The organism is Acetobacter sp. AAB5, assembly GCF_050106715.1.
Classification (GTDB): domain Bacteria; phylum Pseudomonadota; class Alphaproteobacteria; order Acetobacterales; family Acetobacteraceae; genus Acetobacter; species Acetobacter oryzifermentans.
In genome coordinates, this window is the sequence record NZ_JBNIEW010000014.1 from 1 (window position 1) to 55276 (window position 55276).

A 55276-nucleotide genomic window follows, 5' to 3' on the forward strand; every position below is an offset into this window, starting at 1 on the left:
AGGGGTCAATGCCCAGCAGCGCCTGAAAGCCCTGCATCATCTCGACGTGCCCTGGCTTGTTGCCGATATCATGCAACGTGAAGGTCGGATTGTGCGTCAGGGCAATCAGCATGACGAAGTGGAGGTTTACGCATACGCCCAGCAGGGATCCGTGGACGCCACCAACTGGCAGCTCCTTGAACGGAAGATGCGATTTATCGGCCTTGCAATGTCGGGAGACCGGACAATCCGTCGTATTGAGGATGTGGGCGGTGAAGGCAACCAGTTTGCAATGGCCAAGGCGCTGGCATCAGGCGACATGCGTCTGATTCAAAAAGCCGGCCTGGAAGCCGATATCGCGCGTCTTGAGCGTTTGCAGGCCGCACATTTCGATGATCAGTTCAATGTGCGGCGCCAGATCCAGAGAGCTGAACGCGACATCAAGACAGCCCAGGCACGCATTCCGAAAATTGAGGCGGCACTTACACAGCGTATCACCACGAAAGGCGAGGCGTTTACGCTTCACCGTGACACCAAGGTGGTTGAAAGCCGTGAAAAAGCTGGGGCATGGATACTGTCGCAGGCGCGGCTCGCTGAACGGGAAGGCCGGACCGGGCAGTGGAGCATGGGTCGTATCGCCGGATTTGAAGTGATGTGCGAAGCTCATGAACAGCAGTTCAGAACGTCGGACAAGAGAAAACCAGAAGTAGTCTCCTCCATCTATCTGGATACACCTGCAGGAGAAATCGAGGTCGAGACCGATCGTGAGACCAAGCCTCTGGGACTGATTTCACGGATTGAGCACGCAGCCTTACGTCTGGACAGCGATCTGGCTGAAGCACGTCGCAGTCTGGATGAGGCACAGCGCCGACTGCCAGCTTATCGCGCACGGGAAGGACTTCCTTTTGCGGAAGCCGACGATCTCACGGCGAAATGTGCCGAGCTATCCGCATTGGATGCTGAGCTGGAAGCGGAAGGCAAGGAAAAGGAAGCTACGTTGAAATCGGCGACAGCAAATGATGATACTGCTTCTGCTGTTGCAGAGAAAATTGAGCAGGTGGCCTAAGAAAATAAGAAGAGCACAAAGCCGAAAAGGGAAGGGCGGGCCACAGGCCGCCCACACGCCGCAAGGGTTCGCCCCGTTCCGGGGCCTCGCTGACGCTCGCCCTTGCCCCGTGTAGGCGTCTGTGACCGTGCCGAAGGTATGAGGTCAGAAAATGACACCTCATGACCCTGAAAGTGAGGAGAGTATCATGACGGAACTTCGCCGCGTCGATCCCAGAACACTCGTACCAAACCCGAATAATCCCCGTAAGACCCAGCCAGATCCTCGTGCGGAACATCAGCTTGCGCTGAATATCAAGACAGTGGGCCTGATTCATGCGCCCTGTGTGCGAGAACTTGAGGACGGTCGGTTGATGATTGTCGCTGGTCACAGGCGTGTGCGGGCCTGTATTGCGGCGAAATTGACTGAAATTGACGTGCATGTCCGTTCTGGTGATGAAAAAAGCGATACGATGGCCGCTGTCGCCGAGAACGTCGTGCGTGCCGATATGACGGAATCCGAACAATGGCGTGGTGTGCTGGATATGCGCGCGAAGGGCGCTACGGATACAGAAATCTGTCGGGCTTTTATGGTAACACCAGCCTATCTTCGTGGCCTGATGCTGTTGTCCCAAATTCATCCGCCCATTATTGCGGCCATCGATAGTGGGATTGGGCCTTCCTATACTGACCGGAACGCAATTGCGCGCACTCCGCTGGAGCGCCAACGCGATGTATGGGCCGAGATCTGGGCGGAAAGTGCTGACGAAGGAGCAGATCCGGCCGACTATGAGATGAGTAGGGAAGACGCCACACATTTCGACTGGTCGGAATTTGTAAGATATCTTGATCAGGTCGAGTTATATGCTCGCAACTACGAGTTTGACGACGAGACTGCAAAAGAAGCTGGTGTCGTCTGGGAAGAAGATCTCTTCGGGCAGGGTGGAGAAGATAATCGATACTGCACCCAATATGCCGCTATGTTTAAGGCGCAGCAGATCTGGGCCGAGAAAACTAAGCCTGAAGGAACCATTTACCTCCAGAGCAACGAATATGGGGAAGGACTTGCACCAGACGGATACCGGAAGGTGGGTTCCTGGGAAATGGAATGGGACGAAGATATCCCGGCGATCTGGGTTAACCCACGCACACTGCAGATTCAAAAAGGACGGGTACGCGAACTGGGAGAACAGTCCACCCGCAGGACAGAAAATGGCTCCCTTTCTTTACCGTCAGCCCAAAAATCCGAAAAACCTAAAGAGCGCCCCGATATTTCAGGCACAGGGCTTAAAATTATCGGGGATGTTCGGACACAGGCTTTGCGTCAGGCGTTGGATGCAGCACGAGAAAATGCAGATCCATGGGATCTGGTTGGTGCTTTCATACTGGCTTTGAGTGCCAATAACGTAAAAATCCACGGTGATGATACATATGAGCCTTATGGGAGTGTTACGGAGCGTGACCTGGCTGTCGCCCGCATTTTCCCAGAAGGTGTGTTGGTTCGTGACCCGGATCTTCTCAGAAACGCAGCATTGGGTGTGCTTAGCACGTTCATGAATTGCGGCCTCAGTCAGCATAGCGGTAGCGGTTTGCCCGCCCAGATCCTTGGGGTGTTGTTTGGTGCGGACGAGTATATGCCCACAATGGCCTTTGAAGAATTTCTTAAAAGTTACAGTAAACCGGGAATTACCAAAGCTGTTCAGGCTGAAGGTCTGGAAGAAAAACCCACTGGTAAAGCGATGCGTGAAGCACTTATGGCTCACGTTGGCGAAAAACGATGGGTGCCGGAACCTGCAACATTTACAGCGGGGCTCTCAGAATGGAAATCCAAGTTAGAGAACCAGGCTGCGCGGGTGGCAGCTCGGGCACGTTTGGCGGCGCAGATGGAGGAAGAAGAAGGTGATTCTGATTTTGATACTGACGTCACAACTGACAGTGAAGAGGATGAGAACTGTGAGGAGCGAGTGGATCTAGACGAAGGCCAGACTGATCAGGAGAGCCTGTCTGATGGTGATGAAAGTGCGCATAACGCTACTATTCCCGACGATCCACGCATCCCCAGCGAACTGACAGAGCTGGCCCGTGCGATGCCTGAACGTCTTGAAGTAATTATGGTCTGAGTCATAAGGCGATCCGTCCTTACGGGTCGCCTTATTTGTAATGTCCTTTGATCATTCGAAAGGACATTCACAAAGTTAAGAAAATAAAAGGAAATATTTGAAAGAGAAGGGCCATAGTCTGGAGGCTGAAGCAAACGGTGGGTTCTCTCCATGCTCGACCGCGGAGCGGTCTGCGCGTGGCTCCGATCCCGGTGCTTCGCACCGCGTTTGCCTCAGCCTCCAGACTATGACGGCCTCTCTGGTATCAGAAAGTGTAATCTTAAAAAGGATGCATTTTCTGGAAATAAACCCAGATAACGGAGAGTTTAATGTCCGATATATTAGAACCGACACACGCTCTTACATCCCAGGCCCTCGCCGGATTTACAGGAACAGTGAAGTATTACCGCTGGCATAGCGGGCTCATTCTGACTGATGGCGCACGTTATATCGCAGCAAATGGTGCCGCGTGGCTGATTGATATACTGGCAAGCGTTCAGCATTTGCCGACTATGCGCGAGGAAGATCGACAATTCTGGACCTTGAAGGTTGATCTCGAAAAACACACAGCCGTTATTATTTGCACCGATGGAGATAAGACAGGGGAGGGGGAGGTCGAACTCTATCGTCAGGACATTCCTTATACGGATTTCCCTCTACAGGAAGCCAAATTATTCGCTTTCAGTGAACCCGGCATAGGGCGAATTGTCCTGCTTCCCAGCGAATACTGAAAACGCTGACGCTCTCTACTGTAAGGCCGCCCTGAAGGGTGGCTTTTTTTATATCTGCCATCCAACTGCACCACAAAATACCGTGGTGATAGGGACGTTTTGAAATGTGCAAGACACTCGATGTGACACGACAGACATGTGGTCGATATATTGTGGAAACGTGCCTTCGGCCTGATGGAGCCGTTTTTTTACGCACCCCGGAAATATTCCCGGTCAATGCCCGCAACTGGCATGGTCCATATGAAAATATGAATGCTGCAATCACTGATTTTTTGGACCGGACGGCAATACCAAAGATCACACATAAGAAACTCTCCTCTCTGCGCGATCACGGCTATGCCGGGGATGTTGGTGGGAAGGAGATGATCCTTCATCTCGATCGCTGGACCGGTGCCACAACGCTCAGTGATTTCGAATTGATCGAGGAGAGCATCCAGACCTGATTTCCTTTCATCCGCATCTCTCAAAATTTGTCAGGAGAATGATCTCATGCTGAAACACACGATCGTTTCTGGAAACCACTGGCTGCGTCCTGCAAAGCCGACCCGATGGATCTGTACAGATGAACCGGTCACGTGCCGGCGGTGCCACATCGAGTGGCTGGATGGTGACCCGGCATTATCCATTGAGTGTCCTGGCTGTGGTGCGGAAGCTGGCTATCCTTGTCAGCGGCCCCAGGGAGGGAATGAACGTGTCTGTTTCCAGCGTGACCGTCAGGCTATTCGCAATGGTCTGCTGATACCGTGCGAGGGATTATCGTGGGATGGACGGCACGATAAGCGTCTGATGATCACGTCACATCCTCACCCTCATGCCATTCCAATTCTGAGTGGCGCACCAGTAAGCCGATTTACTGCGTAAGGGATCATCTCACGTGATTAAGGTGTGTCCAATATGGCCACACTTTCAGATTTTCCGTGATGAGGAAGAAGTCTTTCCTAACATGAAGGATGAAGCACGTCACGTCCTGTTTGAGATGTGAAGACGAAAATCAAATCAAAAACAAAGAAAGAGAAAAACAAGAACAACAAAGAATGTGCACCAGAGCGCCGCGGCGGGGGCAAGAGGTGGGTTCTCGCCATGCTCGACCGCAAGCGGTCTGTGCGTGGCTCCGATCCCGGTGCTGACGCACCGCTCTTGCCCCCGCCACGGCGCTCCGGTCGCGCGAAGGTATCCAAAAGGAAAAGGACACCGACGATGCGCGATATGAAACTCCCTCTCCCCACAACAGCACGCGATTATCTGGAACTCGCAGGTTTCCTGCTGGGGACAATTCTTCTGGGGCTGACACTTATGATCCTGATCTGCGGACCCGCATTCGTACTGCCCCACAGCCTGACCTTTGCCGGTTTGGGTTAACGCCTGAGAAGAGGAATGAGTCATGACCAAACATGAACGTGTTGATCTCTATCAGGATGTGACCAACCGCATCGTGGAGCAGTTAGAAAACGGAGTGGCCCCATGGGTGCAGCCCTGGTCTAATACTGCTTCAGGCCCGTCACTTCCACTCAACGTCACCACAGGTCGCCGATATAGCGGTATCAACGTGCTCCTGTTGTGGGGAACCGTGCAGATGTGCGGTTTTACCTCTCAGAGATGGCTGACGTTTAATCAGGCACGAAAAGTTGGTGGCAGTGTGAGGAAAGGTGAAAAGGGCACGACCGTTTTCTATGCGGACAGATTTGTGCCCGGTGGTCAGGAGGCTGACGAAGAGGCGAGGGCCATTCCCTTTCTGAAGCGCTTTACGGTTTTCAACATTGATCAGTGCGAACACCTGCCCCAAGACATGACAGGATCTGTCGCACCGTTACCGGAGCGCGAAATCGTCCCTCATGCAGAAGCTTTGCTGCAGGCCACAGGTGCGGATATTCGAATTGGTGGTGACAAGGCATTTTATGCGCCAGATCCAGACTACATTGGGCTTCCCCCACAGACTGCTTATTTTGAGCAGATCAACTGGTATCGCACGGCTTTCCACGAAACCGCGCACTGGAGTGGCCATAAAAGCCGTCTGGACCGTGACCTGTCTGGTCGGTTCGGTTCTCATAAGTACATGGCAGAAGAGATCGTGGCTGAGCTGACGGCGGCCTTCGTTCTTGCCGAGTTGAACATCACGCCGACAGTGCGACACGCTGATTACATTGGGAGTTGGATTGCCCTGTTGAAAGAAGACAAGCGGGCAGTTTTTGCAGCAGCGCGTCTCGCGTCACAGGCAGCGGAATACATTCTTGCTTTCCAGAGTAAGGCTCCCCGACTTCCCACAGAACTTTCACGGATGGCGGCCTGAATGGGGCGAGGGATGCGGGCACTCGTGTCCGTATTCTGGGCTAACCCGAATACGATGCCCCCTCCAACAAGTGAAACATTGCCGGACGGCAAGAGTTTATGGCTCTGCACCATACTGGACCGGAGTGTAGAGCGTGAGATCATCTCTCACTATGCACCGCGTATCCGCCCTGGTTCAGGGTGGTCACATGGTTGGTCTCCATTGCTCGACCCACCCAAACGCTGGAGTGGCACACGCAAAGCGGCAGCACGTCGTCGCAACCTGCGCCGACGGCTGGAAAAGGCAGTTCCACTCTTTGCCGATCAGTTCGAGGAGCAGGAACTCCAACGCAGGCCTGACTACTTCGATCCAGACAGCATTGAGCGCGAACAGTGCAATAAAAACTAAAGACCGATCGCTCAAAATACCTACGCGCGGGAAAACACGTATCATGATTAGACAGTATTACACGTCACCTTTTCAGGGTGGTGACAATCCGTTGCGCGTGGGAACCATAGCGCTTGGTGCAATCTATCACATGCCACTTGGCGATTATATCGGTCCTCGCGAGCCATGGATCGTCGAAGCATTTTTGAACGGCCAGTATCATGCTGCCCGTCGAGATCCTCTGACTGGGAAATGTCAGAGTGTGTTTGTTAGCGGCCGGTCTGACAGGGCTCAACTTCGTAACCTTGCTACAGGAAAACGCATGATATTGGCCACTCACTGGTTGGTCAGTAGCGCGCGGCAATTTGGTGATGAGAACTCTTATCCCAAGCTTCCCGATATCGGAAAATTCTACAGAATATCCGAGAGAAAAGGGAAAGAGATACGAAGTTAAAATAAAGAAAAAGAAGGAAGAAAGAAAAGACAACACACTGCCGCACATCTTTCCGGGTCTGTGCGGTGTGAAGCGGCCGTCGTCGTGGTCAAGCCCCAAGCCTTCGGTCGTGACGGCACCGTGAAGCCGCATGCGGCTTCCGCACCACTGCCGTCCCGAGGGCCTGACCCCGCCGCCTATGGCCGCTTCTTAAGGACCGCACCCGGAAAGATGATGCGGCAGCGGGCCGTCTCAAGATCCGGGCAGAACAGAAAGAAAATCTGTCATGCGCGGAACAGTCAATCGCGTCATCCTGGTGGGAAACCTCGGCAAGGATCCCTTGCGAGAAGATCTGGAAAACGGGGCAAGTCGGGTTTCATTCCCCTTGGCGACCTCAGAGAGCTGGTCAGATCAGTTTCAGGGCAAGCGGAAACAAATGCGAGAATGGCATCAGATTGTCTGTCTCGATCAACGTCTTGCTGATCTGACAATGCGCAAATGCCGAAAGGGCACTCAGGTTCTGGTTGAAGGACGCCTGCGCGCCACACTCGTGAGTGAAGGGCCGGCGCAGTGGGTGCGCACCGAGATCGTCATTGATGGATCTGGTTGCGACATCACAATTCTCGAACTGAGCAAACCGATCAGGCGGAAAGCCAGAAAACCACGGGCTCGCAAAAGCTGAAATCCTAAAATTCAAACGCAAAGGACAAACGTCATGACGACGCAGATGACACCCTTATCTTCCGTACGCCCGAATGCTCGTTCGTGCTGGCGCCAACTGTCGTCAGAAGCTTCCTTCTTGGATTATAGCATCGGCTGCCACGCCCTTCCGTCTCGTCTTGAAGCGGCTCTACGGCGTAAAGCGATGCGGGCACGGCGTAAAGCCTGGGAACATATGCTCGATAGCAGCCACCCGGGGCGTCGGTCATGAACACATCACAAATCGTCATTGGCCATAATTTTTCAAACTCGTCGCATCATGCTCTCGCAGGATGGATCTCCGAGAGAGGAGATCCGACATGCACCCAACTGCTTGCAGGCCGACTGCCAACAGTCAAACGCGCCTACAAAACACAGGGCTTGCGGAAAGAAAACATAGCTCTCTCGCCATCTGTTACGTCAATTCGGGGAGTGCGGGTCATGTCGGATAACCGAACCATCGACGCACAACGGGATGAGCTTGCAACACTACGTGAGCGCGTTCGGTGCGAACTTGTCCTAGAACGCGAAGGCTATCGTCTTGACAGAGAAGCCACAGCGCAACGGTCGGCCAAAAACCTGAAGTTCCGCCGTGGTGAGGGCGAAATCATCATTGTAAACCACGGTGGCAAAGGCTGGTGGGATCCGACAAATCCTGATCGTAGCGCGCGTGGTGATGTTATCAAACTGGTCCAACACCTCAAACCTGGCCTTAATCTTGGCCATGTGCGGCGCGAGTTACGCAACCTGATCGGTCTGGAGCCGAGCTACGAAGTCAGAGAACGGACCAAACCGACTTCGACTGACACGAACCAGAAACGTGATCCAGCATGGATGTGGGAACATCGTAATCCACCCCAGCAGGGATCAGCTGCATGGCGCTATCTTTCAGAAGAGAGAGGACTGCCTGATCGCATACTGGACGCTGCGGCTAAACAAAACCTGTTACGAGAAGGTCCCAACGGCACAGCCTGGTTTGCGCATCGTGACAATCAGGGAGCGTTGAGCGGCATGGAAATGCGTGGGCCTGAGTACCGTGGCTTTTCAACCGGGGGCATTGGCAAGCGGTTATTCCGGTTTGAGTCTGATCCCGGCGTGCCACCCTCACGTGTCGTCGTGGCCGAAGCAGCGATAGATGCTCTGTCTTTCGCCTCCATGGACCGTTTTTCACGCAACACGCTTTACTTGTCCACGGGTGGAGGCATGAGCCCGGAAAGTGTCGCTGAGCTGAAGCAGGTGCTGACGGATGTGGCCCAACGGCCAGAAGGCCGTCTGGTTATCGCGGTCGATAATGACCAGCAGGGTGATCACTATGCTGCAATGTTTTCAAAAATGGCACAGGAGGTCGGGTTGTGGAATGGCCGGGCCTCACCAAAAACACCCGGATCTGACTGGAATCAGGTTTTAAGGGCACGCGGCAACAAGGAAAGTTCAGCCCCGCGCCCTTTTGGCGAACTGGCGGGATCAGCGACAACCACCACACCACACCCTCAGGTCGCAGCAGGATGGGTCGATGATCTCAAATTACGTAAACGCCAGCAATCCCAGCCCGTCCCGCTGGCAGAGCAGGCTGCGCCATCTGTAAGGCGTTCTGGCTCACCCTCATTGGGAGGTCGATAACGTCATGTTCGACCAGAATTATCATGAACAGAAAAGCGAAATCCACGATCCGAAGTGGAGACGCGCAATACTGACAGTTTTTCACAACACTGAACGCGCAAGGAATGTGTGGGAAAAACGATGTTCCAATCCTGCTCAGACACCTTGCCAGTTTGTCAGCTGCACCGATGGAACACGTGATCTGATTGGCGTGGTGATCGGTGGAACGATGCCAGAGGCTGCAGACTCAAGGCTGTGGGACTTGGAGTGTGCATTCACCATGCTCACTGAAGATGCCGAAATCCTGATTGTTAAAGGCTGGTACGCCACAGCAGTCGAGCAGGTCGTTGAGGATATCACAGAAGGAATTGAAGCCATGAAATCAAACGAACAAACATATCGCGATGACGTTCTTGACCTTCTGGTTATCAAGGCGGGTCTTGCGCAGCAGCTTGATCAGTCACCAGCGGCAAAAGCGTTCTGGGATATCCATCTTGATCGCCTTGGGGCAGCAAAATGGCCTGAGGGGCCTTTGCCACAATGTCTTGTGCGTTTTGATGAGCGAACCGGTGCCAAACTCGCTCTCGTTATCAGTGGCGTCTGGGTCGAGCGTTTGGGAGACTGGGATCTGAATGAGCCATTTCTTGTGCTCTCAACGGATGGAGAAATCCAGCGCTGTGAGGGGCGCGTTGTGGAACAGGTCAGTGTGTTATGAGCGCCTCGCTGAGCATCCCGCCGCGTCTTGCTCCTGTGCTGGACGACCTCACTCCAGCGCAGCGTGCTGCAGCTTTGGCGCTAGGCCGCGTTCTGGTGCTTGCTGGTGCTGGCACAGGGAAGACCAAGACCCTGACGGCTGGTGTCGCCACGCGGATCGAACTGTATGGTATGGAGCCATCACGTATTCTCTGCGTGACGTTTACCAACAAGGCGGCCCGCGAAATGCGGGAACGGATTACACGGGCTTGCGGAGAGGGGATGGCACCTTCATGGCTCGGCACATTCCACGCGCTGTGCGCGCGCCAGTTGCGGGCAGAACCCGATATTGCTTATCTGCGAGCGGGATTTGATATTCGTGACGCTGATGACACGCTTGCCATTGTTCGTCGCCTGATTAAGGCGACCCCCGTTGAGCAGTTGCCCCGCCCAGAAGAGGGAGAACCTGGAGATGCGCGTCAGATCGCCAAGATGGCCGAACGGATTTCTCGTTTGAAGGAAGATCTGGTGACACCAGATATGGCGGGGCATCATGTTGAAGCCATGATAGCGCGAGCACACGCTCAAAAACGTTTTGTGGACGATGTAGGCTGGCGTTTTGTCGTTGGGTTATATGGCCGCTATCAGAGTTTGCTGCGCGAACAGAACGCTGCGGATTTTGGCGATCTGCTGATGTGGCCTACCTTGGCCATGCTCAAAAATGAGACCTATCGCTATCGGTGGTCTCGTCGTTTTACATCTGTCATGGCCGACGAATTTCAGGATGTAAACCGCGCCCAGTTTCTCTGGCTCAAAATGATCTCTGAGGTGTCAGGAGAACTGTTTGCTGTGGGGGACGATTCACAGAGCATCTATTCCTGGCGTGGAGCAAAAGTTGGTTTCATACGAGGGTTTTCCCAGGAGTTTCCCGAAGCCAAGACATTCAAACTTGAAGAGAACTTTCGCTCGACCGCTCATATTCTTGACGCATCCAATGCAATTATTGCTCAGGATCCTTCACGTATTCCAAAGACCTTGTATACACGAAAAGGTGCAGGCAAGCCCATCGAAGTGTTGCAGTTTTCCTATATCAGCGAGGAGGCTGACGCTATTGCCGCCGAAATTGGCAGGCGGGCCGCCGCAGGATGCCCGTGGCATGATATCGCCGTGATCTATCGTCAGAACCGTCTCAGCCGCTCGATAGAGGAAGCACTGATACAGGCGCGGGTGCCTTATGAAATTGTTGGCGATGTCGGGTTTTATCAACGTGTTGCCGTCAAGGATGCCCTTGCTCTGGTCTCTCTTGCCGCACGACCGGATGACCGACAATCCGATGAAGCCTTTCGCCGGGTAGCAAATAAACCATCCCGCGGTCTTGGAGCAAAGGGGCTGGGAGCTATTGAACTCACTGCGCGCGAGCAGGACATATCCTTACTCTGCGCTGTCCGTGAGACACGTCTCTCCCAGAAAGCGGCGACCGCCCTTACAGAGTTTGAGCACGTGGTGAGGGAGGTTGGGGCACAGGAGAACCTGAGCGTCGGGGATCGGATGCGCCTCTTACTTGAAGATACTGGCTATTTCGACATGCTTCGTGCTGATGACAGTGATGAAGCTGCGACACAGATGGAGAACCTTGCTGAGCTGGCCGATGTAGCTGACCGTTATCGCAAGGTTGACCATCTGATGGAACACGCTGCCCTGGCCTCAGGCGCACCTGGAGAAAAAGGGAAGGAGCGTGTGCAGCTGCTGACGATGCATCGTGCAAAGGGGCTTGAGTTTCGACATGTGTTTCTTCCTGCGTGGGAAGATAGTCTATTCCCAGGAAGTAATGCACGGAATCTGGATGAAGAGCGCCGACTGGCCTATGTGGCCCTGACACGAGCCATGGAACAGGCAACCATCACCTGCTGCGATTATCGACAGGGAACATCGTCCATCCCGTCCCGGTTTTTGGATGATATCCCCTCCAATAACCGGATACGACACTGGAACTGGCAGGACGGTCGTGGATCACTGTCCAGTAATCGGCCGACATGGGAACAGACTCAACGTGAACTGAATGCGTTGGGGATCTGATCATGGATATTCTTACCAATAAGCAAGCGCGATTGCCCGCCCAGTTGCCCGCTCGGCGCTGGGCCCATTATTGCTGCGTTTGCAAGGCGGGAGCGGTATTCGGTGCGAACACGCATCCAGGCGAGATAATGTGGTACTGCGCAAAACATCGGTCTCTGATGCGCCCTGTGCCACCAGGCCCCATGCCGCGAACATCGGGAAGAAGCTGATGGGCGCTGGACGTTGGAAGGGGGTAATGTTGGCGCTTACCCTGATGGTATTCGGTTTTCATGAAACACGGGCCTACGGAAAGGAAGGCTGCCCAGACCTGTTCTATAAAGGACAAATGCCAGTTCTGGGCGGCGAGTTCGGTCACGGGACAGTCCTGTGCAACACGGCGTATGCCGCTATGGACTCTTCGCTTTCAAAAGGCCCGATCTGGTCGGCAGAGTATATTGTTGAAGAAAATCTTGAAGTTGCGGCCCGTACCAAGCGAGGAGGCTATTTCTATCCGGACGCCCGGCTTCCCGCAGGCTACCGTGGAGAGTTGGCCGACTGGAAGCATAGTGGCTGGGATCGAGGACATTTGTCTCCGTCGGGTGATTTCGCTGGCCTCACGGCTCAACAGGAATCCTATGCATTGTCTAATGTTGTCCCACAGGCTCCGGGTTTGAACCGCGGAGCATGGGAGGGAATTGAGGCCGCTGTTCGGGGGCTCGCGAATGCTGAGGGAGAACTCTATGTCGTGACAGGAGTGCTGTTTTCTCATCACAGAGTCAGTGTCGGCCCTGATAGAGTCATGATCCCATTGCAGATGGTGCCGCCGTGTATGTCTGTGCAAACACAAATCAGCCTGATTGTAAGATCGTTTCTTTAGAAGTTTTGTCACGTTGGGCCGGTATCGATGTATTTCCATCTCTGTCGGTCTCTATCAAACAACACATCATGCCGATGCCCGCCATAGAAGAAAGCCCATATGCAGCAAGCGTTCGAACTGAGCAGTCCAGAGCGAATGGATTTAACTGGAATGATCGACGGGTCAAAGAAGTATTGCGTTTGCTGCAGAAAGCACTCGGTCGATAGGTTGTAAATATTTGTTATTCCCAGATAAAACGACATAAAATTTCTAATTTCTAATTTCTAATTTCTAATTTCTAATTGATATTAAAGTATTGTCTCAGGAAATACAGAGGGCGTGACAATGGAAAAAACACTTATCGCACAGGCTATTAGTCATGAAGAATCACAGCGCCGTAGGCGAGTTGTCGAAGAAGCGCGGTCAGCTAATTTCCGGCAGGGCTATCGTCACGATGCCGTTCTGGAAGAAGCTAATGAGCGCTTTATTCTTGGTTTGATTTCGCTTGATGATTTAAAAAAAGAAATGCGGCAGGCTGTTCTGAATAACCGTTGTGCGTTCCAGCATGTCAGAGCATGATTTGGAGCACGGTTACACTTACCCCAATGTGTCAGACGACCCGGATCAGCGCGATGTATTAAGGAACAGGCTGGGTATTCGCAGTCATACGATACTGAGCCAAGGCGAGTATCGTACTACCAGTGATCGATGGATAGAAACTCAGCTTGCTATGCGAACTGCAGGACTCGAACCTGCATCAACCCGCAGTGACACTTTTCTAACCCTTTGAAACAGCAAAAAGAATGCGACGTAATGTCTTCAAGTTGGTAGTTCTTCTCTTAACATCGGTTAAACATTCTGGAAACATTAATGTTTGAACTATGTGCAGAAATGGCGCATTTCAACCTGACATTAGTTCTTCAAACGTTAAATCTGGATTTTCTTCAAATGAATTTGGAGGAAGTGAGCTGAAGTCTACAAAATACTCAATGTTATCAATTTCTATTTGATAGGGGTGAAAAACTTCTACAGATGGTTTTTGTCCGGAATTACGTTCTTGTATGTGGGTGACATAGGAGGGAGATGTCGCGGATTAAAGCAGCGGACAATGGCATCTAATGCCATTGTATTATTCGGGTCATTCATTGGTTGACCAAACCATGCTTCGAAAACCTCTCTTCTTGTCATTTGGACCGATTGTTCAACAATTGTTTGTATAGCCAGTTTTGTCAGTCGTGTTGCATTGGTAGGAGTAACATCATTTTCTAAACGGGCAAATGAATCGTGCCTTCTGACTCGAAAGCGGCCAACTATTTGAGGCATGTTTTCATAGTTTTCTAAGTCTAATGGCCGAAGTGTGATTTTATTAATTTCTCTCAGTAATTGCAAATAAACTTTTAATAAGGTGTGCCGCCCAGTTTTCCTTAAAGAGCATAAATCTGTAATGTCTGATGGAAGTTGGAAGGAATTAAAATCACCTCTAAGTATATTCCGAGGGCCAATGATTCCTTTTTCAAGAATGCAAATAAAATCAGGGCGGCAGGTTATATCTTCTATATTTTCATCAAGTTTTCTAACTTGTTCAGAAATGGCTTCAAGGCTTCTATCAGTCTTATAAGCGACTACTGCGGTGACTGGATGCGGGTAACTTATGCCTGATTGAAATCCATTTCCTCCAATAGTAAAAGGTTTTCTAATAACTATTTTATGAAAAGATTCTATATTTTGATATGCTTCTTGCAATTGAGTGCTGTTTAAAGTTGATTTTATACTGATGCCTCCGTAGATACTTTCAATTGGAAATACAGAATGAGAAGGAGATGATACAATTTTAGGACAATAAAACGGATCATGAATAATTAAATCTATTTGACCACTAGTAAAATTTTCAGAGTTGATGACTTCTCCTCTGCCAATTGCATATCGGCTTGGCAGTTGCTTACTAAGAAAGTCACTGAATGCATCTTCACGTAAAGTGCCTTTTCCGCCTTGGTGATGGATCTCTCCGCTTTGAACGAATTCGGCCATAAGCTTGTCACTGGCTGCTTTGAATATTTTTCTGACGTCCACTTTATATATCCCTTTATTTTATCAAGTGATTTTTTATTTAACTCTCAAGAAGTTTTTCCTGAATCAGCCCAGATTGGAGCAAACTGCTCTGCCTGACGTAGAATATGTTTGACTGCTTCCGCTTCCATATCGGGCGGGTAGCCATAGTGGCGAAGCAGGCGTTTGACGGAAGCCCGCATTTTTGCGCGGGCCTGAGCCATCACTGTCCAGTCCACTGTGGCATTTTCCCGAATGGTCTTCACCAGTGCTGTGGCGATAACCCGCAGGCTGGGGTCGCCCATGGCGTCCTTGGCACTCTGGTTCTGGGCCAGTGCGTCATAGAAGGCGATTTCTTCCTGTGTCAGACCCAGTTCCTCGCCCCGGTCGCGGGCAGAGGCCATGTCACGGGCCATGCGGATGAGTTCATCCAGTATCTGGGCGGATGTCAGGGCGTTGGCATGGTAGCGGGCAATGGCCTGTTCCAGCCTTTGTGAGAAAGCTTCGGCTTCCGTGATGTTGGAGCGCGTTCGGCTGCGGATTTGGCCTTCCAGCAGCTTCTTGAGCGCCTCAATGGCAAGGTTGCGCTGGGGCATTTCCCGCACCTCTTGCAAGAAGGCGTCCGAGAGGATGGAAATATCAGGCTTTCCAATGCCTGCTGCTTCCATAATGTCGATGATATCGGTTGAAATGACAGCCTTGCTGACCAGTTGCCTGATGGCCAGTTCGCGTTCCTGCGCACTGCGCCCATCGCTGCCATTGCTCACACTCTTGACCAGAGCCGCCCTGACGGCCTCGAAAAACCCGATTTCATCGCGTAGTCTGGCGGCTTCATCACTGGCAGAAGCCAGCGCAAAGGCAACCGAGAGCGCCTTGACGGCATCTGGATAGCGCTTCTGGGCCGCCTTGCGCTCTTCATCATTTTTGGCAGATGCCATGGCGCGTTGCTGTTGGCCCAGAATATGGTCAAGCGCTCCCGCCATGATGGACAGCTTGGCCTTGGGTGTTGCGTCATCCTGCAAGGCCGGGCGATAGTCAAAGCCGCCTGCCTGATCGGGGTTGAACATGGCCCGCACGACTTCGTAGCGTTCCTGTAAGGCGCGGATGGCCTCGCCTTCGTCGATGCCGACCTGTTCGCGGTCTCCGGCGGAGTATTCGCCCAGAGCCGCCTTCAGGTTCTGGGCGAGACCGATATAGTCCACCACCAGACCGCCGGGTTTACCCTTGAACACGCGGTTGACGCGGGCAATGGCCTGCATCAGCCCGTGCCCACGCATAGGCTTATCCACATACATGGTGTGCATGGAGGGCACGTCAAAACCCGTCAGCCACATGTCGCGCACAATAACCAGCCGGAGCGGGTCATTATTGTCCTTCATGCGCTTTGCCAGTAGTTCACGTCGGGCTTTGGACTTCTTGCCAATATGGGGCTGGAACCCGGCAGGGTCGGATGAACTGCCGGTCATCACCACCTTGATGGCTCCTTCATTGTCATCATCACTGTGCCATGCGGGGCGTAAGCGGATGATCTCGTTATACAGGGCCACACAGATAGCCCGGCTCATGCCCACGATCATGCCTTTGCCTTCAAGGGCAGTCAGGCGATTTTCAAAATGGGTCACAAGGTCTTCGGCAATCCGGCGCAGACGGGGTTCCGAGCCGACCAGTGCTTCCACGCGAGAGTATTTCTGGCTGAGCTTGTGTTCTTCGTTCTCGGAAAGCCCTTCGACAATATCGGCCAGTTCGTCGTCCAACTCCTCCTTGAGGTCTTCATCCAGTTCGATACGCACAAGGCGGCTTTCGTAATAGATGGGCACGGTCGCGCCATCCTCGACAGCCTGCGCGATGTCGTAAATGTCGATGTACTCGCCGAAGATGCCGCGTGTGTTCACATCGGCATTTTCAATGGGTGTGCCGGTAAAGCCGATAAAGGACGCATTGGGCAGGGCATCGCGCAAATATTTGGCAAACCCATAAGTCATTTTGCCGGTCTTGGGGTTGAATTTGGCTTCCAGGCCATACTGGCTGCGGTGCGCCTCATCTGCCATGACCACGACATTACGTCGGTCGGTCAGCATCGGCAGGCTGGTTTCCCCGTCTTCAGGCTGGAACTTCTGCAAGGTGGTAAAGATGACACCGCCCGAGGTCCGCCGGAGGAGTTTCTGCAAGTCCTCCCGGCTGTCCGCCTGTTCCGGTGTCTGACGCAACAAAGCCTGTGCGCCGGAAAAGGTGGCGAAGAGTTGGTCGTCCAGATCATTGCGGTCTGTCAGGACAATGATGGTGGGGTTTTCCATCTCGGGGTGGCGGGCAATCACACCAGCATAGAAGGTCATGAGCAGGCTCTTGCCAGACCCCTGCGTGTGCCAGACCACCCCGACTTTACGGTCTCCATCCGAGGCAGAGGCCCGCACCGTTTGCGCTACGGCCTTCCGGCAGGCATGAAACTGGTGATAGCCCGCGAGAATCTTGATCGGGCTACCGCTCTTCTCGCCAAACAGCACAAAGTCACGGATCAGGCCCAGAAACCAGCGTGGGGTGAACACGCCCCGCAGAACGGTTTCCATTTCCTCATGGTTTTTGGCGATCAGGTCTTCGCCGTTGATCGTGCGCCATGGCATGAAGCGGTCACGGTCGGCGGTGAGCGAGCCAATCCGGGCTTCTCTGCCATCCGAAATCATCAATGCTTCATTGAAGCGGAACAGGGAGGGAATAAGGCTGCGGTAGGTCTGGAATTGGTTCCAAGCTGAATCCAGCGTAGCATTCTCGGAGCTGGGGCTTTTGAGTTCTACCACCCCAAGCGGCATACCGTTGACGAACAGAACAAGGTCTGGCCTGCGGTTGGCCTCGTCCTTTTCAATGACGAACTGGCGCACGACCAGAAAGTCATTGTTTTCCGGGTTTTCAAAATCCAGCAGGCGCACCCGATCGCCAGACTGGGTGCCATCCTCGCGCACCACATCCACCGGCACGCCATTGACCAGATAGTCATGCAGGCGACGGTTTTCGTCCACATGGTCGGGTGTGTCTTCGCGGATCAGAGCCAGCAGGGCTTCATCGCGTGAGGCTTGGGGAAGATGTGGATTTAGCCTGTCTATGGCTGCCCGCAGGCGTTTTTCCAGAATGACGTCCGATAACGAGGCGCGTTCGGGCTTTTTGCCACCGGGGGCAATATCTGGCCCCCAGACAATGGCGTAGCCACATTCGCGCAGAATGTCGCAGGCCCAGTCTTCGATCTCGTTTTCGGACAGAAAGCTCATGCCGCGTCTTCCACCATCTTTTCAGCGTCCCGGATGCTGATCTCGCCGGACATGAGCTTAGGGAGGAGCAGGTCTCGGAGTTGGGCGAGGGTGCGAGATTCTGCTTCACTTGCAATAATCTTATCAAAGATTCCCTGACTTTGGGTGTTAAACGCTTTTAGCAGGTCGAGTGATGCCTTTATGATAGGTAGAGGACGAAAATTCTTTTTGCTGATCTCTTGGAATGTAGAGCCATTAGCATTTTGCAAAATCAGTTCCATACTTTCCTTCAACCAAAGTAAGATGAACGGAGCGGATAAGCTTTGCGTGCATTTTATTCCGATAAAGCCCTGATTTATGGCAAGCGGGACTGTTGTGATTGCTGTATAGCCAACTGGTGCTCGTGACGAAAGAACCACAGAGCCAGAAGGTAAAAGCCCTGAAGAAATTTGCGTTAGGCCTTCCTCTGTGATTTTGCGGGAGGTATCGGAAAGAACGGGAGAATTAAGACCAGACAAGTCCTTAGGTGTGGCCCAGTAATGGTCACCATTCCAGAAAATTGGATTGCTGGTGCTCGGAGTTGATCCACCGACAATATCAGTTTCATCACCGATGGATGAAATATGCCACCCCTCGGGCTTCCCCTCCTCATCCAGCATAGCGGGAAATAGCTCCCACAGTTCTGGGGAGAGGTAAGGGGCTTCTCCGGCCATTTTTGCCCGTGTCGGGCCAAAATCGACAAACCAGTCCCGAAACAACGCTCGCGCCATGGCTTCCAGCGTTTCGTTTGTTCGACGATTGAGGTCTATTTTCTGTTCAAATTTTATATAGATATCGCCGATAGACTTCTGAATATTTTTGTCGGGTAGAGGAATTAGAAGTTTAGAGAAATCGCCTTTCTTGAAATGTGGAATCATCGTTCCAACATGCATACGTTCAATAGCATCTTGAATAAAAGGAGATCTCAGGGCTGCGAACAAATAGTTCGGTTCAATTTTCTGTTTATCAGGACGAATGGCAACCATATCCTGAGCAATACAAAAATCTACTGGATCAGGTGTTAAAGCACATCGTCCTGGAGAACCTTTTAGAACAAAAATTATGTCATTAGGTTGGGGGTGTGCTCGAAACCAACTATCGTATGTATTCTTATCGACATAACGAACATTTTCTTTGGTCGGGTATAATGTCTGATTAGAGATGCAGTTTGTTGCAATTAAAGGTATACCGGTTTCTGCTGTGGGGCAGGTTTTTCCTCTATTATCAACAACGAATGACAAAAGTTCATTAAATGGTACATTTACAATTTTCATTACTGAACACCTCTATTTTTTATTATAAAAGAGTGTTTTTGAATACTTTTTCTAAATATTATCTCTGTTAGAGTCCAATCTAAAACATCCACTTTCCATGGCAGTTCTGACTCTGAGAAGGCTTCCTCCAGCTGTGCCCGCGTTTCCAAAGACAAAGGCTCATCACCCATAATTGCCAGATCAAGATCAGAAAATGGTTTGGCCTTGCCTGTCACACGCGAGCCAAAAGCCTGGACTTCACGGTCAGGCACAATCTCATTAAGTATCCGCAGCACAATGGCCCGCTCTTCGGGTGTTATGTCGATCTGCCCTGTCACGCCGTGCGCTCTTTCAGCGTGGCCAGCAGAAACTCGGCTTCCGCAATAAAGTCCGGAATGGTGGCCACGACCTGTTTGGCTGTGGTCTCGTTGTAAGTATGGCTGGTCAGGTTACGCATTTTGCGGAACACGCTCCACTGGGGCCATGCGCTTTTGAGCAATCCGGCCTCGTTGGCAGAGCGGATCATGTCCGGAAAACCCATGCGGTCATATTCCTCGGGGGAGGCTGAATTGGCTTCCAGAAAGCGTTTCAGGGTCTTATGGCTGAGTTCATAGGTAAACTCGAAACGCTGGATTAGGCCGTCCCGCAACTGTTCGTCGGCGGGTTGGGCAAGGTGGCGTGTCCAGCCTTCCTTAAGCCGGTCGAGAGCGCGTTCCAGTGGGGTAAGATACAGCATCACGCGCTTTCCTTCTGCACGATCAGCTTCAGGGAGGCGGTAATTTTTGCGTTCAGTTCTTCACCCTGCGCAAACTGTTCTTTCAGGGTCTTCTCAAGGGCTGCGAAGCGTTCGGTAAACGGTACGCTATCTTCCTCGGCTTCTTCTGCTCCCACGTAGCGGCCCGGTGTCAGCACAAAGCCGTGCTGTTCCACTTCATCCAGCGTGGCGGATTTGCAGAAACCCGGACTATCCTCATAGGTGCCAGCGTCCTTTTCTCCACGCCATGCGTGGTAGGTGTCGGCAATGCGAGCCACGTCTGCGTCTGTCAGTTCCCGGCGCGTGCGGTCAACCATCGTACCCAGCTTGCGGGCGTCAATAAACAGAATTTCTCCGCGCCGGTCTCGCCAGCCTTTTTGCTTCTTGGTGCGGGTGAGGAACCACAGGCAGGCTGGAATCTGGGTGGAATAGAAAAGCTGACCGGGCAGGGCCACCATGCAATCCACCACATCGGCTTCCACCATCCGGCGGCGGATTTCGCCCTCGCTGTTCTGGTTGGAGGACATGGAGCCATTAGCCAGCACCACGCCAGCGGTGCCGTCGGGGGCCAGATGCCACAGGATATGCTGAAGCCACGCATAGTTGGCATTGCCCGCAGGTGGCTTGCCATACTGCCAGCGCGGGTCTTCCTCTAGGGACGCATTCCACCAGTCCGATATGTTAAAGGGCGGGTTGGCCAGAATATAGTCAAAGCGCAGGTCTTTCAGTTCGTCACGCAGAAAGCTGCCTTCATTGTTCCAGCGGATATCCGCGCCAATGCCCCGCACGGCAAGGTTCATGCGGGCCAGACGCCATGTGGTGTGGTTGCTCTCCTGCCCGTAAATGGCAATGTCACCCAGCTTGCCACCATGGGTTTCCACAAAGCGTTCGGACTGCACGAACATGCCGCCAGAGCCACAGCACGGGTCATACACCCGGCCCTTATAGGGTTCGAGCATGGAGACCAGCGTGCGCACCACGCTGGAAGGCGTGTAGAACTCGCCTCCGCGCTTGCCCTCGGCTCCAGCAAACCCGCCAAGGAAGTATTCATACACCCGGCCCAGCACGTCCCGTGCCTTATCGTCCGTATCGCCCATGCCGATGTCGGAGATCAGATCGATCAGTTCCCCCAGCATCACGCTATCAAGGGCAGGCCGTCCGTAATCCTTGGGAAGAACCCCCTTGAGCTGTTCCGGGTTGGCTTTTTCAATGGCCAGCATGGCCTCGTCAATGAGTTTGCCAATGCCGGAGGAACGGGCCTTGTCTCTCAGGTGAGACCAGCGGGCGGTCTCGGGCACCCAGAAGATGTTTTCTGCCAGATATTCGTCCGGGTCTTCCGCTGCTGCCGGATCATCCAGTATCAGTTCTGCATGGCGGGCTTCAAACGCGGTGGAGATATAGCGCAGGAAGATCAGGCCAAGGGCCACATGCTTGTAATCTGAGGGTTCAAGGTTCTTGCGCAGCTTGTCAGCCGCCAGAAACATCTGCTGTTCAAAGCCCAGTGTTGCACTCGCAGCCTTGGCTTTGCTCGCCTTGGTGGTTTTCTTGGGAGCAGGGGCAGCATCAGGGTTCTTGCGAGGGCGACCGCGTGGCATGAAAGAAAGCCTTGTTTCTCAGAAAATTCAGATAATCCAGTTTGACGGAAACTGGCCATCTGGTCGAGAGGCAATGGCGGGATAGAGGTCTGTCTGGCACCGTGTGCAGGTGGTGAACCGGGATTTTATGGCGATGGTCCCATGGCCGGTTTGGGTTGGGCAATGCTCATGGTGTTCCTCAAGCCTTTTGGAGCAGCCAGTTTTGAGCGCAGGCGGGTGATTTCCTGTCTCGCCCTTTCTTTTTCAGCTTGGTGGGCCTTGTCCCATTGTCTGATACGGTCTGTTCTCGCCTGCACCAGTCTGTCAAAACGATGCTGGAGCCATGGTTCGAGTTTTTCCGGATCAGCCATGGCGGAAAATTCGGCATCATACTGTTTCCTGAATTCTTCAAGGACAGGTCTATCCTGTTCTGTCAGGATAGACCGGACAGGTTCTGGCGGTGTTGAGCGCAACCCGACAATATGCAGCAACGCCTGTACAACAAACCGCAGGACTTCCAGAAATTTGAGCAAAAGCTGCTGGCAGACTTTTTCCAGTTTCCCGGCTCGTCCGGTCATGCGTTGCCAGCGGCTTTCGTCAGCTTGTTTCCACTCTTTTTTGGCACGATGGTAACGCGCAAAGCTGCTCCGCAGTTGCTTCTGGTAGGGTGTGAGGGCTTTGCGCCATTTCGTGAGCATTTCTTCCCTCTTCAGCGGTGCCCAGTCCTCTTCTGGCGCTCTCTGGTCAAGGATAGCCTGCTGGTCCAGAATAGCCTGCCTGATCCGGTGGCAGATACGGGCTTCTTCATCGCTGAGAATCAGCGGATACAATGGTTTCGGCGGGGTATGTGGCACGACGGCTGGCCTGTCCACATCCTCCATCTGCCTGCGCCTGAGTGCGTCAATCGCTTTATTCCTGCGTGGTAGGCGGATACGTTTTGGACTCCTGTTGGGGGCAGGTGAGGCGTCGGGGGCGGAGAATATTCCAGTCTGGTCATTCTCTGACGTTATGCGGATGGGAACACGGGTGCTTCTGATATCCAGTTTCGACTTTTCGTTTGGCTGCGTGTGTTCTTCTGTCAGAAGTTTCCGAAATTCTGCCATGCGTACTTTTGTCAGGCGGGTAAAACTACCAACCAGAACACCATCGCTGGATTCGATGATATGAGCACCCGGTCGGGTCTCCTTGCGATCTCCTTCGCGCATGGTCAGACCATGTTCTGTCAGTGCTGCACGGAAAGGCTTTAACCCGTCAGACCGGTTCCAGAGAGAGGCAACAAGCTGTTTGAGTTTTGGCAGGTCAAGTCCCTGTCTTTCCGCTGTGCGGTGGGCCTGCGAGGTATAGGCAGCACGTGGCTTGTCTGCTGGTTGTGCTGGTACAAGGGCCGCGATCAATTCTGCTTCATGGACTTTGCCGTCCTGACGTAAAGCTTTAGCAATCGAGCGGTCATGGCGTCCGGCGACAAGAGCATGACCCAATCTGATTTCTTCCAGCCGTGCAAGTTTTTCTAATCGTATCCAGCTAAAGCGACTGTCTAAAATATGGTCCTGCTGCCATTCAGGGAGGAGAAGGTGCCCATGAGTGCTGCCGTCCTTTTGATGGATGACCAGTGTTATGTGCTCAGGGTCTGCATGGAATTCGAGACATATCCGTCTGGCAAACTCTGCCAGTTGGACGTCTGTCATGGGTTCATCGGGATTGAACGCGATGTGACGCAGACCATAAGTCAGTTTTTCGCGTCTGGCTTCCCGCATGGCATCGTGAAGCAACCAATCTGACCCGGCCATGATCCTTATGGTTTCATTTTTTGGGCCATGGAGAACATGTCGGGCAATGGCATCGGCACCGCTTTTTGTCCTGATCCGGCTCTCCTGAATAATCATGGCTCATGACCCGGATAGTTTTCAATGAAGCGTCCTGGCAGACCGGACGCACCTGCGCCGGGGGGGGCGGCTTCGTGATTGTGCCAGAAGCCCATCAATTTGATGCAGCCTGTCCTCAAGTTCGGTGAGTGTTTCCCCGCAGTGGATATGGTCACCACAATGAGCAGAGTGGGCCAGTTGATTCAGATTGTTGCCAATACGTGAGAGGGCATGACGCAGGCTGTAAAGTTCTGCGCTGACCTGCTGGCCATTGTCACCAGCCAGTTCAGAGGTCGTCAGGAGAGCCCTGATCCAATGAGCGGTGGTGGCGTGGCCGAGGTGGCGGGCAACGCTATTCCAGCGGTTCAGTTCGGCGGGGCTGGCTCTCACAGAGAGACGAGAAGTGCGGACAATCGGCATAACAAGGTTCTCCTTAAAGGGGGTCAACGGGGGAAGTATTCCCCCTTGCCAGATGCTGAATGGGTAGCCATTCAGCACTGCTGGCTCCTCTTAACTCCTCTTAAAGATAACCTATTGAGATACCCGATTTCCGAACTTTCTTTTCATGCAAACGAGATCGCCATTATGAGCTTGTCAGAAGGGCATGATGCACTCTGCTGGGCAGTGAAGGGCTTCAATGACTTGTTTCAAATTGGCGACCTCAATCCCGCTCGTGTAGTTCATCGTGCCCTGTGATTTGTGGGATGCTTCATGCCCTAAAACAGTATCAATCCATAATTCTCTAATGTGCGCTTCTTGGTTCCTGAGTTTCGTACTGACGGTATGGCGGAAGGAATGGAACGTCACATCTTCCGGGATGCCAATGCGCTTTTTGTGCTTCGAAAAAGCTCGAGCAAAATTGTCTCCACGCTCACCTGTCGATGAAACCGTGAGGTCAGGGAACAGGTAGTGCTCCCCGGTATCTCTGAGCAGGTCGAGTCCATCCATGGTGAGCAGGTGCGAGTGAATGGGGATGATCCGTGTGCCTGCGGACGTCTTTGGTGACCAGTCATCTTCCAGGTGAGGACGAACATGAAAGCACGGAATGCCTTCGATAACTTCTATGTCCTGACGTCTCAGATTGCAGATTTCGCCCAACCGCATTCCCGTGAACATGCCAACGCTGATGATCCCCGCCCATGTGGTTCGGGAAACCGATGTGCCATTCCATGGTGTGTGAGCAAGCAGTGTCAGTTCATCATCTGTCCAGCCTCGCCGTACGATCTTTTTTGTGATGTTGAAGTCCCAACCAGCCCACGGATTCCGGTCTGCCATTTCTCGTTGCACAAGATGCATCCATAGAGCGGACAGACGGGAGAAATGGTTTTTCACCGTCTTCCCGCTGACTGTTTCCTGCCCTCGCTCGTGGGCCTGAGCAACGGCTTCACGGATGGGAAGGCCGGTTCTTCCTTTGCCATGAGTGGCAGGAAGATCAGAGAGCAGGTCGAAAAATTCACCTGCAACCGTGCCCGTGATCTGCTTCACCGGCATGTCGCCAAAGGCTTCAATAAAGAGGTCCACGGTTTTGCGTGTGGCTTTCTTGGTGTCCTCGCTCTTGTCCTTGTCAGTAAAGACAAATTTTTCAGCCATCGTGGAAAGAGGCGGAGAGGTCGGCTTGCGGGTTTTGGGCTGTTCATCCTCAACCGGGCTTCCTGCGGCTGCCTCAGTCAAACCAGCAGGGCGATGTTTGCCCAGATCGACAATCAGGGTGGAGAGGCTTTTGATCTGCTCGCGCAGCATATCCTTTTCTTTTTTGCTCACGGCGCTGTCTGTAAAGACTTTCTGCATCATGCTTTGAAGCCGTGCTTCCAGTGCCTTGAGTGACTCTGTGGCAAAAGAGATGAAAGCGCCTTCCTTCTGCACCTGATCCATCAGGGTCATGGCGTGATCGGCTTGCAGGGCGCGTTTTTCAGCCCGGAAGGCATCATCGGCAAGGGTGAGGAGTTCTTCCTGTTCCGCTATAATTTTGCCCTGTTCGATTAGCAGGGCAATCAGGTCCTCGCGTGACAGGTCAGTCTCCATCGTCTTTGCCTTCTCAAAAAGTGCGCCGGTTCGGGCGTAAAGGGCTGCTGCCCGTTCACGGGCCACCAGCTTACTCTGAGTCTGCCAAGAGAGAGAAATTTCGGTTCGGCCCAGTCGGGCCTGAACGGCAACGGGCACGGCCCGGCGGAAGTGGTAGTGAGACCCGATAAGGCGGAGCATCTGCGTTTCCCAGTCTGGGAAGACAAACGGGAAAATCCCGCAGACCCGCCAAATTCTCATTTTACTGTTATATTTCAAGAGGTTAGTGGTGCGAACTGCGGGACTCGAACCCGCTTTCTTTGGTCGCAACCAATAAGACAACCAATTGAGATAGCAAAGATAATTTCAGACGAAATCATCCTTCGTATAGTGACTGCAATTCTACTTTTGGAGCAAACCCGTGGGGCAGTCAAGGTGGTTAACGAAGGACTATAGATATTTTTAAACGTAAAGCACTGCTTGACGTATTTCATGTAAAGTCATACATTACACACATGGAGATAGACAGTATCGCTCATAAAGGGCTCCGGCGTTTCTTTGAAACTGGGAATGCAAAAGGACTGGTCGGAGACATCAGTCGTTTGCGAAAAATGCTGGCCTTTATTGATGCTGCCGGGTCTTTGGAAGAGTTGTCTGTCCCACCCAATTATGGGCTGCATCCGCTAACTGGCGACCGGGCAGGAACATGGTCAATGACCGTTACGAAAAACTGGCGTCTGACATTCAGAGTGAGCGAAACAGGTGCTCTTCTGGATATGACATTGGAGGATTATCATGGCTCTTAAAATGCACCCCTCTCTGGCGGTTCATGTAGGGGACTGGATAAAAACAGAACTACTGGAACCCCATAACATCCGTGTGAATGCTGTCGCCGAGCATTTTGGGGTTTCTCGCCAGTCCATCAGTGCGTTACTGAATGGCCGGGCACGCTTATCAGCAGACATGGCTATCCGCTTTGAGAAAGCTTTTGGTATTAGTGCCGAGACGCTGATGCGGATGCAGAGCACGTTTGATTTGGCGCAAGCGCGTGTCCATGCAGGCGATCTTGAGGTGAGTGGTTTCTTTGGTCAGGCTCAGCAACCTGTTAGATATCGAGTTTCTCAATAGCTTATTTTTAAAGGGAGCCAGCCGCAGGCAAGGGGGAATGCTTCCCCCGTTGACCCTCTTGTTGAGTTAATTTTCCAGGATATCCAGAGCTGGCAAGGTTTTTACGATTTTCATGGTTTCAAGGCTGATAGTCAGCACCCGAAGGAACAGTTCCAGCGGGTAACGTGGGTTATTCATGGTCTCGATAGCCCAGTCATTGGCATCGTTGACAATCCCACTGGCCTTGTCGGTTTTGACACATTGGCGTTCGACAACCCAATCCAGCGCGGGTTTGCCATTTACGACATAATCATAGGCCTCCAGCGGGATGCCTGTGACGGTGATACGGTCATTGTAATGCAGGACGCTTTTGTCCTTGCCCTTACCGTATTTCATTTTTTCTACTCGGAAAGTTTCTGGTGTGAGAGGGCCTTTGCCATAATCAACCTTTGCACCATCGTAGATGGGCTGATTGTCAAAATTGACATGCATTTCTCCAAGTCTGCGACCTGCATCGCTGAATGCTTTGAAAGCCTCATATGTTTTTACACGAGGAATGCGAGGTAATTCTTTGCGTAGGGTGTCAGTATAGCGTTCCCGATATTCCTTAAAGTGCAGGATACCGTAGACGTAGTAGAACAGGTCTCTCTTGCTGATGGTCTGTCCCGGATAAGCATCTTGAAAGTGCTTCAGTCCTTCATCCGTAATGGCTTCGCGGCGCACAAGGCGTGGCTGGGTGGGGTGCCGGCTTCTGTTTTCGGTACTCAGCCGGTTTCGGTATGGGGGCGTATAAGGAAGCAGGGGATGCCGTCAATGCTCTGCAGGTCTTCTGTCCGTTTTCAAAATTCCAGCCTGTCCACGGATTGCGTGTGACCTGTTCGCGCTGGTGTAGCTGGTTACACAGGGCAGAGAGATGCATCATGTGGTTTTTCCCGCTCAGGGTGGGCAGACCTTCCTCTCTGGCTCTCTGAGCCTCTTCTTCAAGGGTAAGGCTGCTTTTACGTTTGCCCAGTGATGCCGGAAGAGCAAACAGCAGGTCACGGAACGCCCCAGCCTTCGCGCCACCAACAATGGACGCAGGCGCATCTCCGAAAGCTTTTAGAAATAGTTCTACGGTCCGTTGTGTGGCTTTCTTAGTGTCGATACTGGCATGGGAATTATCCATCACAAAGCGTTTCAGCGCACCCGACAGCATAAGGGGCCCTGACGGGGTTGGGTGCTTTTTTCACGGTTCGGGGTTTAGCACCAATGCTGAAACTGTACGAACCCCATTTCATCAGCAGATGAAGGGAGGTCCTGGCCCCGCAATAGCGGAGAAGGCTCCGGAATTGTGTTCGTAGGCTGTGTTATTTTGGGGGCTGGTGACGTGGTTTGTGCGACCGCGAACGCGGGCATGCTTCCAAGCAAGACAAAGAGAGGCAGGATAAGTTTTGCTGTGCGGACGGGTCTGCCATGGCTGGCAGAGCAGTAGGGATAAGGCATAAGTGGTTCTCCTTTAGGGAGGAGTATTCCCTCTCATCATGCGACCAGATTCACTTTTTTAGACGAATCTGGTGAGACGAAGTTTTTCGTCGCATCTTGTGAGGCAAAGATAGGGGCTTACGGGAATAAGGAGACGAAACTGTTATGCAACATGGCGTCAATCCGAGTTGTGATGCGGTAAGCACCAGAGAAGATACTGGAATACAGGGTGAGCACCTGAAGCTGGAGGAGACATCCACCAGTGTCGTGACATTCCGCACTCCAAGTTCACCAGAGGTCAGAGCGCGTTATAGGCAAATTGCCCAGGATGGAGAAGGCAGCGTACCGCATCCCCGATTTCGGGACGGGTGGCGTTTGCGTGTAGATATCTTGGGTGAAGACGGCAGCATAGTCGATGGCAGTGTCTTTTTCAGACTGTTCCGTGGATCTGAACAGATCGTCAGACCCTATTTATTAGGCCTGATGACGTGGGACGAAGACATGCGCCTGGGAGCATTGATTACCGCCAGTTTTCTGGGCACCCTGGGATATGCTCAGGGAAAGATCACCCCGACAGGCAAACCCAAGGAAATCACAAAAAGCGGCATTCTCCCACAGCTTATTACATTGATATCGAACACGCCATACGGGCCGCGTCCGTCTGAGGCTCCTTATATGATGGAACTCATTCATGAAATTGCCGCCGTGCTCATGCAGGAAGTGAAGCGGCGGGTTGGAGAAATTGCTCCGCCGCCCCCGAAGGTGAAATTCTGTCTATGAAGGAAATTTTTGTGAAATTAACGTATAGCCTGCCACTGGCAGCCTTTGCTGGTTTGATGGCATTGTCACAACCGGCTTCAGCGCAAAACATGATCAGCAGCGGGACGAGCCAGTTCGCACCCAAAACCACGCCACATGCTGTTCCCACTCTCTTTGCAGAACACCCGGCCTCTTTGGAGCAGTTGCTGAATTCTGGATACGAAATCCGCTCCAGCGCCAGTAGTGAAACAGGTTCATCCATGATTTTGTTTCGGCCGGCTCAGCCAGGTCAGAAGGCATCATGGGTCAGGTGTGAATTGATTGGCGACAGGAACGGCAACGTCGTGTTGCGTTCGAGTCATAATGTCACATCAGACTGTCGCAATTTGAACTGAGAAGACCAAGCATCTTACGGTATTCAAACTCTCGTTTTTAGTCAACCACACAGGTCCGTTATGCCATCCAAGAAAACATCTCGCACCAAAAAACCAGTCGTACCAAAAGCTCCTGAAGATCCTGCTCGGCATCGTTATACAGAAGATGAAATGGATGCGCTTATTGATAAAGCGTGGCCAGAAGAAAAAGTTGAAGCGTATTTCCGAGCCGAGCGTGAGGATGCCCCTATTCCTGTTGTGCATGATTTTGCCGTCATGAGGCCCCAGACAGCACGGCTGGCGAAGGCTCTGGCCGACATGTTTCCTGGCCAGTTCAAAGGCGTGGAAATCGGCGCGTGGCCCCCGATCAATGCAGAAGATGGCATGATAGACGTGATCTATCTCGGAGAGAGCTGGATTGTACAGCTTGGATATGACGGGTACGAGCCCTCAAGACTTGGTTTTGTCAATGCGACATGTGACGGGCTGGACTACATGGAAGCGCTCGAAATTGATTGTGGTAGCTACCAGACAGATGGCTTTGATTCCTATGAGGCAGCGTTTCCGTTGACCGATGAAGACCGGGAGGAATTCATTGATTACATGAAACGCAATTTTAACCGCCCGGCTGAAAAGGTCATTCTTGTTCGGGAAGATGATCGCGAAGCAAATCAGGCAAATGGGGATAAGGTCGTTCCTTTCCGCAAGCCCTCATGATGTTTTGCTGCTTCAGTTAGACGATCCCAGGCATGCTGGAGCAGCTCTGAAACAGAGTTGTTCCGTAGGCTTTCCAGTTCCTTCGCAAACGTTTCACTTGTATGCACCACTGAGGAAAGCTCTGGGGCAACTTCTGCAGTCCCTGTCATGACGATTCTACTAAGTGTCTGAATCCGAGCATCTATTTGACGGACGATCATATAGACGGCGTCACAATGGCCGGCATTTTGCCGCACAGGACTGTAGATTTTCTCAGACCATCCACCCGGCAGAGTTTGCCGCCAGTAATCGTTGCGAACATCCCCACTCAATCGGCCTCGTAAGTGCTTGGTTTCAATGACGAGTATGCCAAAAGCCGTCAGCGCGACATGATCAATCTGCGTTGGGTTTCCTGATCGGGTTGGCAACACAATATCATGGAGACTGGGCAGACCATATTCAGCAAGAATGTTCCTGACGTCCGTCTCACCTTTGCGCCCCTGAATGTCAGATTTGAAAGCTTTCAAGAACGAGTTTTCTCGTGCAGACCTCATGGGAGCCCCGTATCGCCGCCGCATTAGATGTCCCCCATTTTCTGGGATACCCGCAACACTTTCTTGCGGCGCCTGGCTTCACGCTGGCGTGCACAAACCAACTCGCGGTTTCGAGCATAGTATCTTTGATGCTTTGACATGTTATCGCCAGAGGTGCGCGGATAATGAGTTGTTTTGTGCGGTGAACCGTTTGGTGCAATGACAATGCTTTCAGTTTCGACAAGGGACGTCTTGACCGAATGGTTCGACAGTTTGCTCTCAACAGACTGGGGACTGGATTTTCGCGACATTACAAACTCCTCACTGATCGGGAACCAGTTTGGAGTGTGCTGATGCGACGAAAAATACTCATTTCTTCAGGAAAGAGACTTTTATAATGCCTTGAGCGCACAGAACAACACGCTCGCCGCAATGGTGCGGCCTGACGGCCCGCGCCCTTAATGGCGCGCCATTGCCCCGATCGGTTGTCTGTGCCCCACGAAATTGGGACCAAAATCACAGGATCCCAATGATGAGTATATCCACAATATCAGTCCAGACACTCACTGGCCCAGCCTCGCTCCTTAACAGGCTCGTGAAAGAGCTTGTTGAGGGATACTGTCACTCCGAAGACATCATGTTTCTGGATGAAAAAACGGTACAAGTCACACTGTATAACGGCTCTGGTTCGACCCTTCTCCATCATGCAGACGCTCTTTCTGTAGAATATCCAGCACTGGATATCCGAGCCGTGGAATGGGTTGATTGTTTCGAGGACGTCAGTGTTGCTTATTGGAAAAGCGGACGTAAAATCTATCAGTGTGATATGTGCGAAATCGTATCGTGTGAGAATCCTGAAGGCTACAGCGGGCCGTTAGCCGATAAAAGGATCAGGTTCTGGCAAGCCGTGCCCGATTTAAAGATGGCGATACAGCATATCCTGCCTGATTACGATCTGATGGCTCTCTCAGGGCTTGTCACGTTGGCTGGCGGCTGGCTTGCCCTGCACAATGCTGACAGCAAAGCTCTCTTACGGCTCCCTTCGCAACCCGACCTGAACGATGGATGCCTTGTGCAGATTTCATCCGAAATAGGGCGCGTTGCTATCGTACAGGGCATTGATCGCTACGGATGTTGCGCTTCTGAACAGTCAGTTGCCTATGCGGATGTAACAGCCCGTTGGCCCGAGTTGCGACCGCTTCTGCGCTCATATTGGCGCTCAGGAAAAAAGCAGCGCAGACGCAATAGAAGGTGGTGCCAACTTCAAAAGAAAATGGCTTCAAAGCCCATGAGGATGAGGTTATCGCTTAGGCAGAAAGAGGGGCAGGATATTCCTTTCTAAGACAGGAGCGCTCTGACCGAAACGGTCTCTCGCATCAAGCGGTGGCTCCTCGTCCGTCTGGCTGGGCCAGACGGCCTGCGGTGCCGGCGCTGTGCGCCGCGCATGACCCGACAGCCCGCTCCGGTCGGACCTGAAGGAGTTCATAACTCTTAAGAAAGCGACATCTCATGTCCTATCGTATTGTTTATGACCTCGCAGCCACGAGGTTTTCTGCGGACACTCTAAACGCAGCCTTCCCAGATCATGGGTTTTCGAGTGACCAGTATCTTTTCTTCGAATTAGGTGGCGACAACAACCTCTATGAATCCTATGCGTCCCGCCAGCGCACCCTCCAAAGGAGTGTCAGAAACTGGTCACTGATTGCAATGGGATCAGAGTGGGAAGTGATGCGTCAGCTCGTCACTTTTGCTGCGTCATGTGAAGGGGGCGGCATGCGGTTCAGTGGGGCATCTGAAACGGCCGCCGAGACATACATACGCAAATGTAGGGCGATAGTCTCTGAGGCAGTAACGCCTGATACCCTCTTGCAAAAAATGGGCTGTGGGGTGTCTTTGCAGATTGCAACACTCGGTGACGAGTGTCCTGAGTGGAGAAAGAGGAAAATTGAGACGCTGACAGCGCTCCTTGGGCAGCCTGGAGGAACAGAGACTCACGACTGGTTTGTCCGGCCCCTGCATGAAATGAAGGATGCAGCGGCTTTATTTGCCTTTGGCTACATGGACGGTCGGCCAATTTATAACATGGCGAGCGTCTCAGTCATCCACCAGTCCAAACTGCCTCTGATGAAAGACTTGGCGATGCGGAAACCTTACGCATTCTAGCGTCAGAGTTATCCCACCTGCATAGTCTGTCTTGCAGGTGGGAGGAGAGCGTTTCACCGTATCTTCGCGGCTTTCATCATGTAACCCCAGGCGAACATACCAGCCACTGTGGTAGGAATCATCATCCATTGGGCGATGGTCGTGTGACCAGAACAGGCAAGGCCAATGGCGGTGCAGCCAATCGTTATTTCTGCAAACCCGTAAGTTACGCCTTGGGTTATGGTGCGTGTGTTATCGGTGGGATCCATAATGAAGTGTTCTCCTTGTTAGGGGCCATTGCTGAACAGTGAGTCCGAGCCACCACACAATGCCGCCAGAAAGGCTGGGACTGTAAGTAAACAGAATGCGAGTATACACTGTCTGCGTTCGCTAAACCAAAGTCTCGTCACAATAAAAACCACAACAGAGTAAAGCAACAGAATTAAAACTGCGTTGAGACTAACACTATCGCTATCCATGTCTCGTTTCCCATTTGTGTATCGATGCTTCAGGTGTCATCCATCGTCATGCGACCGAAAACGAGAAATGGACTTTTTATTGAATGGTCAGACTTATTTCGTTTTGCGGCCACGTGCTTTACGATTTGACGCGATATTTGTTTCACCTGATGAGAGTGTGGCATTGGTGTCATCGCCACGTCGTCCCAGTGAGTTGCGCTTGGCAATGGCGGCCCGCTGTGCGGAGTAGCTTGGTGCCACCATAGGATATTCCGGGGGCAATCCCCAGCGTGCGCGGTAATCCTCAGGGGTCAGGTTGAAATGTCTCTGAATGTAGGATTTCAGCATCTTGGTTTTCTTACCGTCCTCAAGACAGACGATATAATCTGGGAAAACCGAGCGTTTGATCGGTACCGCCGGTGTGCGTTCTTGAGACACGCTTTTTTCGGGAACGGGTGGTTCAGGTATCACGTCAGAAACTGGATCAACTGCGGGTGTTACGGCTTTCTCAGGGGCTTTAGGAGCGGGGTGGGAGGGTGAGAGTGTATCGAGTGTCGCATAGACAGATCTGATCAGATCTGGGAGGGCTTCGGTGCTGACCGTGTTGTGGCTTACATAGGCTGATATGATTGTAACGGTCTGTTCCACCTTTTGTGTGTCAGGTTCGTAAACGGATGTGGACTCTGCCATTGTGCCTGTCTTTCTGTTGTCTGAATGTCGTCTCAATACTAAATCTCTGACCTGTAGCGGAAAAACCCATTTAACATGTCGTAAATCATAGGCAAGGTATTGTTGCTATCGCATAGTGGGGTCTTAGTCCGCCAACGATCCTTGGGGTTGATCGTTGCACTTCGCACAGGCCACGCCCCGTAGAACATGTGTTTTGTTCTGACGCTCAATCCAGCCACTCTCCCAACCACAGCGGGCGTATGAAAACAAGGCAACGCATGTATTGCCCGGTTCGTAAATACAGCCGTGATCTCCAACATCAATCATGTGTGCCAGATAGCGCTGTGGTGCGCGTGGCTTGCGATATCCAAACAGATCCGGCTGGCGGGGTTTGTATTTCGTCGTGGAGCGTGGGGAAACCATGAGCCGCTCACTGCCTATCTTCGGGCGGGGTGTTCTTCGTGAGAGACGGGTCACTTCTTGGGTCTGTCAGGACGCAGAAGGAGGTCATGCCCGCTTTCGATCTTATGAGCGTAAAATGGTCGGATGGCTCTCGCGGAAAGAGAGAGAAGGGGTTTTCGCCAGATGTGAGCTCAATAATACAGGGTGTGGCCCAGGGGCTTTTGCGGTGTGCTTCAGATGTCATCTTGTTGTCCTTCCACATAATAAAATTACGTTCTGCGTTTCTGTCAGGCCATGATGCGACCGAATAGAAAAAACCAGCCCTTCTTCAAATGGGTCATACGGGCCGGCCTCCATACCGGCACACAGTATGAATCCGATGAGATCAGATTATGTTTTATGCAATCGAAGAAACCCAGCGCTTAGATTTCTTCGATCATTGAAGAGATAAGATCCAGAAACCAGCCCCCAAACCCGGCCATCAGAGCCACGTCGAGAGCGCTGATCGCCTCTTTCTCATGGCCCAGAAGGTAGAGGCCGAGCGAGAGAACAGTGCAAAGCGCCGTAACCGGAACAGCTAGGAAAACAGCGTAGCGGGTTGAGCGGCGGAGCCACAGCATCATCGTCGCCAGTCCTGCCGAAGCAATATCGAAAAACACAAAGGGAGTGCCAAGCAACTTGGCGTTGTTTCGCTCACGAATGGCCGCGATAAGCCATTGGAGACCAAACAGAAAAAGAAAATAAGGCCAGAATGTCGGAATGGTCAGCATCTGTATCTTGTCCTTTTTACAAAGCAGACGCCTCGGATGAGGGCGTTTCTTCTGCGGAAGAAGGGCAGAGTGACCCGGAATGATGCGACCGAATTGATAAAAACAGTCCTTCTTTAAAATTATGAAGAGAGTCCAGATCAGGTTGGGTTTGGGCAGACGCAGTTTCCTTGTTTCCGTTTGCCCTGGTCTTGCGTGTTCCACCTCAATACGGATCCGGGACGCCCCTGTCGGGGTGCGTTCGCTCAGCATCTCTAGGCGGCCGAGCCGCCAAGAGATGTCGAGCCCCCTCAACGGGGTCTCGCCACTTTCGTGCTAATGCTCACCGTCATTCTTTCCTATACTTACATTTACTTGTTTGTGTGAAAGTAAATAAAGGGCATGCGGAAAAGAAAGAGGAAGTTAATGGACAAGTAAACAAAAATAATTCATTTATTTTGTTGTTTTTATTGCATTTTATGCTTGCAATTGTGGGGCGGTTTGTACTATCTTTTACTTGTGAGAGGGAAATAACTCCCAATCATTAAAGCGCCCCGAGCCAGTGATGCGAACACTGAAACGGGGCTAACGCCAGACAGGAGATTGGTCATGTCAAACGCTGCTACCGCTATCGCTCAAGCCCATACCGAAGCGCAAGAGAAGAAAGCCAACAAGGCCAATAAAAACGCACCACGCGCCCGTTCCTTTCAGGAAGCCGTTGACCGCAAGGCTGCTGCCCCTATCGCTACCCTTGAAGCCGTCAAGGCACTCATTCCCACCGATGCACAGGCCGCAGCCATTGCCCGCGCCTTCGCCATTGATGAAGTGGACACTGATGAAGTGTTCGGAGCCGGTTACAATTCCGTGATGGAAGAAATCAAGATCATGGAACCCATTCTTGCAACCACCGTAAACGGTGAAAAGAATTACCGCGCTCTTGAAATGCACATGCAGCGCATCGTGGGCGCACGTGTGGCCTCTGCTTTCGGGCAGGCCCAGTTCTATGAAACCAAGCGGCAGGCCGCCCGTGAACTGTCCTCTGGCTTTACAAACGACAACCGCGACGAAGATCGTATGGGGGTGGATGGGCAGGCCAACCGCGCCGCCTTCGCCCGCGAATTTGCCGCACAACTCGGCATGAAAGCCTATGGCCTGTCAGCCCTTGCAGAAGGTGCCGCCAAGGCTTACGCCGAATACTTTGGTTCTGAATGGAAGCCCTACAGCCGCAATTCCGCCCGCTCTCTTGATCGTCAGATCGCCGATGCACAGGCAGACGCTCTGGGCTTCTGATACAGCGGCCGGGCGGCTTCGCCGCCCGGTTCTTTTCCTTCACACCGGATGAGTATTGGATGAACACGAACCAGATTACAGACCGGGAGCGCCGCTTTCTCAGGGCTATTCTGCCCCCAAGGCAGACCCGGAAATCTCAGGAGGATCGGCTCAAGGCCCTTGCTGGGGCACTACAAACAAGCGCACTCAGTATCGCAGGCATCGGAATTATAACCCCCTTGCTGACAGCAACCGTTCCCGTCAGTCTGAATCATATGATTGTGGCGGGTTGCGGTTCTTTGTTCATGGAAGGTATTTCCTTGCTTATTCTGGCCTATATCCCATATCCTCCAGACGAGGAGAAAACCGATCATGGATAATTTTACGGTTAACATGGTGGTGGTTTACGGCATCTTTGCCTTTGGAACTCTCGCCTTTGGCATCGCTCTCGGCCCAATCCTGCGCCGCCTTAACAAATTGCGCGACAGGCTCGACGCTCAGGCGTCCCATCATTCCTGACAACAAGGCGGCCTCAGTGCCGCCTTTCTCTTGCGCCTCGTACCAGCGCGGGGAAAAGGCGGCCAGCAGAGCTGGCCAACTATGAACGGCCGGGGCTGCGCCCCGGCAGCTCTTGGACTGTTCTCACGCTCTGACGCTTCAGGTTCCCCGTTAGCTCCGATTGCATCTGCTCATGAAGGGGATCACTGCACCCTTTTTCCTCCTCATATGAGGCTGGGTGCGGGGGAGGGCGTTCTGGATCCTCTCACTCTTTTGGCTGTAAGCCTGAATCGTTCTGGTCTCGACCGGCATGGCCTTGGATTTCCTGTCGGGTTGCTTCCTTTCTTTCTGACCGTTTCAGCTTTTCCGGGTGGTCCTCTGCAGTGTCCGGGGCGCCCCTCTCAGGGTGCGTTCGCCCAGCATCTCTAAGCGGCATAGCCGCTAAGAGATGTCGAGCCCCCTAAACGGGGTCTCGCCACTTTCGTGCTAATGCTCACCGCCGTTCTTTCCTATACTTGCTATTTACTTATGTATTAGTAAGTAAATAAAGGGCAGGCGGGAATGAAAGGTTTGTGTATTTGGGGTTGTCTTGAAAAAACTTATATTTTCTTGCGCTTTTCTGTCGTTTTTTCTTGCATTATTTCAGTATCCGTACTATCTTTTACTTGTAGGCGGAAGAAGAAACACCGCCAACGGCCAGTAAAGCCGGTTTCATCGGAAGTATAGCAGGGTAGGAGAAGTGTTGTGGCAGGTTCCGTTAATAAAGTTATTCTTGTCGGCAACCTCGGCAAAGACCCCGAAGTGCGTCACTCCCAGTCCGGGCAGAAGATTGTTTCTTTCTCTCTGGCCACGTCCGATACCTGGAACGACCGCCAGTCTGGCGAACGGCGTGAGCGCACTGAATGGCACAAGATCGTCGTGTTCAATGAACGTCTGGCAGATGTGGCGGAACGTTTCCTGCGCAAGGGCCGCAAGGTCTATCTCGAAGGCTCACTCCAGACCCGGAAATGGCAGGGACAGGACGGCAAGGACAACTACACAACTGAAATTGTGCTGCCTCGTTTTGGGGGCGAGCTGACCATTCTGGATACGCGGCACACTGAGGAGGGTGAACAGAGTGGCGGATACAGCAACGCCCCACGGAACTCTGGCACCCGCAATAACGGCGGTCAGGCCGGTGGATGGGATGCGCCGCAGTCAAACGCTGGTCTCGATGACGAGATCCCGTTCTGAGTGCCAGTTTTTTTTCTCTAAGGCCGGGGAGGTGCCCCGGCCAGTCCAGCCGGAGTAACCCCTATGTCAACTGTCGCAGAACTGTACGAAACAGCCAATTCCGCAGCCAGCAAGGGCTGTGGCTGCTCTTATGAACTCTATGTTCAGAAACTGACAAGAGAGATTGATCAGACTGCCTCTCGGCTCGCTCCCGATCAGGCCGCAGCCCTGCAGGACTATGCCAGACAGAAAGGGAACTATGCCCCAGACGCCGATGAGGGGCACCTTGAGGGGTTCTGCTGTCACGGCATTGAGTACGGCTGCTGCCCGGCAGGGTGCGATGATGTGGAGGAAGACTACTGGGACAGTGAAGACCAAGAGGCTGCCAGAATAGCACTCAATCAGGAGATCATGGCAGAAATCGAAGAGGAAGCAGAGCAGGCAAGGATGGCCGCAGTCGCTTCCCGTGATGCGCGGGTTCTCGATCGCATTGGCATGATCCGCAGGAGAATGGCGGTATGAGACAGCTTGTTCAGGAGCTGGGGCGCACGGCATTCCATATCGTGAATGGAATGCCCACACCTTCCTTTGTCACACTTTCCACAGTCAGGCGGTTTGAAGGGCTGCTGCTGGCCATTCAGGAAGACAGGCAAGCCTCTGCGCTGCTTCGGTCTTTGGTACCAGAGCAGGATCCAACGCCTCATGATGTTGCACGCGGGCTGGCAGACCTTGTTCCACTCCGGTTCCAGTTGCGTGGTGATGAGTCCTTCAGGCCATTTTCAAGAGGCAGTGCGCTGGCCTTTATCGCTGCACGCCGACACGAGGCTCTTGTGGAAGGGTTGCAGGGCCTTGCTGAGCCCCTCTCACTCGCAGGAGCGGAATATATGGTGCACTACTTGCGGGGGCAGGATGGCATGGTCGTTGGCCACCTCTGAAGGCAACCAAAAGGCTTGAAGGCTGAGTGTCTGGCATATACAATAAGGGATATACGCACAGGAGGTTCTTATGCCAGTTCCTAAAGTGACTCCCCGACCACGCGAAGTAAAACTGTTCTGGAACAACCGCAGTCAGGCAGTGCGGATTCCGGTTGAATTTCAAATGCCAGGAGACCGGGTGCTGATCCGCCGTGACGGTGACAAGCTCGTTCTGGAGCCTGTGAAAACCCCTTCCACTCTGAAGGAGCTTCTCATGGCATGGCGCGAAGAACCGCAGCTGGCCCCAGAAGACGATTTTCCCGATATTCAGGACGTAGCCGCCAGACCGGAAGATATTCTGTGAGCGCCTATCTCCTTGATACCAATATCATCAGTGATCTTGTCCGAAATCCTTCCGGCCCGTGCGCGCGTCGCATCGAACGTATCGATCCCGGCGACCTTTGTACCAGCATTATTGTGGCCGCTGAGTTACGATATGGATGTGCTAAAAAAGGCTCTGCAAAGCTGTTAAACCGGGTTGAAAGCGTGCTGGCGTTTGTCCCCGTGCTGCCTCTCGATATTCCTGCCGACTGTGAATACGGTGGCATCCGCGCCGAACTCGAAGCCGCAGGGCAGACGATCGGCATGAATGATCTGCTCATCGCGGCTCACGCCTACACCCTCAAGGCGACCCTGGTGACGAACAACACACGTGAGTTTATGCGCATCCGAGGCTTGAAGGTTGAAAACTGGCTGGAGGATGGGACGTGACTGTCTTTTGCCCCAGAAGAAACCCAAGGTCAGCATAACAAGAAGATTTCACCAGACTGTCTGAAAAGATGACGGTTTTACAGACACAGGAGCGTCAGGTGCCGAGAGAGGTTTATCAGCCAGAGACGATTGTCTCCATGACTGTGGCGGATGATGAGGCTGAAGCACAATTCGGCAGTCTCATGAACGCAGTCCGGAGAGAAAAAAATTTCGATCCCTCTTTGCCCCTGACCATCACGGTCGAGCAAAAACCAGAGGGTTATGCGAAGTCCTTGGAAGGGTGCTATCACGTATCCTTGAAAATAGTGGCTTTACTGGGCGCCAGGGTTTCCGGGATTGAGCCTCACGATCCGAAGCACGAAGACAGTTCAGACGTGCTGTGGCTGTCAGGGCATCCGGAGACGGAATTGTCTGCCGGACGCGCCATCTTCGTGACACCCGCGACAGCCATGGAAAATCATTGGATGATTGATGAGTGCAACGTGAGTAAGGTCGGCAGGAATGGAACGTACTGGACCGTCACAGTGCCTGGGTCAGAAGTTATCGGCGTCGTGGAAAAGCTCTACGGCGGCAGTACAGCTTGCGAGAGAGGTGTATCATGAATCTTGCCCGTGCGATCATGATCCGCAAGGAGCGGAAACGGCAACGCAGAGAGGGGGCAACCCGACGAGAGAGGCTGTCCGTCTCGCCTTTGCTATGGGATAGCCTTGCGGCAGACAGGCAACTCCAGCGGACATGGAGGGCAGAAGGGGTGCCATTCTGGAAGCGGTTGCTCCGGGCCTTCCTGATTCAGGGATAAAACACAGTGAAGGTTGGCCGGTCGCATCATGGCCCGTCAACATCACACTATGAAAACGACAGAAATCCCCTCTTCTTCCGAACGCCCGGCTCTACGGCTCTCCGGTCGCCGACTGTTCCAGTGTCTCATGGTGCTGGGCTGGACGGAACGTCTCGCGGCCGAGAGATGCGATATGCATCGCACACAGTTTCGACGCGCCATTGCCGGGACATCGTCATTGCCTCCTGATCTCTCGGCATGGTTGCTCGATCTGGAAGCAGCATTTCTAGCGCGACCATCTCCTCGTAAACGACTGCATGATCCGGCCTTTCAGGAGTGCAGTTTGAGCGCAGCCAGCTGAACCATAAAAAAAAGCCGCCTTATGGCGGCTTTTCTGTTTTTACGTGATCGTGGATTTTATCTAAGCAAGCTTGTCACTAGCGATTATCCTCGACTTAGTGAGCATATTTGAACCCGAGATGTCCATTTGACATGATGGCCGGAGCACATGTTGCCGAAGGATCTGCCTTAGCGTGATAAGGCACAAGGTATTTCTGTGCGACCCATCGCGGCCGGAAGGCAAAATCAACGGTTTCGACATAGCCATTCACAATACGGCTGCCAGTTTTCACAGCCACCTGATTTCCAACGGGCGCAACATCGGGCTCATTGTCAGAGGGATTCAATTTGAAAGAAACCGGATGTTGGAAGTCCATTGACTGTGCTGCAGTTTCATTCAGCATCATGCATGTGTACCCAGCTAATGGTTTTACTGGTGTTAAGCCGGCGGCCAGAGCCGGGATAGGTGCAAGTGCTAAGGACAAGGCCAGTAGATTTCGTAATTTCATAATATCCTCAATTAACTAGCTAGGATTGGAGAGTGTGCTGCTGTTCCCATTTTGGAAGCAACATTAGATTTCCATTGTCCGACTGTCTCCCCCGGTGAAATGCCGTTTTTAGAAAGTTGGTCAGGCGACATATTAGATAATACGGAAGCCATAGAAGCGTTCTCGTCGGCCTGTGCAAGCTGAACTCCTGCGTGCGGACCAAAGTTATAATAGCCTCTGGCATCAAGAGCAGTCGGGTTGCTGACGCCAGAATTCTGCAGAGTGGTTGCGGCATCCTTGAGATACTGTGCCGCAGCAACCGCCTGTGTGGCCGGATCTTGCTGGCCAGAAACGCCCGTGTTGGTGATACTGGATGCAAGGCTAGGGTTAGAGGCCAACGCCTTTTGCAGAGCTTCATTGTAGGTGCCATTCGACATTTGGAATGCACCTGTTATGGATGAATTGCCGTTTGCTGTATAAACGTTGCGACATCCTGACTCTACAACGCACGTTGCCGCCAGAGCATCTGGAGTTACCCCTAGGGCGCTGGCATTTTGGGCCGCGGCATATCCCCATGACTGGGAATACATCGATTGCAGAGCATCCGTACTGCTGCCGTTTGTTGTGGTTGTAGAGACTACGGACCCACTTCCACTAATCTGCCGTGTTGTGGTGGATGTCGGTGGTGTCCAGCCGCCCATCCCAACTTCCTGATAGGTTGCATTGACCGTTGGCGGCAGACCTGCCGGGACATTGACGGTTTGCGCCAATGCAGGATAAACCAAGAAGGAAGAGGCAAGCACAGGCCAGACCTTCCACGCGGTTCGTCTCTTTTTCACGAGCATCTCCTTTGGTTGCGATGCGGTGATTTTTCCTCTTCATGATGCGACGAGTTTAAAAAAAGAGCGGGCAGGGAAAGTGTGTCCATTATGGTCACACTTTCATGGAAGACGCCCCAGCACGAAACCGATGAGAACAAGAACCATCCCCCAGAAGATGATGATCCCAGTGGAGCGCCATTGATACCGGTCGGCAATCAGTTTTGCCCGCCGCCCGATCTCAGGTTTCAACGACTGGAAGACCTTGCTGATAACATCCAGAACACGTTGCTCAACCATCCGTTCGTTGATCTGGCTCAGCGCCTTCGCTGCATCCACACCGTCCTGCAATGTAAGCTCGATTGAGCGACGTTCTGCCTTAACCAAGACGAGGGCCTCATCGAGGCATCTGGGCATAGCTTCAAGCGTGCGGTTTTGTGCTTCCAGCACGGCCAGTATCGCCAGGAAGAAACGCCCGTTCGCAGTATCCGGCCTGACAGTGAAGTGCTGAAGCGCATGCTTCAGCTCCTCAATCGCCTGCGCGGGAGTGGGTGGATTGTCCGGCTGTCTGTCGTTTTTCTGACTCATGGCTACTCAAAGTCTTTCGGGACAGGCAGACCTTTGGGCATGTCGGGAAGGAGGCTAGGGTCAATCTGTGCAAGAAACTCGGGGAAAGAGCGGTGAAACCAGACTTCTGCGCGCATCCGGTCAAAAAGACCGCTGGGGGGATGGCCCTCGACGTTCTTGTCATCAATGAAGTCTGCGTAAGACATCCGACGATCCGTGATTTCGTCCATACCGTCCAGTTCCGGCAAGAAGTAAATTCCACCATTGTCATCTGACGCATCTACCGTGGCGTTCATGACGGCCGGTGTCTGACGGATTTTGTCGAAATGGCTGTTGTTTGAGTAACCAAGCGGCAGCAAGCCACGGTTCATCACGATGATGCTGTGGCCGGGCAGGAAGCGCCGTTTCTCTTGCAGATCCTGCAGGTAGTCAGCATCGGCCAGTTCCGTGCCGAGCATATATACCACGACAACCTTGATCCCAAGCTTGGCCAGTTGCGGCACAAGAGGGGTGCTATTGATGATTTCGTGGAAGGCAGTCCAGCCGCCGCCGATATCCAGTATCACGTCTTTCTGGCGTTTCACCATGCCTTCGATCTGCTGTTCCAGCCAGGATTTCTGCTCCTTGAGATTGCCCGTAGCGGGTTTCCTTGTATTGGGGTGGAAGTGCGCGATGGAGTGGGAGACATTCAGGAGGTCTGTATTCCAGACTTCTACATCACCACCTTGACGCATGACTGTCTCAGTCAGGGCATTGAGGAAAACGGTCTTGCTCGTGCGTTGCCGACCGACTGCTGTCAGGAGCACAGGGGGTTTGGTGCGGGCTGGCTTGGCAGGTTGGGTCTTCGCTGGATCCGTTCTGGTTGCAGTCATTGAATCATCCTTTTCTGGTGCGGCACCGCGCAATCATGAGGGTGCCGTTCAGAAGGATTTCACCGTGTCATCATGCGACCAGATAGGATTTCTCCAGAAAAAAATGAAAAAGCCTCTTCAGTCCGAATACTGATCTTCCTCTCTCTCGCGAGGTGATTTGAATTCCAATTCTTCCTCAGGAACATCCTCGCCTGCGAGCAGACGATCATAGATGGTGCGCCTTTGCTTGATGATCTCTCTTAGTTCAGGGAGTTTTGCCTCTACTTCCTTGATCAGCATCGGCGCGCCCTGACTGTCATTTCGCCTGATCTGTTCCTTGGCCAACGTGAGGTCGAACTTGGCCTGGCCCAGCGTAAAACGAGCTTTGTCTATTTTTTGCTCCATCGTCATGGGGGCGCCTGCAGGAACCGTCTCGGTTTTAAGGGTCAGAGAGGAGCTTTGAGGCACTGGCTGAACAGATGGCGGGGCAGGTTGTGGAATATCAACAAACTCTGGCGTCCAGTCGGCGGGCAAGCGGCTGGGCATAATAGGCCTCCCAGCATCTCGGTCACTTACGTCATTATCGCTCTTAGATGAAGTAAGCTTGCCAAGCGCCAAACAGACACGTTTCCATTTCCATTGAATCAGTTTTCGTCCAGGTCGATCCGATACGATTGTGATCCCGTCAGCTCTGGCAGCCTCAGCTATTTCCTCCCAACCAATGTTGTCATCTCTTGCTTGTCGGATTGTTTCGTGGTGCTCGAATAACCATCGGTAGAGTTTACCAGCCCGACAGGATGCATGTTGTTTTGTCGTCCGGGCTCGTAGCTTCTCTATACCTTTTGACATGATGCTCTCCTTTTTGTTGGAGAGAATTGCCCGCGATGATGCGACGAGAAAGCTCATCACAAGGGAAAGCCCACACTTAGACCTAATATTGACCTTGCACTGACCATTGATCTGCCCTCACATTGACCACACATTGACCACACATTGACCACACACTTTTCAGGCTCTTCATACACCATTGCACCCTCAGTGCGGCGGCTACGCCGCCAGGATTGGGCAAGCGGGTAAATAAGACATTAGTGAGGGCTCCCTTTGATTTTGGGGCCAGTCCGAGAATTCCGTATTTCGTCGCATGATGTAACGTCATGCTGTCGGGGTAACGAATTTCCGAGAGGAGTAAGAGATGACCCTGGAATCAAGCGGAGCAATGACTTTCGAAGGGCAGGAACTCGAATGGATCGAGTGTGATAATCAACTCTGGCTACTGGGCCGGGCAGTCTGCGACGTGCTGGAGATTCAACGCCATCGGAATGCGTTGGAGAAGCTCGATGATCATGAAAAACGTCTGGTTGAAATTTCGACCGATGGCGGTCCGCAGAGAGTTGTGGCTGTGAGCGAGAGTGGGCTCTATCACCTTACGTTTGCTTCCCGAAAGCCCGTAGCTAAAAGGTTTCGGCGATGGGTGACAGATGAGGTATTGCCGCAGATCCGTCGCACGGGAGAATACCGGCCGAATGCAGGTACGCAGACCGACAGTGGCTCCGCCAAGCCCGATATCAGCGAGGCTGATTTGCGCCTTCTGGCGGAGCTGAAAGAGGGTGATATCTATCAATCAACCCGCCATCTGGTGACCCGAATGAACGGAAAATTCTCAGTCGAAAGAGCGTTAAGCGAAGCAAAACGTCCGTGGTCTTATGATCTGGATATTCTGGAACTCATTCATCTGGTGAAGCTCGTGCAAATCAGTTGGTTCGCTCTCGGGCAAAATAGTGAGCGGTCGGATCAAATGCGCCAGTATATGTGCCGTCTATCCACGGTTATGCGGTTGCTGGATGATAAACTTGGCACTGGCCCCTACTTTGAGCCGGTTTCCGCTGTATCACCAGCCGGGTCATAAGTTCCATCATTGAGGGAGTGGAAGGTAAACCCTTGTGGTTGTGGTGTAAAATCTATTAACCTTCCATTCCCTAATGGATCATGTTGGAACGTTAAATGAATAACCAGGACTTGATTGAACGTATTGTTGCTGTCACGGATATTTCAAAAAAAGATGCCAAAGCAGCCTTGGAAACAGTATTTGCAGCAATTACTGAAGCCGCTACGAAAGGTGACGAAACGACCATCTGGAGGGATCGAAGAACCCTTGATTGATGTGCTTGGCCGGTAATTTCTGGGTTTTGGCGATTTGATTGACGGTTTTTGCGATGGCGTCCAGTCTGCGTTTTGAGCAGATTGGGAGTTGTCTCTCGCTGGATGGCTATGCGCTCGCGTTCAATCTTTCGAGGAAGAGGAGGCGGCGCATATTGTAGACGATATTGGCGAGCCCGATCCTCATGGTGGCTCGACTGATACCGACAGTCCGGATAAACAGCCCCGTCTGTGACTTCTGATCGGCAAAGACATGCTCGACACGCGAGCGGATGACCGACTTTCCAGCATTTGATTTCTGGATATGCCGGGGCATAGGCTTGAGATGCGGCTTTTTGCGATGAACCTTGGAGACAAAGCCCTGCTTTTCCATGAAGTCTTCGTTGTCTTTTGAGCGATAGGCCGTGTCGGCCCAGACACTTGAGGCCGTATTGGTTTTATCCAGAAGCCCCTCTCTCAATCGCGCGCCATCACTGGCAGCGGCATGCGTTGTTTTCCATTTGCGGATGAACCGGTATTTCCGATCGATGGAAACATGCGATTTATAGCCAAAGAACGGGATGGCGAGATCGCTGGATGGCATGGTTCCATCATCCTGCCGCTTCGCCTTCGTGAACTTCAGTGTCCAGCGCGCATGACGATCCTTGTGCGACAGCTTTGCGGGTTTGTCCTGCCAGTCTTCAGGAATACGGCCTGCTCGCAGATCCGCTTTCTCTGCATTGGTGTTCCGCTGCTTCGGAGCCGCTACCAGCGTGGCATCCAGGATCTGGCCTGACATCGGCAAATACCCGGCGTTACGCAGGGTCGCATCAAAGCGGATGAACAGCCCATCGATCGCACCCGCCTGGGTCAGACGCTCGCGAAACAGCCAGACCGTTTTGGCATCCGGCACCCGATCTGAAAGTCCCAGCCCAAGGAAACGCATAAAGGAGAGGCGATCGTTGATCAGATATTCCGTCCGCTCATCAGACAAATTGTTGAGCGTCTGGATCACCAGGATCTTGAACATCAGCACAGGATCAAATGGCGGTCGTCCGCCCTTGCTTCCATCGGAATACGCCAGGGCCTTGTCCAGATCAGGACGGAACGCTTCAAAATCCACAGTCCGGGAAAACGCTTCGAGCTGATCGCCAAGCCCACTCAGCCGGGCAAGACGCTCTTCAACATCAAAGAAACCAGACTGCTTCATATCGCCATTCCCTCAATCAACGCAGAAGAAATAGAATCATACAGAAGACCTCAAAACCAGGGGGTTTTTAGAACCCTCCATCTCAGGGTTTGGCAAATTTGTCGTCCGTCAGATGGCTGAGCGCAAAGGACGCAATCCACAAACTGGTGCGGATCTGGTGATCCCCGCATCTCGTAAACTGGCCTATACACCAGCAAAAGCTGTCAAGGATGCTCTGACAGGTCAATGAGGGTTTACTGATTGCCTTGAAGTGCGGCGGAATGATTTCTCAGTGCAGGATGGAGCTTTTCTGCAACTTGCTCTTTTCCGGGATGCCGTTTCTCTGGTGCGCGTCTATCCGCCGCGTAACACATGGCGCTATTATGATCTCTCAATCCAACCAGATCTATTCGGTGGCGCAGCACTCATTCGACGATGGGGAAGAATAGGAACTCCCGGAAAAGTAAGGCTTGATCTTTTTCCTGATGCAGGAGCTGCGGCTAATCAACTGGCCCGTCTATTACGTCAAAAGCTCAAGCGGGGTTACATTGTGAGATCATGAGTAGTGGCATAGATGAGAGAGCTTAAGTATCAATTTTCCTTTTTAGGGCGTTTACGGCTGCGGTGACTATCTGTCCCTGTTGCAATTCTTGAGATCGTGCTGGTGCTGATTCCGTATCTCAACGCAAGTGCTTTCAGTGTTGCGCCACTTTGACGCAAATCCTTGATTTCTTGTTGCTGTAGCTTTGTGATCCTGGCTGGCCGCCCCATTTTTACACCTAAACGGACAGCGCGTATGCGCCCTTCCGCAGTGCGGGTTTTAATCAGGTCACGTTCCACATCAGCCAGACCGCCTAAAACCGCTAGCATCAGGCGGCCAGTGCTCGTTGTCGTATCTGCCCACGGCTCTGCGATAGAAAAAAACTGCGCACCTCGTTGTGTGATCTCTTTGATGATTGCAAAAAGATCAAAGGTACTGCGTGCTAACCGATCAATTCGCGTCACGACGACAGTCTCTCCATCAGAGAGGTTACGAAGTAGGCGTTGAAGCTGGATGCGTTCTGAATCCGCGCCACTTGCCTTTTCGCGGAAAATTTTGGCGCATCCATAGTTTTGGAGAGATTGGAGCTGTACGTCGAGCGTCTGGCCGATCGTGCTCACGCGAGCATATCCAACTTTGCGAGACAATGTGCTGCCATCCTGAATTCATAAAGACGGATGCTTATCTCGGGATCTTTTTGTGCGCAATTCCTGATTTGCGCAAATGTCATAACCGACCTTTTGCACCAGTGAACATACAGTTGATGTTTATATAGGTAAAACAAAGAAGGCAACATGAAAATAAATAATGTCAGAAAAATCTTGTCTTGCAGGTTGTGCGCAAATCAGGATTTAGGTAAATGACAGCAGCATTGGTTAAAATCTCCCTTGGTGTGGCAACTGTATATAGTAGTGGGGACTTATCTGCTCTGGCTGGCGTAAGTGGCCTGTCGTCTATTGTTGTTACGAAAAATGCTGATACTCCTGCTGGAGATCCCGTTGTTGTGGATCTTTCTACTCCAATAGCAGGTGTCAACGCTCTTAATGCCATTACAGTGGAGAATGGCGCCACTGCTAAGGTTGGCGGTGGTCTGTTAAATGCGACCGTAATTAGTGCTCTGAAAACTGACGGTGGTATTCTTGACCTTCAAGGAACTTTAGTTGGTGTGTCGGCCTTGAAGCAAGTTTACGTTGGACCGTCTGGTGGTCAAATCACGATGGAGCCGACGGGGCTTGATGTTGGTTTGCTTTCTGTCCCAGTCATTTTCCTAGATAAAGCCGGACAGCCAACAACGACAATCCCTAAAGACTTTGTCATGGACTTTCCTCAGGTTAGTAAGCCATTGTTTGGAGATAAGTCCATAACAGCAAGTTACAGCGCGGTTACAAATACAACGACGATTGGTCCGGGCCTTAGCGTTGGTGGGATAGTCAATGTCGGTCGTGTTATGGTGCTTAATGGAGACCCATTTGATATTAAAAACACCGGAACAGATAATGGTTTTGGGTATTTTACGAAGGAATTCACACAAGATGATGGAAAAGGTGGTATTATTACCTGTTTCCTAACGGGTAGTATGATTCGTACTACCACGGGTGAAGTCGCTGTTGAAGATGTTCGCATCGGTGACGAGGTTATTGCTTTTGATTGGCGGAATAATGCAGACATTGTGCGACCGGTTGTGTGGGTCGGCAAGGCGCGTGCTACTGTTCGTCCAGAACTACATGACGATGAAGCAGGTTGGCCTGTTCGTATCCTCAAAGACGCGATTGCCGATGGTGTGCCTTATAAGGACATGCTGATTACCGCTGAACATTGCCTGTTCTTCAAAGACTGTTTTGTGCCTGTGCGTATGCTGGTCAATGGCATGTCCATTTTCTACGACAAATCCATCACCTCTTACGATTACTACCATATCGAAACCGAGCAGCATTCCATCATTACTGCCGATGGCATGCTGACCGAAAGCTATCTGGATACCGGGAACCGCTCTTCTTTCCGTCAGGAAGGCAAGGTTGCTACGCTGCGTGGTGCAGTCAAAAGCTGGGCAGACGATGCAGGTGCTCCACTGGGTGTTGCGCGTTCCTTTGTAGAACCTCTGTTCCGGGCTTTGGAATGGCGTGAAAACAGTGTGGTTGGTATCCAAATTCCGTCAGAAACGATGGAACTCACGGATGATCCAGATCTGCATCTGGTCACGGATACAGGAGCTACTGTGCGACCGATGCGTAAGACGGCGCACCAGTATAGCTTCATGCTGCCGCCTGATACGCAGTCTGTGCGGATTATTTCACGCGCCAGCCGTCCATCTGATGTGATTGGTCCGTTTGTGGATGATCGACGCCATATGGGGGTTGCTGTTGCTGATGTTCGCCTGTTGTGCGCCAAGAGACAGTTTGATATCACCTCTCACCTTCAGGCCGAAAAACCGGAAGGTTGGCATGAGACCGATTGGACAGATTGGACAGATTGTGCATGGACAAATGGCAATGCCGAACTGCCTTTAGGGGATCATCTGTCACACGGGAAAATGGGAATCCTCTCCCTGACAATCCGTGCTGCGGGTCCATATCTGCTGTCAGATCAAGCCGTGTCTGATGTGCAGAAGCGTTCAGCTTAACGGTCTTTTGTGAAATGAGACGTGAGAGGGCTTTCTCTTCATTGAGAAAGTCCTCTTTCTTTCTCCGCTCGCCCCTTTTTCGTCGCATCATCATTCCTGATCCTGAAGCATCATTTAGGGCTCGCAGGATAGAATGTGATGACAAAATTACCAGAACCAACAGCGGCAGAATGGCGTGCTCACGTAGATGAGCAGTTTGATGCGATCCATGAATCACTGCGTGCTCTGCATCAACGCCAGACACTCATACTCGAACTGCTGACCCCAGAAGAACGCGAGGGTCCCTCGCTGGATGATCTGCTGGCGCGCATTGTCACCCTCATAGCCGACCAAAGACCGGTTCTTCGCCGCATTGACCATACCACTGGCGCATCGCTGGATCTTCTTGAAGGACGTACGCCACGTTCTCACCCGGATACAGCGGGAGAGGAAGGTGCAGAGGAATGATGACCTTCCGGAAAATCTCTGCGGCCTGCAGAGGACAGATCATCTCTAATTATTACCTACAGGATATTCCTGATCCGGAGAGTGACTGCCGTCTGGATCCGACAAAGACGCCTGATAGCGACGGCGCACGTTTGACAAATTATTATACCGGTCGTGATGGTCGTGCGTCCTGGCGTCCAGATATGCCGTGGCGGGCTGCTGAGGCGTTAGGCATCGACCGGTTCAAACCTCCCACCCGAGAGCAGCTTTCCCGTCTCTATGAAGCCAAACGGGCTGACAACGGCGAGGAATGGTCAGCACACCAGCGCAAAATCAGCGCCTATGATCTGACACTGGCCCCTCATAAATCCGTCACACTGGCGGCAGAGTTTGCCGAAACTGACGCAGAGCGCGCCGCTATCTGGCATGCAATGCAGGTCGCTAACGATGAGACTATGCGGTATGTGGCCCGTGAACTGGGACTGGCCAGACGCGGACGGGGCGGGAAGGACGGTGCTGAAGAAGGGCATGTTGCATGGGTAACATACCGCCACACGACAGCGCGGCCAACAGTCGAGGCGTTAGATCCGGAGAGCAACCAGACCTACCTGATTGATACGCCGACTGGTGGAGATCCTCATGCCCATTTTCACAACACGATGTTTAACATGGTTGTCACAGATGATGGTCATGTCGGGTCTTTGGATACAAAACAGCTTCGATCGCGTGTTCACGAGTTTGGCGCTTACTTTCAGGCCATCCTTGCTCAGGAATTGCGTAAAATTGGCATTGCCCAGACGTATGACGCCAATGAACAGGCAACCGTTGTTTCTGCCGTGCCACAGGAGATTTCAGATTTTTTCAGCAAAGGTCGCCGCAACGTCCTGAAAGCTGCTCAGTCCTACGCTTCGGAACAAGGTCTGGAGTGGGAGGCATTGTCAATCGAACGAAAGCAGAAAATGCTTTCAATGGCGGGATTGGCCGCCCGATTGGGTAAGGATCTGGACGCTGACGACCACGATATTTGGAAGCGTCAGGCTAAGGAGTTGGGTTGGGTAGATCAAAGCCTTATGGGGCCGGAGATTGATACCGGCCTGGATCGCCATCAGCGGCTTGATCAGGCGTGGCGTTTCGTTGCCAGGCATCTTGGTCAGGAGTTTGAAACAGCCGCTGTCATCGATCACCAGAAACTGCGGACTTATGCTGCACGAGGTTTGATTGCAACGGGTATTGAGGGCGGAATATCTGACATAGATGCCGTGGTCGAGTTGACAGAAAAACGGGGCATCGAGGTGCGCGGTCAGAAGGTGCAACTCATTATTGAGATGAAAGGAGAGCGTGAGAGGGTCACACATACTGAGCAAATCAGACTGGAAGAAGATCTCGCCATTCATATTGCTCGTGCTGCATCCGATCGGAGCGGGGCTCTCGGAAAAGAAGCCATTGAGGATGCGATTGCCCGCTCAGGTCTGGATTTTACATCGGAGCATGGGCAGGCTCAGCGTAAAGCCGTTCATACCTTGGGGCAGAGCGGCAGGATAGCGATGCTTACGGGGGTGGCTGGTGCCGGCAAGACCACACTTCTCAAGCCTCTTGTGGACGCATGGCGCAATGATACCGAGGCCAACCCATCAGGACGGCGCATCATTGGTGTGGCCAATGCGTGGCGCCAGGCCGATGCCATGAAAGATGCTGGTATTGATGAAACCTATGCGCTTTCTCCATTTTTGGCCCGTATTGATCGGGGCGACCTCACGTTGGATGAGCATACCGTCATAGCTCTTGACGAAGTCGGGCAAGTGGCGCCGCGTCAGATGCTACGACTGCTTGAGCTGCAGCGTGATACGGGACTGACCCTGCGTATGATGGGTGACAGAGAGCAGGCTCAGGCTATCGAGGCTGGTGATGCCCTTGAAATAATCAAGAGAGTGCTGGAGCCGAATGATCAGGCTGAGCTTCTGTCAACAGTACGCCAGAAAACGAAGCGTAATCGTGATATCGCCGCTCTTTTTCGTGGAGAAGAACCAAGCGATGATCAGCTTAAGGCACTTGAGACGAAAGGCAAAGCAGTTGCAGCAGAGACAGACGCGGATCGTGATGATGACGTGAGGAACCGTTTTCATACCGAGGAGGTACGACAGGCTATCGAGATGAAGCGCCAGGACGGTAGCATCAGTCTGGTGACAGGAGACCATCAGAATGTTCTGGAGGCCATCGCACAACATTATGTGTCCCGCAAAGATGCCCTGAAGGCTGAAGGCCCAAAGCCGGACGGATCATTCAAGACGATCACCATGTCAGCGCTGACGAACAAGGATGCTGCGGATCTCAGTCTGGCAGTACGTCAGGTGTTACAGAAACGCGGAGATATTGGCGCTGACCAGAAGATTATCAAAGCCATTGATCAGCGTGGTGAAGAGTATGACATGGCCCTTGCTGTTGGAGACAAGGTGCGCCTGTATCGTCGGATCTGGGGTCTTGTTGGAGATAAGCGCACCTGGGTAGGGAATAACGGAGATATCTGTGAGGTTCTCAGTGCATCTGACAAAGGGCTGAAATTGAGGCTTGCGGATGGGCAGGAAGCGGAAGTGGAATGGCGCCGGCTATCAGATCCTCGCTCAAATCGGGTTCTGTTGGGATTTGGCCATGCCATGACAATTGATGCTGCCCAGGGGTTGACCTCTGATGAGCATATCAATGCCATGCCGCGTGGTGCCGATCTGGCGACGGGGTTTACAACCTATGTTGCCGAAAGTCGTGCACGAGGGACAACCTGGACGATGATTTCAGATGGGGCGACTTTTGAAGCGGTTCGCAACGGCCGCGCTCTGGGAGATCAAGAACCAATCACGAGTTACCAGTTGTGGGATTATGTTGCTAAAAAGATGGCGCATAAGCCGTACAAGGCTCTGGGTATGGATTTGCCTTATCGGAAGAAAAAGGATCGGGATCAAAGAGTCCGTGAACTCATTGAGATCGGCCGTAAAGTAGAGAAGGCCCGTCTTGAGGGCCGGGATATTGGACGTGAGAACCAGATGGCTCTAAGGGGCCGTCAGATTAACGCAGCTCATGCCGACTTGATTCGTCGGCTTGATAATGAATTGAAAAAAATACTCGAACAAGCTCCTGAAGTGATGAGCCGACAGGAAAAAGATATACGTCAACGATACGCAAAGATCGTGACAAAGAGACCTTCTGGCCAGTCATTTCCCTCTGTGTCCTGAAACTTGCAACAGGCATCGTCGGATGCCGTAATGGTCTTTAAAAGACATGAGACAAAGGAAGTCATGATACGCTTACGGGAACGGGTTATTTTTCTCTGAAATAAACACAACACTCTAAATATTCATTATACATAGAAATATTTTCATATTATTATGCTTGGCGTATATAAAATATGACAAGCATAATGTATTTAGTTTTTACCAAAAGACATTGCAATATCAATGATGGCCTTCATATTGACGTGTCGTTCAATTTCCATGGCGATATTATTAAGTGCTTCATCTATCGTGCCAGTATAATTCTGGAAAGAACTTGGCAAACCCAATCGCGTAAGCCAGGCAGCACGCTGTTCGCTGTCTGTGAACAATCCATGCAAATATGAGCCTGATACTAATCCATCGATACTGGTCGCGCCATCAGTCCGACCATCATCTAGAGCAGTTCCACTGAACTCTGAATCGAGAGGTGACAGTGAAGGCGCGATGTGATTCACCGTTTTCCTTGATGGAGACGGTGATGGCACGAGCATTGAGTGATGATCTTCGGAAGCGGGTTCTGGAAGCTGGAGTTGGGGGAGCGTCAGCCCGCTCGCTTGCGGCGCGGTTCGGTATTGGAATTTCGACGGCGATCCGCTGGCTGCGTCGGGAACGTGAGAGCGGCGAGCGGACGCCCCGTCGCCAGGGCAAACTGAATTGCCCCGGGATTTGTGGAGACAGAAAGACCCGTGAGGTAAGAAGAATTCATGAGCAATAAATCGAAGCGTTTTCCGCCTGAATTTCGTGAACGTGCGGCTCGCATGGTTCTGGAGGAAGAGAAGAGCCATCCATCACGCTGGTCTGCGGGAGACTGTGTAGAATTTTGTGCGGTGGTATTTTTTCAGGCCATTGGGAAACGGTCTTCGAACATGATGGCGAGCTGGCATCTGACAGCATACCATTCGCTTACTGAGCGCTTCCACTCTGATGAGGTAGCATTGAGCGCCAGGTAAATCAATTTTGCTGCGGCCTCGTCACTGGGGAAGTGGCCACGGGTGCGCACGGCACGACGGATCTTTGCGTTCAGAGCTTCAATGGCATTCGTTGTGTAAATCAGCCTGCGTACTTCCGGGGGGTAATCAAGGAACGGAATGACCTCATTCCAGGCCCTGCGCCAACTGGGCGCGATGGCCGGGTATTGCCTGGCCAGATCGCTTTCCTCAAACCTGCCGAGGGCTGCCTCGGCCTCGCTGGCGTCCACTGCCGTATAGATTGCCTTTAGAGCGGTGGCGACGGCCTTGCGGTCCTTGTAGCTGGCAAAGCTCATGGAATGACGCAGCAGGTGAACGATGCATGTCTGAATGCGGGTCCTGGGGAAAGCCGCTTCGATAGCCTGCGGAAAACCCTTCAGCCCGTCGACGACGGCGATCAGGATATCCTGCACTCCCCGATTGCGCAGGTCACTGAGGACCTTGGCCCAGAATTTGGCTCCTTCATTTTCCTGGAACCACAGCCCCAGAATGTCCCGTGTGCCGTCAGGCAGGATCGCAAGAGCTATGAAGACGGCCTTGTTCGAAACAGTCCCGTCACTGCGGATATTGACCCGGATCGCGTCCATGAAGACAATCGGATAGCACGGTTCCAGCGGGCGGTTCTGCCAGGCGGCAACCTCCTCCATCACCGCGTCAGTAATCGCGGAAATGAGG

At 52.5% G+C, this 55276-nt stretch carries 61 protein-coding genes and 3 pseudogenes (1 of these 64 cut by a window edge); 37 read left to right on the forward strand and 27 right to left on the reverse strand.

Annotated features, from left to right (window positions below; all coding sequences use genetic code 11):
- From ACP7IZ_RS11760 to ACP7IZ_RS11820, 13 genes and pseudogenes are all read left to right on the forward strand, one after another.
- Positions 1-1045, forward strand: a pseudogene (locus ACP7IZ_RS11760) (lactate dehydrogenase); the annotation flags it as partial.
- 187 nt (positions 1046-1232) lie between these two features.
- A complete protein-coding gene (locus tag ACP7IZ_RS11765) occupies positions 1233-3143 on the forward strand; it encodes a ParB N-terminal domain-containing protein (protein WP_128106321.1) in 1911 nt (636 codons plus the stop codon).
- A 308-nt stretch (positions 3144-3451) separates the two neighbouring features.
- Entirely contained in the window at positions 3452-3853 is a 402-nt protein-coding gene (locus tag ACP7IZ_RS11770; protein ID WP_237955799.1) for a DUF6876 family protein, read from the forward strand.
- A gap of 122 nt (positions 3854-3975) precedes the next feature.
- On the forward strand, positions 3976-4296 hold the full coding sequence (locus tag ACP7IZ_RS11775) for a hypothetical protein (RefSeq protein ID WP_426849362.1): 321 nt from the start codon (positions 3976-3978) through the stop codon (positions 4294-4296).
- Positions 4297-4831: 535 nt separating this feature from the next.
- A complete protein-coding gene (locus tag ACP7IZ_RS11780; RefSeq protein WP_426849364.1) occupies positions 4832-5212 on the forward strand; it encodes a hypothetical protein in 381 nt (126 codons plus the stop codon).
- A gap of 22 nt (positions 5213-5234) precedes the next feature.
- Complete coding sequence (locus ACP7IZ_RS11785) at positions 5235-6140, forward strand: ArdC family protein (RefSeq protein WP_426849365.1); 906 nt, start codon at positions 5235-5237, stop codon at positions 6138-6140.
- Positions 6141-6164: 24 nt separating this feature from the next.
- Positions 6165-6527 (forward strand): hypothetical protein, encoded by a 363-nt coding sequence (locus ACP7IZ_RS11790; RefSeq protein WP_426849367.1) that lies wholly within the window; start codon positions 6165-6167, stop codon positions 6525-6527.
- Positions 6528-7225: 698 nt separating this feature from the next.
- The gene (gene ssb, locus ACP7IZ_RS11795) at positions 7226-7621 is read left to right on the forward strand and encodes a single-stranded DNA-binding protein (RefSeq protein WP_237934478.1); all 396 of its coding nucleotides are present in this window, start codon (positions 7226-7228) and stop codon (positions 7619-7621) included.
- Between the two features lie 458 nt (positions 7622-8079).
- Positions 8080-9258 carry a DUF3991 and TOPRIM domain-containing protein gene (locus ACP7IZ_RS11800; protein WP_167506909.1) on the forward strand — a complete coding sequence of 393 codons (1179 nt, stop codon included), beginning with the start codon at positions 8080-8082 and terminating at the stop codon, positions 9256-9258.
- 4 nt (positions 9259-9262) lie between these two features.
- Positions 9263-9952 (forward strand): hypothetical protein, encoded by a 690-nt coding sequence (locus ACP7IZ_RS11805; RefSeq protein ID WP_426849370.1) that lies wholly within the window; start codon positions 9263-9265, stop codon positions 9950-9952.
- A complete protein-coding gene (locus ACP7IZ_RS11810; protein ID WP_128106319.1) occupies positions 9949-12006 on the forward strand; it encodes an ATP-dependent helicase in 2058 nt (685 codons plus the stop codon). Before ACP7IZ_RS11805 ends, ACP7IZ_RS11810 begins: the two co-directional genes overlap by 4 nt.
- A gap of 235 nt (positions 12007-12241) precedes the next feature.
- Positions 12242-12862, forward strand: coding sequence for a DNA/RNA non-specific endonuclease (locus tag ACP7IZ_RS11815; RefSeq protein WP_426849372.1), 621 nt, complete (start codon positions 12242-12244; stop codon positions 12860-12862).
- Between the two features lie 324 nt (positions 12863-13186).
- Positions 13187-13420: a hypothetical protein gene (locus ACP7IZ_RS11820; RefSeq protein ID WP_116100406.1), complete on the forward strand. Its 234-nt coding sequence runs from the start codon at positions 13187-13189 to the stop codon at positions 13418-13420.
- Positions 13421-13867: 447 nt separating this feature from the next.
- Here ACP7IZ_RS11820 and ACP7IZ_RS11825 read toward each other — a convergent pair whose 3' ends face one another.
- From ACP7IZ_RS11825 to ACP7IZ_RS11865, 9 genes are all read right to left on the reverse strand, one after another.
- A complete protein-coding gene (locus ACP7IZ_RS11825; protein WP_426849374.1) occupies positions 13868-14911 on the reverse strand; it encodes a DUF6602 domain-containing protein in 1044 nt (347 codons plus the stop codon).
- Positions 14912-14955: 44 nt separating this feature from the next.
- Positions 14956-18144: a type I restriction endonuclease subunit R gene (locus ACP7IZ_RS11830; RefSeq protein WP_426849376.1), complete on the reverse strand. Its 3189-nt coding sequence runs from the start codon at positions 18142-18144 to the stop codon at positions 14956-14958.
- Positions 18141-19436, reverse strand: a complete 1296-nt coding sequence (locus ACP7IZ_RS11835; protein ID WP_426849377.1) for a restriction endonuclease subunit S — start codon at positions 19434-19436, stop codon at positions 18141-18143. Before ACP7IZ_RS11835 ends, ACP7IZ_RS11830 begins: the two co-directional genes overlap by 4 nt.
- Positions 19436-19753 carry a nucleotidyltransferase family protein gene (locus ACP7IZ_RS11840; protein WP_426849379.1) on the reverse strand — a complete coding sequence of 106 codons (318 nt, stop codon included), beginning with the start codon at positions 19751-19753 and terminating at the stop codon, positions 19436-19438. Before ACP7IZ_RS11840 ends, ACP7IZ_RS11835 begins: the two co-directional genes overlap by 1 nt.
- Positions 19750-20151 (reverse strand): nucleotidyltransferase substrate binding protein, encoded by a 402-nt coding sequence (locus ACP7IZ_RS11845; RefSeq protein ID WP_426849380.1) that lies wholly within the window; start codon positions 20149-20151, stop codon positions 19750-19752. Before ACP7IZ_RS11845 ends, ACP7IZ_RS11840 begins: the two co-directional genes overlap by 4 nt.
- Complete coding sequence (locus ACP7IZ_RS11850; RefSeq protein ID WP_426849382.1) at positions 20151-21764, reverse strand: type I restriction-modification system subunit M; 1614 nt, start codon at positions 21762-21764, stop codon at positions 20151-20153. Before ACP7IZ_RS11850 ends, ACP7IZ_RS11845 begins: the two co-directional genes overlap by 1 nt.
- A 125-nt stretch (positions 21765-21889) precedes the next feature.
- Positions 21890-23530, reverse strand: coding sequence for a hypothetical protein (locus tag ACP7IZ_RS11855; RefSeq protein WP_426849384.1), 1641 nt, complete (start codon positions 23528-23530; stop codon positions 21890-21892).
- A 117-nt stretch (positions 23531-23647) separates the two neighbouring features.
- A complete protein-coding gene (gene mobC, locus ACP7IZ_RS11860; RefSeq protein ID WP_426849386.1) occupies positions 23648-24052 on the reverse strand; it encodes a plasmid mobilization relaxosome protein MobC in 405 nt (134 codons plus the stop codon).
- A gap of 147 nt (positions 24053-24199) precedes the next feature.
- Positions 24200-25807, reverse strand: coding sequence for a tyrosine-type recombinase/integrase (locus tag ACP7IZ_RS11865; RefSeq protein WP_128106400.1), 1608 nt, complete (start codon positions 25805-25807; stop codon positions 24200-24202).
- A 314-nt stretch (positions 25808-26121) separates the two neighbouring features.
- Here ACP7IZ_RS11865 and ACP7IZ_RS11870 point away from each other — a divergent pair, with 314 nt between their 5' ends.
- On the forward strand, positions 26122-26412 hold the full coding sequence (locus tag ACP7IZ_RS11870; protein WP_116100417.1) for a type II toxin-antitoxin system RelE/ParE family toxin: 291 nt from the start codon (positions 26122-26124) through the stop codon (positions 26410-26412).
- On the forward strand, positions 26402-26734 hold the full coding sequence (locus ACP7IZ_RS11875; RefSeq protein ID WP_167506907.1) for a HigA family addiction module antitoxin: 333 nt from the start codon (positions 26402-26404) through the stop codon (positions 26732-26734). The genes ACP7IZ_RS11870 and ACP7IZ_RS11875 overlap by 11 nt, the downstream gene beginning before the upstream one ends.
- A 66-nt stretch (positions 26735-26800) precedes the next feature.
- Here ACP7IZ_RS11875 and ACP7IZ_RS11880 read toward each other — a convergent pair whose 3' ends face one another.
- A complete protein-coding gene (locus tag ACP7IZ_RS11880) occupies positions 26801-27436 on the reverse strand; it encodes a type ISP restriction/modification enzyme (protein ID WP_426849388.1) in 636 nt (211 codons plus the stop codon).
- On the reverse strand, positions 27411-27908 hold the full coding sequence (locus ACP7IZ_RS11885) for a hypothetical protein (RefSeq protein ID WP_426849389.1): 498 nt from the start codon (positions 27906-27908) through the stop codon (positions 27411-27413). Before ACP7IZ_RS11885 ends, ACP7IZ_RS11880 begins: the two co-directional genes overlap by 26 nt.
- Positions 27909-28339: 431 nt before the next feature.
- Between ACP7IZ_RS11885 and ACP7IZ_RS11890 the strand changes: the two genes are divergently transcribed.
- From ACP7IZ_RS11890 to ACP7IZ_RS11900, 3 genes are read left to right on the forward strand one after another with little or no spacing between them, the layout of a single operon-like run.
- Positions 28340-28954, forward strand: coding sequence for a hypothetical protein (locus ACP7IZ_RS11890; protein ID WP_426849391.1), 615 nt, complete (start codon positions 28340-28342; stop codon positions 28952-28954).
- On the forward strand, positions 28951-29328 hold the full coding sequence (locus ACP7IZ_RS11895) for an ABC transporter substrate-binding protein (protein WP_426849392.1): 378 nt from the start codon (positions 28951-28953) through the stop codon (positions 29326-29328). Before ACP7IZ_RS11890 ends, ACP7IZ_RS11895 begins: the two co-directional genes overlap by 4 nt.
- 60 nt (positions 29329-29388) lie before the next feature.
- Positions 29389-30024 (forward strand): hypothetical protein, encoded by a 636-nt coding sequence (locus ACP7IZ_RS11900; RefSeq protein ID WP_426849394.1) that lies wholly within the window; start codon positions 29389-29391, stop codon positions 30022-30024.
- Here ACP7IZ_RS11900 and ACP7IZ_RS11905 read toward each other — a convergent pair.
- Together ACP7IZ_RS11905 and ACP7IZ_RS11910 are read right to left on the reverse strand one after the other, a co-directional pair.
- Positions 29979-30557 carry a nuclease-related domain-containing protein gene (locus tag ACP7IZ_RS11905; protein WP_426849395.1) on the reverse strand — a complete coding sequence of 193 codons (579 nt, stop codon included), beginning with the start codon at positions 30555-30557 and terminating at the stop codon, positions 29979-29981. The two genes, ACP7IZ_RS11900 and ACP7IZ_RS11905, sit on opposite strands and share 46 nt — an antisense overlap.
- 23 nt (positions 30558-30580) lie before the next feature.
- Positions 30581-30847, reverse strand: coding sequence for a hypothetical protein (locus tag ACP7IZ_RS11910; protein WP_128106307.1), 267 nt, complete (start codon positions 30845-30847; stop codon positions 30581-30583).
- Between the two features lie 284 nt (positions 30848-31131).
- Here ACP7IZ_RS11910 and ACP7IZ_RS11915 point away from each other — a divergent pair, with 284 nt between their 5' ends.
- Positions 31132-31878, forward strand: coding sequence for a hypothetical protein (locus ACP7IZ_RS11915; protein ID WP_128106306.1), 747 nt, complete (start codon positions 31132-31134; stop codon positions 31876-31878).
- Positions 31879-32045: 167 nt separating this feature from the next.
- Positions 32046-32699 (forward strand): hypothetical protein, encoded by a 654-nt coding sequence (locus ACP7IZ_RS11920; protein ID WP_426849397.1) that lies wholly within the window; start codon positions 32046-32048, stop codon positions 32697-32699.
- Between the two features lie 53 nt (positions 32700-32752).
- Here the strand turns inward: ACP7IZ_RS11920 and ACP7IZ_RS11925 are convergent, their stop codons facing one another.
- The 4 genes from ACP7IZ_RS11925 to ACP7IZ_RS11940 form a co-directional block, all read right to left on the reverse strand.
- Entirely contained in the window at positions 32753-32947 is a 195-nt protein-coding gene (locus tag ACP7IZ_RS11925; RefSeq protein WP_426849399.1) for a hypothetical protein, read from the reverse strand.
- 303 nt (positions 32948-33250) lie between these two features.
- Positions 33251-33826: a MucR family transcriptional regulator gene (locus tag ACP7IZ_RS11930; protein ID WP_128106304.1), complete on the reverse strand. Its 576-nt coding sequence runs from the start codon at positions 33824-33826 to the stop codon at positions 33251-33253.
- A gap of 123 nt (positions 33827-33949) precedes the next feature.
- The gene (locus ACP7IZ_RS11935) at positions 33950-34228 is read right to left on the reverse strand and encodes a hypothetical protein (protein ID WP_128106303.1); all 279 of its coding nucleotides are present in this window, start codon (positions 34226-34228) and stop codon (positions 33950-33952) included.
- 401 nt (positions 34229-34629) lie between these two features.
- Positions 34630-35226 (reverse strand): hypothetical protein, encoded by a 597-nt coding sequence (locus ACP7IZ_RS11940; RefSeq protein WP_426849401.1) that lies wholly within the window; start codon positions 35224-35226, stop codon positions 34630-34632.
- 336 nt (positions 35227-35562) lie between these two features.
- On the opposite strand from ACP7IZ_RS11940, the gene ACP7IZ_RS11945 reads away from it, so the two are divergent.
- The gene (locus ACP7IZ_RS11945; protein WP_128106302.1) at positions 35563-36243 is read left to right on the forward strand and encodes a hypothetical protein; all 681 of its coding nucleotides are present in this window, start codon (positions 35563-35565) and stop codon (positions 36241-36243) included.
- 303 nt (positions 36244-36546) lie between these two features.
- Here the strand turns inward: ACP7IZ_RS11945 and ACP7IZ_RS11950 are convergent, their stop codons facing one another.
- Positions 36547-36735 (reverse strand): hypothetical protein, encoded by a 189-nt coding sequence (locus ACP7IZ_RS11950; RefSeq protein WP_426849403.1) that lies wholly within the window; start codon positions 36733-36735, stop codon positions 36547-36549.
- A gap of 729 nt (positions 36736-37464) precedes the next feature.
- Between ACP7IZ_RS11950 and ssb (ACP7IZ_RS11955) the strand changes: the two genes are divergently transcribed.
- From ssb (ACP7IZ_RS11955) to ACP7IZ_RS11990, 8 genes are all read left to right on the forward strand, one after another.
- A complete protein-coding gene (gene ssb / locus ACP7IZ_RS11955) occupies positions 37465-37953 on the forward strand; it encodes a single-stranded DNA-binding protein (RefSeq protein ID WP_086651096.1) in 489 nt (162 codons plus the stop codon).
- Positions 37954-38016: 63 nt separating this feature from the next.
- On the forward strand, positions 38017-38454 hold the full coding sequence (locus ACP7IZ_RS11960; protein ID WP_128106300.1) for a plasmid protein: 438 nt from the start codon (positions 38017-38019) through the stop codon (positions 38452-38454).
- Positions 38451-38867: a hypothetical protein gene (locus ACP7IZ_RS11965; RefSeq protein WP_086651098.1), complete on the forward strand. Its 417-nt coding sequence runs from the start codon at positions 38451-38453 to the stop codon at positions 38865-38867. The genes ACP7IZ_RS11960 and ACP7IZ_RS11965 overlap by 4 nt, the downstream gene beginning before the upstream one ends.
- 70 nt (positions 38868-38937) lie before the next feature.
- The gene (locus ACP7IZ_RS11970) at positions 38938-39210 is read left to right on the forward strand and encodes an antitoxin (protein WP_208729365.1); all 273 of its coding nucleotides are present in this window, start codon (positions 38938-38940) and stop codon (positions 39208-39210) included.
- The gene (locus tag ACP7IZ_RS11975) at positions 39207-39617 is read left to right on the forward strand and encodes a type II toxin-antitoxin system VapC family toxin (RefSeq protein ID WP_058988177.1); all 411 of its coding nucleotides are present in this window, start codon (positions 39207-39209) and stop codon (positions 39615-39617) included. Before ACP7IZ_RS11970 ends, ACP7IZ_RS11975 begins: the two co-directional genes overlap by 4 nt.
- Before the next feature lie 68 nt (positions 39618-39685).
- Entirely contained in the window at positions 39686-40219 is a 534-nt protein-coding gene (locus tag ACP7IZ_RS11980; protein WP_128106299.1) for a hypothetical protein, read from the forward strand.
- Entirely contained in the window at positions 40216-40416 is a 201-nt protein-coding gene (locus tag ACP7IZ_RS11985; protein WP_006560470.1) for a hypothetical protein, read from the forward strand. Before ACP7IZ_RS11980 ends, ACP7IZ_RS11985 begins: the two co-directional genes overlap by 4 nt.
- Positions 40417-40465: 49 nt before the next feature.
- Positions 40466-40756 carry a hypothetical protein gene (locus tag ACP7IZ_RS11990; RefSeq protein ID WP_244297057.1) on the forward strand — a complete coding sequence of 97 codons (291 nt, stop codon included), beginning with the start codon at positions 40466-40468 and terminating at the stop codon, positions 40754-40756.
- A 94-nt stretch (positions 40757-40850) separates the two neighbouring features.
- Here ACP7IZ_RS11990 and ACP7IZ_RS11995 read toward each other — a convergent pair whose 3' ends face one another.
- The 5 genes from ACP7IZ_RS11995 to ACP7IZ_RS12015 all read right to left on the reverse strand — a co-directional run bounded on the left by ACP7IZ_RS11995 (position 40851) and on the right by ACP7IZ_RS12015 (position 44307).
- Positions 40851-41243 (reverse strand): hypothetical protein, encoded by a 393-nt coding sequence (locus ACP7IZ_RS11995; protein WP_128106298.1) that lies wholly within the window; start codon positions 41241-41243, stop codon positions 40851-40853.
- A gap of 11 nt (positions 41244-41254) precedes the next feature.
- Positions 41255-42067, reverse strand: coding sequence for a hypothetical protein (locus ACP7IZ_RS12000; RefSeq protein ID WP_426849406.1), 813 nt, complete (start codon positions 42065-42067; stop codon positions 41255-41257).
- 96 nt (positions 42068-42163) lie between these two features.
- Complete coding sequence (locus ACP7IZ_RS12005) at positions 42164-42628, reverse strand: hypothetical protein (protein WP_426849408.1); 465 nt, start codon at positions 42626-42628, stop codon at positions 42164-42166.
- A gap of 2 nt (positions 42629-42630) precedes the next feature.
- Entirely contained in the window at positions 42631-43479 is an 849-nt protein-coding gene (locus tag ACP7IZ_RS12010; protein WP_426849409.1) for a hypothetical protein, read from the reverse strand.
- 117 nt (positions 43480-43596) lie between these two features.
- Positions 43597-44307 (reverse strand): hypothetical protein, encoded by a 711-nt coding sequence (locus ACP7IZ_RS12015; RefSeq protein ID WP_426849411.1) that lies wholly within the window; start codon positions 44305-44307, stop codon positions 43597-43599.
- 343 nt (positions 44308-44650) lie between these two features.
- Between ACP7IZ_RS12015 and ACP7IZ_RS12020 the strand changes: the two genes are divergently transcribed.
- Together ACP7IZ_RS12020 and ACP7IZ_RS12025 are read left to right on the forward strand one after the other, a co-directional pair.
- Positions 44651-45364, forward strand: a complete 714-nt coding sequence (locus ACP7IZ_RS12020; protein WP_426849413.1) for a BRO-N domain-containing protein — start codon at positions 44651-44653, stop codon at positions 45362-45364.
- A gap of 95 nt (positions 45365-45459) precedes the next feature.
- A complete protein-coding gene (locus ACP7IZ_RS12025; RefSeq protein ID WP_426849414.1) occupies positions 45460-45618 on the forward strand; it encodes an HU family DNA-binding protein in 159 nt (52 codons plus the stop codon).
- Between the two features lie 106 nt (positions 45619-45724).
- Here ACP7IZ_RS12025 and ACP7IZ_RS12030 read toward each other — a convergent pair whose 3' ends face one another.
- Entirely contained in the window at positions 45725-46804 is a 1080-nt protein-coding gene (locus ACP7IZ_RS12030) for an IS5 family transposase (RefSeq protein WP_003626862.1), read from the reverse strand.
- A 70-nt stretch (positions 46805-46874) separates the two neighbouring features.
- Between ACP7IZ_RS12030 and ACP7IZ_RS12035 the strand changes: the two are divergent.
- Positions 46875-47033 (forward strand): annotated as a pseudogene (locus ACP7IZ_RS12035) (HU family DNA-binding protein); the annotation flags it as partial.
- 96 nt (positions 47034-47129) lie between these two features.
- Positions 47130-47345, forward strand: coding sequence for a WGR domain-containing protein (locus ACP7IZ_RS12040; protein WP_426849435.1), 216 nt, complete (start codon positions 47130-47132; stop codon positions 47343-47345).
- A 29-nt stretch (positions 47346-47374) separates the two neighbouring features.
- Here the strand turns inward: ACP7IZ_RS12040 and ACP7IZ_RS12045 are convergent, their stop codons facing one another.
- A complete protein-coding gene (locus tag ACP7IZ_RS12045) occupies positions 47375-47971 on the reverse strand; it encodes a recombinase family protein (protein ID WP_426849416.1) in 597 nt (198 codons plus the stop codon).
- A 212-nt stretch (positions 47972-48183) separates the two neighbouring features.
- On the opposite strand from ACP7IZ_RS12045, the gene ACP7IZ_RS12050 reads away from it, so the two are divergent.
- The 3 genes from ACP7IZ_RS12050 to mobF all read left to right on the forward strand — a co-directional run bounded on the left by ACP7IZ_RS12050 (position 48184) and on the right by mobF (position 53594).
- The gene (locus ACP7IZ_RS12050; RefSeq protein ID WP_426849418.1) at positions 48184-49944 is read left to right on the forward strand and encodes a Hint domain-containing protein; all 1761 of its coding nucleotides are present in this window, start codon (positions 48184-48186) and stop codon (positions 49942-49944) included.
- A 138-nt stretch (positions 49945-50082) separates the two neighbouring features.
- Positions 50083-50391 carry a hypothetical protein gene (locus ACP7IZ_RS12055; RefSeq protein WP_426849419.1) on the forward strand — a complete coding sequence of 103 codons (309 nt, stop codon included), beginning with the start codon at positions 50083-50085 and terminating at the stop codon, positions 50389-50391.
- Entirely contained in the window at positions 50388-53594 is a 3207-nt protein-coding gene (gene mobF / locus ACP7IZ_RS12060; protein ID WP_426849421.1) for a MobF family relaxase, read from the forward strand. Before ACP7IZ_RS12055 ends, mobF begins: the two co-directional genes overlap by 4 nt.
- 191 nt (positions 53595-53785) lie before the next feature.
- On the opposite strand, the gene ACP7IZ_RS12065 is transcribed toward mobF, so the two are convergent.
- Positions 53786-54088, reverse strand: coding sequence for a hypothetical protein (locus ACP7IZ_RS12065; protein WP_426849422.1), 303 nt, complete (start codon positions 54086-54088; stop codon positions 53786-53788).
- Positions 54089-54111: 23 nt separating this feature from the next.
- On the opposite strand from ACP7IZ_RS12065, the pseudogene ACP7IZ_RS12070 reads away from it, so the two are divergent.
- Positions 54112-54279 (forward strand): annotated as a pseudogene (locus ACP7IZ_RS12070) (IS630 transposase-related protein); the annotation flags it as partial.
- A gap of 192 nt (positions 54280-54471) precedes the next feature.
- Here the strand turns inward: ACP7IZ_RS12070 and ACP7IZ_RS12075 are convergent.
- Positions 54472-55276, reverse strand: partial view of an IS256 family transposase gene (locus tag ACP7IZ_RS12075; protein ID WP_426849424.1) — the 3' portion only. Its footprint extends 419 nt past the window's final position; the window shows 805 of its 1224 coding nt (coding positions 420-1224); its start codon lies beyond the right edge, outside the window — the gene reads right to left on this strand; it ends in the stop codon at positions 54472-54474.

Bases quoted from the DNA above. Each gene is read 5' to 3' on its own strand.
- ACP7IZ_RS11835 (WP_426849377.1), bottom strand. From the start codon at position 19,436: ATGAAAATTGTAAATGTACCATTTAATGAACTTTTGTCATTCGTTGTT.
- ACP7IZ_RS11845 (WP_426849380.1), bottom strand. From the start codon at position 20,151: ATGCTGTATCTTACCCCACTGGAACGCGCTCTCGACCGGCTTAAGGAA.
- ACP7IZ_RS11830 (WP_426849376.1), bottom strand. From the start codon at position 18,144: ATGAGCTTTCTGTCCGAAAACGAGATCGAAGACTGGGCCTGCGACATT.
- ssb (WP_237934478.1), top strand. From the start codon at position 7,226: ATGCGCGGAACAGTCAATCGCGTCATCCTGGTGGGAAACCTCGGCAAG.
- ACP7IZ_RS11910 (WP_128106307.1), bottom strand. From the start codon at position 30,847: ATGTCGCGAAAATCCAGTCCCCAGTCTGTTGAGAGCAAACTGTCGAAC.
- ACP7IZ_RS11765 (WP_128106321.1), top strand. From the start codon at position 1,233: ATGACGGAACTTCGCCGCGTCGATCCCAGAACACTCGTACCAAACCCG.
- ACP7IZ_RS11870 (WP_116100417.1), top strand. From the start codon at position 26,122: ATGGAGATAGACAGTATCGCTCATAAAGGGCTCCGGCGTTTCTTTGAA.
- ACP7IZ_RS11805 (WP_426849370.1), top strand. From the start codon at position 9,263: ATGTTCGACCAGAATTATCATGAACAGAAAAGCGAAATCCACGATCCG.
- ACP7IZ_RS11935 (WP_128106303.1), bottom strand. From the start codon at position 34,228: ATGGTTTCCCCACGCTCCACGACGAAATACAAACCCCGCCAGCCGGAT.
- ACP7IZ_RS11950 (WP_426849403.1), bottom strand. From the start codon at position 36,735: ATGATGGGACGCCTGAGCGTCGAGCCTGTCGCGCAATTTGTTAAGGCG.
- ACP7IZ_RS12055 (WP_426849419.1), top strand. From the start codon at position 50,083: ATGACAAAATTACCAGAACCAACAGCGGCAGAATGGCGTGCTCACGTA.
- ACP7IZ_RS11900 (WP_426849394.1), top strand. From the start codon at position 29,389: ATGCCATCCAAGAAAACATCTCGCACCAAAAAACCAGTCGTACCAAAA.
- ACP7IZ_RS11855 (WP_426849384.1), bottom strand. From the start codon at position 23,530: ATGGCCGGGTCAGATTGGTTGCTTCACGATGCCATGCGGGAAGCCAGA.
- ACP7IZ_RS11960 (WP_128106300.1), top strand. From the start codon at position 38,017: ATGTCAACTGTCGCAGAACTGTACGAAACAGCCAATTCCGCAGCCAGC.
- ACP7IZ_RS12015 (WP_426849411.1), bottom strand. From the start codon at position 44,307: ATGTCAAAAGGTATAGAGAAGCTACGAGCCCGGACGACAAAACAACAT.
- ACP7IZ_RS11985 (WP_006560470.1), top strand. From the start codon at position 40,216: ATGAATCTTGCCCGTGCGATCATGATCCGCAAGGAGCGGAAACGGCAA.
- ACP7IZ_RS11945 (WP_128106302.1), top strand. From the start codon at position 35,563: ATGTCAAACGCTGCTACCGCTATCGCTCAAGCCCATACCGAAGCGCAA.
- ACP7IZ_RS11885 (WP_426849389.1), bottom strand. From the start codon at position 27,908: ATGCTGTCGGGTGCGCTGAAACGCTTTGTGATGGATAATTCCCATGCC.
- ACP7IZ_RS12020 (WP_426849413.1), top strand. From the start codon at position 44,651: ATGACCCTGGAATCAAGCGGAGCAATGACTTTCGAAGGGCAGGAACTC.
- ACP7IZ_RS11770 (WP_237955799.1), top strand. From the start codon at position 3,452: ATGTCCGATATATTAGAACCGACACACGCTCTTACATCCCAGGCCCTC.
- ACP7IZ_RS12030 (WP_003626862.1), bottom strand. From the start codon at position 46,804: ATGAAGCAGTCTGGTTTCTTTGATGTTGAAGAGCGTCTTGCCCGGCTG.
- ACP7IZ_RS11905 (WP_426849395.1), bottom strand. From the start codon at position 30,557: ATGAGGTCTGCACGAGAAAACTCGTTCTTGAAAGCTTTCAAATCTGAC.
- ACP7IZ_RS12025 (WP_426849414.1), top strand. From the start codon at position 45,460: ATGAATAACCAGGACTTGATTGAACGTATTGTTGCTGTCACGGATATT.
- ACP7IZ_RS11940 (WP_426849401.1), bottom strand. From the start codon at position 35,226: ATGCTGAGCGAACGCACCCCGACAGGGGCGTCCCGGATCCGTATTGAG.
- ACP7IZ_RS12050 (WP_426849418.1), top strand. From the start codon at position 48,184: ATGACAGCAGCATTGGTTAAAATCTCCCTTGGTGTGGCAACTGTATAT.
- ACP7IZ_RS11890 (WP_426849391.1), top strand. From the start codon at position 28,340: ATGCAACATGGCGTCAATCCGAGTTGTGATGCGGTAAGCACCAGAGAA.
- ACP7IZ_RS11995 (WP_128106298.1), bottom strand. From the start codon at position 41,243: ATGAAATTACGAAATCTACTGGCCTTGTCCTTAGCACTTGCACCTATC.
- ACP7IZ_RS11800 (WP_167506909.1), top strand. From the start codon at position 8,080: ATGTCGGATAACCGAACCATCGACGCACAACGGGATGAGCTTGCAACA.
- ACP7IZ_RS11925 (WP_426849399.1), bottom strand. From the start codon at position 32,947: ATGGATCCCACCGATAACACACGCACCATAACCCAAGGCGTAACTTAC.
- ACP7IZ_RS12010 (WP_426849409.1), bottom strand. From the start codon at position 43,479: ATGACTGCAACCAGAACGGATCCAGCGAAGACCCAACCTGCCAAGCCA.
- ACP7IZ_RS12000 (WP_426849406.1), bottom strand. From the start codon at position 42,067: ATGCTCGTGAAAAAGAGACGAACCGCGTGGAAGGTCTGGCCTGTGCTT.
- ACP7IZ_RS12005 (WP_426849408.1), bottom strand. From the start codon at position 42,628: ATGAGTCAGAAAAACGACAGACAGCCGGACAATCCACCCACTCCCGCG.
- ACP7IZ_RS11850 (WP_426849382.1), bottom strand. From the start codon at position 21,764: ATGCCACGCGGTCGCCCTCGCAAGAACCCTGATGCTGCCCCTGCTCCC.
- ACP7IZ_RS11930 (WP_128106304.1), bottom strand. From the start codon at position 33,826: ATGGCAGAGTCCACATCCGTTTACGAACCTGACACACAAAAGGTGGAA.
- ACP7IZ_RS11820 (WP_116100406.1), top strand. From the start codon at position 13,187: ATGGAAAAAACACTTATCGCACAGGCTATTAGTCATGAAGAATCACAG.
- ACP7IZ_RS11785 (WP_426849365.1), top strand. From the start codon at position 5,235: ATGACCAAACATGAACGTGTTGATCTCTATCAGGATGTGACCAACCGC.
- ACP7IZ_RS11990 (WP_244297057.1), top strand. From the start codon at position 40,466: ATGAAAACGACAGAAATCCCCTCTTCTTCCGAACGCCCGGCTCTACGG.
- ACP7IZ_RS11980 (WP_128106299.1), top strand. From the start codon at position 39,686: ATGACGGTTTTACAGACACAGGAGCGTCAGGTGCCGAGAGAGGTTTAT.
- ACP7IZ_RS11865 (WP_128106400.1), bottom strand. From the start codon at position 25,807: ATGCTCCGCCTTATCGGGTCTCACTACCACTTCCGCCGGGCCGTGCCC.
- ACP7IZ_RS11895 (WP_426849392.1), top strand. From the start codon at position 28,951: ATGAAGGAAATTTTTGTGAAATTAACGTATAGCCTGCCACTGGCAGCC.
- ACP7IZ_RS11815 (WP_426849372.1), top strand. From the start codon at position 12,242: ATGTTGGCGCTTACCCTGATGGTATTCGGTTTTCATGAAACACGGGCC.
- ACP7IZ_RS11970 (WP_208729365.1), top strand. From the start codon at position 38,938: ATGCCAGTTCCTAAAGTGACTCCCCGACCACGCGAAGTAAAACTGTTC.
- ACP7IZ_RS11875 (WP_167506907.1), top strand. From the start codon at position 26,402: ATGGCTCTTAAAATGCACCCCTCTCTGGCGGTTCATGTAGGGGACTGG.
- ACP7IZ_RS11920 (WP_426849397.1), top strand. From the start codon at position 32,046: ATGTCCTATCGTATTGTTTATGACCTCGCAGCCACGAGGTTTTCTGCG.
- mobF (WP_426849421.1), top strand. From the start codon at position 50,388: ATGATGACCTTCCGGAAAATCTCTGCGGCCTGCAGAGGACAGATCATC.
- ACP7IZ_RS11965 (WP_086651098.1), top strand. From the start codon at position 38,451: ATGAGACAGCTTGTTCAGGAGCTGGGGCGCACGGCATTCCATATCGTG.
- ACP7IZ_RS11810 (WP_128106319.1), top strand. From the start codon at position 9,949: ATGAGCGCCTCGCTGAGCATCCCGCCGCGTCTTGCTCCTGTGCTGGAC.